This window comes from Allobosea sp. GW823-FHT02B03 (genome assembly GCF_058797755.1).
In genome coordinates this window covers 226,145-281,414 of record NZ_JBXAJY010000006.1, presented here as the reverse complement: position 1 = coordinate 281,414, position 55,270 = coordinate 226,145, and the positions used below count along the sequence as shown (strand labels likewise).

At 68.7% G+C, this 55,270-nt stretch carries 55 protein-coding genes and 1 riboswitch (1 of these 56 only partly in view); of the genes, 35 read left to right on the top strand and 20 right to left on the bottom strand.

Annotated elements, in window-relative coordinates:
- The 11 genes from tsaB to trmB all read left to right on the top strand — a co-directional run.
- A protein-coding gene (gene tsaB / locus AC1REK_RS21530) for a tRNA (adenosine(37)-N6)-threonylcarbamoyltransferase complex dimerization subunit type 1 TsaB (RefSeq protein ID WP_327521355.1) crosses the window boundary here: on the top strand, positions 1–478 show its 3' portion. It extends 206 nt beyond the left edge of the window; 478 of the gene's 684 nt are visible here — the last part of the coding sequence; its start codon lies off the left edge, out of view; the stop codon is at positions 476–478.
- Between the two features lie 2 nt (positions 479–480).
- Positions 481–978 (top strand): GNAT family N-acetyltransferase, encoded by a 498-nt coding sequence (locus tag AC1REK_RS21525; protein WP_492270254.1) that lies wholly within the window; start codon positions 481–483, stop codon positions 976–978.
- A gap of 84 nt (positions 979–1,062) precedes the next feature.
- Positions 1,063–1,872: a lysophospholipid acyltransferase family protein gene (locus AC1REK_RS21520; RefSeq protein WP_327521357.1), complete on the top strand. Its 810-nt coding sequence runs from the start codon at positions 1,063–1,065 to the stop codon at positions 1,870–1,872.
- 124 nt (positions 1,873–1,996) lie between these two features.
- Positions 1,997–3,349, top strand: coding sequence for a tRNA (N6-isopentenyl adenosine(37)-C2)-methylthiotransferase MiaB (gene miaB / locus AC1REK_RS21515; RefSeq protein WP_492270255.1), 1,353 nt, complete (start codon positions 1,997–1,999; stop codon positions 3,347–3,349).
- 98 nt (positions 3,350–3,447) lie between these two features.
- Positions 3,448–4,602, top strand: coding sequence for a PhoH family protein (locus AC1REK_RS21510; RefSeq protein WP_327521359.1), 1,155 nt, complete (start codon positions 3,448–3,450; stop codon positions 4,600–4,602).
- Positions 4,599–5,195, top strand: coding sequence for an rRNA maturation RNase YbeY (gene ybeY, locus AC1REK_RS21505; protein ID WP_492270256.1), 597 nt, complete (start codon positions 4,599–4,601; stop codon positions 5,193–5,195). Before AC1REK_RS21510 ends, ybeY begins: the two co-directional genes overlap by 4 nt.
- Positions 5,192–6,172 carry a hemolysin family protein gene (locus AC1REK_RS21500; RefSeq protein ID WP_492270257.1) on the top strand — a complete coding sequence of 327 codons (981 nt, stop codon included), beginning with the start codon at positions 5,192–5,194 and terminating at the stop codon, positions 6,170–6,172. The genes ybeY and AC1REK_RS21500 overlap by 4 nt, the downstream gene beginning before the upstream one ends.
- Positions 6,169–7,767 (top strand): apolipoprotein N-acyltransferase, encoded by a 1,599-nt coding sequence (gene lnt / locus AC1REK_RS21495; RefSeq protein ID WP_492270258.1) that lies wholly within the window; start codon positions 6,169–6,171, stop codon positions 7,765–7,767. The genes AC1REK_RS21500 and lnt overlap by 4 nt, the downstream gene beginning before the upstream one ends.
- Before the next feature lie 117 nt (positions 7,768–7,884).
- Positions 7,885–8,298, top strand: a complete 414-nt coding sequence (locus tag AC1REK_RS21490; protein WP_492270259.1) for a helix-turn-helix domain-containing protein — start codon at positions 7,885–7,887, stop codon at positions 8,296–8,298.
- Between the two features lie 156 nt (positions 8,299–8,454).
- On the top strand, positions 8,455–9,660 hold the full coding sequence (gene metK, locus AC1REK_RS21485) for a methionine adenosyltransferase (protein WP_327521362.1): 1,206 nt from the start codon (positions 8,455–8,457) through the stop codon (positions 9,658–9,660).
- Positions 9,661–9,803: 143 nt separating this feature from the next.
- Positions 9,804–10,496, top strand: coding sequence for a tRNA (guanine(46)-N(7))-methyltransferase TrmB (gene trmB / locus AC1REK_RS21480; RefSeq protein WP_327521363.1), 693 nt, complete (start codon positions 9,804–9,806; stop codon positions 10,494–10,496).
- Here the strand turns inward: trmB and AC1REK_RS21475 are convergent.
- A complete protein-coding gene (locus AC1REK_RS21475) occupies positions 10,471–11,559 on the bottom strand; it encodes a DUF2336 domain-containing protein (protein WP_492270260.1) in 1,089 nt (362 codons plus the stop codon). The genes trmB and AC1REK_RS21475 overlap by 26 nt on opposite strands.
- A gap of 250 nt (positions 11,560–11,809) precedes the next feature.
- Between AC1REK_RS21475 and rimP the strand changes: the two genes are divergently transcribed.
- The 8 genes from rimP to AC1REK_RS21435 all read left to right on the top strand — a co-directional run bounded on the left by rimP (position 11,810) and on the right by AC1REK_RS21435 (position 22,205).
- Positions 11,810–12,535 (top strand): ribosome maturation factor RimP, encoded by a 726-nt coding sequence (gene rimP, locus AC1REK_RS21470; RefSeq protein ID WP_492270261.1) that lies wholly within the window; start codon positions 11,810–11,812, stop codon positions 12,533–12,535.
- Positions 12,536–12,540: 5 nt separating this feature from the next.
- Positions 12,541–14,133 (top strand): transcription termination factor NusA, encoded by a 1,593-nt coding sequence (nusA, locus tag AC1REK_RS21465; RefSeq protein ID WP_492270262.1) that lies wholly within the window; start codon positions 12,541–12,543, stop codon positions 14,131–14,133.
- A gap of 37 nt (positions 14,134–14,170) precedes the next feature.
- Entirely contained in the window at positions 14,171–14,899 is a 729-nt protein-coding gene (locus AC1REK_RS21460; protein WP_492270263.1) for an RNA-binding protein, read from the top strand.
- Positions 14,896–17,736 (top strand): translation initiation factor IF-2, encoded by a 2,841-nt coding sequence (gene infB, locus AC1REK_RS21455; protein WP_492273820.1) that lies wholly within the window; start codon positions 14,896–14,898, stop codon positions 17,734–17,736. Before AC1REK_RS21460 ends, infB begins: the two co-directional genes overlap by 4 nt.
- A gap of 157 nt (positions 17,737–17,893) precedes the next feature.
- Positions 17,894–18,334, top strand: a complete 441-nt coding sequence (gene rbfA, locus AC1REK_RS21450) for a 30S ribosome-binding factor RbfA (protein WP_492270265.1) — start codon at positions 17,894–17,896, stop codon at positions 18,332–18,334.
- Positions 18,321–19,283: a tRNA pseudouridine(55) synthase TruB gene (gene truB / locus AC1REK_RS21445; protein WP_492270266.1), complete on the top strand. Its 963-nt coding sequence runs from the start codon at positions 18,321–18,323 to the stop codon at positions 19,281–19,283. Before rbfA ends, truB begins: the two co-directional genes overlap by 14 nt.
- Positions 19,284–19,371: 88 nt before the next feature.
- Positions 19,372–20,403, top strand: a complete 1,032-nt coding sequence (locus AC1REK_RS21440; protein WP_492270267.1) for a proline racemase family protein — start codon at positions 19,372–19,374, stop codon at positions 20,401–20,403.
- Between the two features lie 89 nt (positions 20,404–20,492).
- A complete protein-coding gene (locus AC1REK_RS21435) occupies positions 20,493–22,205 on the top strand; it encodes a hypothetical protein (protein WP_492270268.1) in 1,713 nt (570 codons plus the stop codon).
- An 18-nt stretch (positions 22,206–22,223) separates the two neighbouring features.
- Here AC1REK_RS21435 and thiE read toward each other — a convergent pair whose 3' ends face one another.
- The 12 genes from thiE to AC1REK_RS21375 all read right to left on the bottom strand — a co-directional run bounded on the left by thiE (position 22,224) and on the right by AC1REK_RS21375 (position 34,698).
- Positions 22,224–22,892, bottom strand: coding sequence for a thiamine phosphate synthase (thiE, locus tag AC1REK_RS21430; protein WP_492270269.1), 669 nt, complete (start codon positions 22,890–22,892; stop codon positions 22,224–22,226).
- Between the two features lie 90 nt (positions 22,893–22,982).
- Entirely contained in the window at positions 22,983–23,732 is a 750-nt protein-coding gene (locus AC1REK_RS21425) for a hydroxyethylthiazole kinase (protein WP_316021576.1), read from the bottom strand.
- The gene (gene thiC / locus AC1REK_RS21420) at positions 23,729–25,606 is read right to left on the bottom strand and encodes a phosphomethylpyrimidine synthase ThiC (RefSeq protein WP_492270270.1); all 1,878 of its coding nucleotides are present in this window, start codon (positions 25,604–25,606) and stop codon (positions 23,729–23,731) included. The genes AC1REK_RS21425 and thiC overlap by 4 nt, the downstream gene beginning before the upstream one ends.
- A 79-nt stretch (positions 25,607–25,685) precedes the next feature.
- Positions 25,686–25,790: riboswitch (TPP riboswitch) on the bottom strand.
- 106 nt (positions 25,791–25,896) lie between these two features.
- Positions 25,897–26,097 (bottom strand): hypothetical protein, encoded by a 201-nt coding sequence (locus tag AC1REK_RS21415; RefSeq protein ID WP_492270271.1) that lies wholly within the window; start codon positions 26,095–26,097, stop codon positions 25,897–25,899.
- Between the two features lie 177 nt (positions 26,098–26,274).
- Complete coding sequence (locus AC1REK_RS21410) at positions 26,275–26,475, bottom strand: hypothetical protein (protein WP_327521374.1); 201 nt, start codon at positions 26,473–26,475, stop codon at positions 26,275–26,277.
- A gap of 74 nt (positions 26,476–26,549) precedes the next feature.
- The gene (locus AC1REK_RS21405) at positions 26,550–26,843 is read right to left on the bottom strand and encodes a hypothetical protein (protein WP_316021580.1); all 294 of its coding nucleotides are present in this window, start codon (positions 26,841–26,843) and stop codon (positions 26,550–26,552) included.
- 133 nt (positions 26,844–26,976) lie between these two features.
- Positions 26,977–28,005 (bottom strand): OmpA family protein, encoded by a 1,029-nt coding sequence (locus AC1REK_RS21400; RefSeq protein WP_492270272.1) that lies wholly within the window; start codon positions 28,003–28,005, stop codon positions 26,977–26,979.
- Between the two features lie 1,243 nt (positions 28,006–29,248).
- Entirely contained in the window at positions 29,249–30,142 is an 894-nt protein-coding gene (locus AC1REK_RS21395) for a polysaccharide deacetylase family protein (protein ID WP_492270665.1), read from the bottom strand.
- Positions 30,143–30,155: 13 nt separating this feature from the next.
- Complete coding sequence (locus AC1REK_RS21390) at positions 30,156–31,868, bottom strand: dipeptide ABC transporter ATP-binding protein (protein WP_492270664.1); 1,713 nt, start codon at positions 31,866–31,868, stop codon at positions 30,156–30,158.
- Between the two features lie 184 nt (positions 31,869–32,052).
- Positions 32,053–32,934 carry an ABC transporter permease gene (locus AC1REK_RS21385; protein ID WP_492270663.1) on the bottom strand — a complete coding sequence of 294 codons (882 nt, stop codon included), beginning with the start codon at positions 32,932–32,934 and terminating at the stop codon, positions 32,053–32,055.
- Positions 32,931–33,902, bottom strand: coding sequence for an ABC transporter permease (locus AC1REK_RS21380; RefSeq protein ID WP_316021188.1), 972 nt, complete (start codon positions 33,900–33,902; stop codon positions 32,931–32,933). The genes AC1REK_RS21385 and AC1REK_RS21380 overlap by 4 nt, the downstream gene beginning before the upstream one ends.
- 94 nt (positions 33,903–33,996) lie before the next feature.
- Positions 33,997–34,698: a creatininase family protein gene (locus AC1REK_RS21375; protein ID WP_327521380.1), complete on the bottom strand. Its 702-nt coding sequence runs from the start codon at positions 34,696–34,698 to the stop codon at positions 33,997–33,999.
- A 96-nt stretch (positions 34,699–34,794) separates the two neighbouring features.
- On the opposite strand from AC1REK_RS21375, the gene AC1REK_RS21370 reads away from it, so the two are divergent.
- The 12 genes from AC1REK_RS21370 (at position 34,795) to AC1REK_RS21315 (ending at position 47,484) form a co-directional block, all read left to right on the top strand.
- Positions 34,795–35,346 carry a MarR family winged helix-turn-helix transcriptional regulator gene (locus tag AC1REK_RS21370; protein WP_327521381.1) on the top strand — a complete coding sequence of 184 codons (552 nt, stop codon included), beginning with the start codon at positions 34,795–34,797 and terminating at the stop codon, positions 35,344–35,346.
- The gene (locus AC1REK_RS21365; RefSeq protein WP_492270662.1) at positions 35,343–36,947 is read left to right on the top strand and encodes an ABC transporter substrate-binding protein; all 1,605 of its coding nucleotides are present in this window, start codon (positions 35,343–35,345) and stop codon (positions 36,945–36,947) included. Before AC1REK_RS21370 ends, AC1REK_RS21365 begins: the two co-directional genes overlap by 4 nt.
- Before the next feature lie 188 nt (positions 36,948–37,135).
- Positions 37,136–38,083, top strand: coding sequence for an isoaspartyl peptidase/L-asparaginase family protein (locus tag AC1REK_RS21360; protein ID WP_492270661.1), 948 nt, complete (start codon positions 37,136–37,138; stop codon positions 38,081–38,083).
- 160 nt (positions 38,084–38,243) lie between these two features.
- Positions 38,244–39,284: a ketopantoate reductase family protein gene (locus AC1REK_RS21355; RefSeq protein WP_492270660.1), complete on the top strand. Its 1,041-nt coding sequence runs from the start codon at positions 38,244–38,246 to the stop codon at positions 39,282–39,284.
- Positions 39,257–40,012 (top strand): SDR family NAD(P)-dependent oxidoreductase, encoded by a 756-nt coding sequence (locus AC1REK_RS21350; protein ID WP_492270659.1) that lies wholly within the window; start codon positions 39,257–39,259, stop codon positions 40,010–40,012. The genes AC1REK_RS21355 and AC1REK_RS21350 overlap by 28 nt, the downstream gene beginning before the upstream one ends.
- Before the next feature lie 121 nt (positions 40,013–40,133).
- Positions 40,134–40,343 (top strand): cold-shock protein, encoded by a 210-nt coding sequence (locus tag AC1REK_RS21345; RefSeq protein ID WP_316021181.1) that lies wholly within the window; start codon positions 40,134–40,136, stop codon positions 40,341–40,343.
- Between the two features lie 246 nt (positions 40,344–40,589).
- Entirely contained in the window at positions 40,590–41,717 is a 1,128-nt protein-coding gene (locus tag AC1REK_RS21340; protein WP_492270658.1) for a TIGR03364 family FAD-dependent oxidoreductase, read from the top strand.
- Complete coding sequence (gene phnX, locus AC1REK_RS21335) at positions 41,714–42,553, top strand: phosphonoacetaldehyde hydrolase (protein WP_492270657.1); 840 nt, start codon at positions 41,714–41,716, stop codon at positions 42,551–42,553. The genes AC1REK_RS21340 and phnX overlap by 4 nt, the downstream gene beginning before the upstream one ends.
- Before the next feature lie 257 nt (positions 42,554–42,810).
- Positions 42,811–44,025, top strand: coding sequence for an ABC transporter substrate-binding protein (locus AC1REK_RS21330; RefSeq protein ID WP_316021178.1), 1,215 nt, complete (start codon positions 42,811–42,813; stop codon positions 44,023–44,025).
- A gap of 101 nt (positions 44,026–44,126) precedes the next feature.
- Positions 44,127–46,013, top strand: coding sequence for an ABC transporter permease (locus AC1REK_RS21325; RefSeq protein WP_492270669.1), 1,887 nt, complete (start codon positions 44,127–44,129; stop codon positions 46,011–46,013).
- Positions 46,010–46,771 carry an ABC transporter ATP-binding protein gene (locus AC1REK_RS21320; protein ID WP_492270656.1) on the top strand — a complete coding sequence of 254 codons (762 nt, stop codon included), beginning with the start codon at positions 46,010–46,012 and terminating at the stop codon, positions 46,769–46,771. Before AC1REK_RS21325 ends, AC1REK_RS21320 begins: the two co-directional genes overlap by 4 nt.
- Positions 46,771–47,484, top strand: a complete 714-nt coding sequence (locus AC1REK_RS21315) for an ABC transporter ATP-binding protein (RefSeq protein ID WP_492270655.1) — start codon at positions 46,771–46,773, stop codon at positions 47,482–47,484. Before AC1REK_RS21320 ends, AC1REK_RS21315 begins: the two co-directional genes overlap by 1 nt.
- Before the next feature lie 257 nt (positions 47,485–47,741).
- Here the strand turns inward: AC1REK_RS21315 and AC1REK_RS21310 are convergent, their stop codons facing one another.
- Genes AC1REK_RS21310 through AC1REK_RS21285 form a run of 6 tightly spaced genes read right to left on the bottom strand, consistent with a single transcriptional unit; the run spans position 47,742 to position 51,654 of the window.
- Positions 47,742–48,530, bottom strand: coding sequence for a MetQ/NlpA family ABC transporter substrate-binding protein (locus AC1REK_RS21310; protein WP_492270654.1), 789 nt, complete (start codon positions 48,528–48,530; stop codon positions 47,742–47,744).
- Positions 48,531–48,571: 41 nt separating this feature from the next.
- The gene (locus tag AC1REK_RS21305; protein WP_492270653.1) at positions 48,572–49,372 is read right to left on the bottom strand and encodes a MetQ/NlpA family ABC transporter substrate-binding protein; all 801 of its coding nucleotides are present in this window, start codon (positions 49,370–49,372) and stop codon (positions 48,572–48,574) included.
- Positions 49,373–49,409: 37 nt separating this feature from the next.
- Positions 49,410–50,075 (bottom strand): methionine ABC transporter permease, encoded by a 666-nt coding sequence (locus AC1REK_RS21300; RefSeq protein WP_066472944.1) that lies wholly within the window; start codon positions 50,073–50,075, stop codon positions 49,410–49,412.
- The gene (locus AC1REK_RS21295) at positions 50,065–51,171 is read right to left on the bottom strand and encodes a methionine ABC transporter ATP-binding protein (RefSeq protein ID WP_492270652.1); all 1,107 of its coding nucleotides are present in this window, start codon (positions 51,169–51,171) and stop codon (positions 50,065–50,067) included. The genes AC1REK_RS21300 and AC1REK_RS21295 overlap by 11 nt, the downstream gene beginning before the upstream one ends.
- A 7-nt stretch (positions 51,172–51,178) precedes the next feature.
- Positions 51,179–51,373: a hypothetical protein gene (locus AC1REK_RS21290; protein WP_316021172.1), complete on the bottom strand. Its 195-nt coding sequence runs from the start codon at positions 51,371–51,373 to the stop codon at positions 51,179–51,181.
- 8 nt (positions 51,374–51,381) lie between these two features.
- The gene (locus tag AC1REK_RS21285) at positions 51,382–51,654 is read right to left on the bottom strand and encodes a hypothetical protein (RefSeq protein WP_492270651.1); all 273 of its coding nucleotides are present in this window, start codon (positions 51,652–51,654) and stop codon (positions 51,382–51,384) included.
- A 446-nt stretch (positions 51,655–52,100) separates the two neighbouring features.
- Here AC1REK_RS21285 and AC1REK_RS21280 point away from each other — a divergent pair, with 446 nt between their 5' ends.
- Complete coding sequence (locus AC1REK_RS21280; protein WP_327521222.1) at positions 52,101–52,853, top strand: hypothetical protein; 753 nt, start codon at positions 52,101–52,103, stop codon at positions 52,851–52,853.
- Positions 52,854–52,856: 3 nt separating this feature from the next.
- Here the strand turns inward: AC1REK_RS21280 and AC1REK_RS21275 are convergent, their stop codons facing one another.
- On the bottom strand, positions 52,857–53,072 hold the full coding sequence (locus AC1REK_RS21275) for a hypothetical protein (protein WP_316021169.1): 216 nt from the start codon (positions 53,070–53,072) through the stop codon (positions 52,857–52,859).
- A 132-nt stretch (positions 53,073–53,204) separates the two neighbouring features.
- Between AC1REK_RS21275 and AC1REK_RS21270 the strand changes: the two genes are divergently transcribed.
- The 3 genes from AC1REK_RS21270 (at position 53,205) to AC1REK_RS21260 (ending at position 55,228) form a co-directional block, all read left to right on the top strand.
- The gene (locus tag AC1REK_RS21270; protein WP_492270650.1) at positions 53,205–53,591 is read left to right on the top strand and encodes a SpoIIAA family protein; all 387 of its coding nucleotides are present in this window, start codon (positions 53,205–53,207) and stop codon (positions 53,589–53,591) included.
- A gap of 129 nt (positions 53,592–53,720) precedes the next feature.
- The gene (locus AC1REK_RS21265) at positions 53,721–54,020 is read left to right on the top strand and encodes a hypothetical protein (protein ID WP_316021167.1); all 300 of its coding nucleotides are present in this window, start codon (positions 53,721–53,723) and stop codon (positions 54,018–54,020) included.
- Positions 54,021–54,934: 914 nt separating this feature from the next.
- On the top strand, positions 54,935–55,228 hold the full coding sequence (locus AC1REK_RS21260) for a GIY-YIG nuclease family protein (RefSeq protein WP_492270649.1): 294 nt from the start codon (positions 54,935–54,937) through the stop codon (positions 55,226–55,228).
- Positions 55,229–55,270: the final 42 nt, after the last annotated feature.

Genomic DNA, 55,270 nt, shown 5'->3' with positions numbered 1-55,270 from the left:
CAGCTATACCGGCTTGCGCGTCGGTATCAGCGCGGCCCGCGCCATCGCCTTCGCCGCCGGCATTCCGGCCGTCGGCGTCTCGACGCTGGCGGCTACAGCCGCCCCTCTGGTCGGACGCGAGGGCGGTCGGGTGATCGCCGCCGCGCTCGATGCCAAGCACGGCCAGGTCTGGTTCCAGGCGCTGAATGCGCAAGGCAAGCAGTTGGTCTCGATCCGCCAGGTCAATCATCGCGATGCGGCCCGCGCCATCGGCGCCGGTCCGGTCTCGCTCGTCGGCTCGGCAGCGCTCGCCGTCGCCAACGAGGCCTGGGCGATCGGGCTCGATGCCGTGGTCGTCGACGATGCCAAGGCTCCCGACGTGATCTGGGTGGCGCGGCTCGGCATGATCGCCGATCCGCAGAGCGCCCCGCCGCGCCCGCTCTATCTGAAGGAGCCGGAGACGACGCCGCAGGATCGCGCCCGCCTGCCGCGGCGCTGAGCATGGACTGGCTCGACCGCCTGCGCCGCCGCCGTGCGGCCCCGGCCCGGACGGGCCGGCTCGACACGGCCCAGGCGCGCCACGTCGCTGCCCTGCATCATCAGGGCGGCTTTGCCCGGCTCTGGGATCCCGGCGAATGCGCGGCGCTCCTGGCCGATCCCTCAGTTCTCGCCGATGGCGTCTTCTCCGGCAGCGCCGCCGAGCCCTCCGGCTTCGTGATGTCGCGGATCGCCGCCGACGAGGCCGAGATTCTCAGCATCGTCGTCGCAAGGGGCAGCCGCCGCGGCGGCCTCGCCCAGGCGCTGCTGGCGGGGCATCTGGCAAGGCTCGCGGCGCAGGGCGTCGCCCGGCTCTTCCTCGAGGTCGAGGAAGCCAATGCGGCGGCCGTCGGGCTCTACCGCCAGTTCGGCTTCGCCGAGGTCGGCCGGCGCGAGGGCTATTACCCGAAGCCCGACGGCAGCCGCGCCGCCGCGCTGGTGATGCGGCTCGACCTTGGCTGAGCTGCCCTGCCCGGTGCCTGCCATGGACGAGCGAACGGGCGGGGACTATAGCCGGAACCCTGTGAGCGGAGCTTTGCGCAGAGAATGAACGGCCTGGGTCCCGGTGCGATGCTGCGCATGGCGCTGATCAGTCTCGGCACGCTCGTCCTGATCCCGCCGCAACTGGTCTCGATGCGGCTCGGACCCAGTCATGGCTTCCTGTTCACGCGACTGTTCCATCGGCTGGTCTGCCGCGGCCTTGGTGTCCGCGCCGTGATTCGCGGCAAGCCGCCCGGCCCCGGCGAGGGCGGGCTGATCGTCGCCAACCATGTCTCCTGGCTCGACATACCGGTGGTCGGGTCGCTGCGGCCGCTCTCCTTCGTCGCCAAGGCCGAGGTCGCGACCTGGCCGGTGATCGGCTGGCTCTCGACCTTGCAGCGCACCGTCTTCATCGATCGCAAGCGCCGTGGCGCCACGGCCGGCGTCGCCGCCGAGATGGGCCAGCGGCTCTCGGACGGGCAGGCGGTGGTGCTTTTCGCCGAGGGTACGACCGGTGACGGCACCCGTGTCCTGCCCTTGCGGTCCTCGCTGCTCGGCGCCGCGCACGAGGCGGTGCGCGGCGAGGGCGAGGCGGATGGCGAGGTGACGGTCTATCCGCTCTGCATCACCTATCTCGGCTATCACGGCCTGCCCGGCGGGCGGGCGGTGCGCTCGGGCCTCGCCTGGCACGGCGACACCGAGCTCGCGCCACATCTGAAGTCGATCCTTGCGTCCGGGGCGGTCGATGTCGAGCTCGCCTGGGGCGAGCCGATCCGGATGGGCCGCAAGCTCTCGCGCAAGGAGGCGACTCGGCTCGCCGAGATCGCCATCCGCCGGGCCCGGCAGGAGGCCGTCACCGGCCGGTCACGCGCTTGAGCAACTCTCCTCGGGGTTCTGTCGGCGCGGCCCGGATATTGCCTGCCTGCCTCTGGCGGCAGTATGATTCCCAAACTGTGACCGACTGGGGTAAGGAGACGGGATTGAGGTCGGATCCGCGTTGATGAAGAAAGTCCACATCAAGTCCTATGGCTGCCAGATGAACGTCTATGACGGGCAGCGCATGGCGGATGTCCTGGGCGCCGAGGGCTTTGAGGAAACCGCGACGCCCGACGATGCCGACCTGATCCTGCTCAACACCTGCCATATCCGCGAGCGCGCGGCGCACAAGGTCTATACCGAGCTCGGCAAGCTGCGTGAGCTGAAGCAGGCTCGCAAGGCCGATGGCCACGAGACCACTTTGGTGGTCGCCGGCTGCGTCGCCCAGGCCGAGGGTGCCGAGATCCAGCGCCGCCAGCCGGCGGTCGACCTCGTCGTCGGCCCGCAGGCCTATCACCGCCTGCCTGCCTTGCTGGCCGAGGCGCGCGCCAGCCGTGTCGTCGACACGGATCTGCCGCCGGACGACAAGTTCGGCCATCTGCCGGCGCCCAAGCCCGCGGCGATCCTCGCCCGTGGCATCTCGGCCTTCGTCACCGTGCAGGAAGGCTGCGACAAGTTCTGCGCCTTCTGCGTCGTGCCCTATACGCGCGGCGCCGAATTCTCGCGCCCGGTCGCGCAGGTGGTCGCCGAGGTCGAGCGTCTGGCCGAGGCCGGCGTGCAGGACGTCACCCTGCTCGGCCAGAACGTCAACGCCTATCATGGCGAAGGGCAGGGCGGGCGGATCTGGGGGCTGGCGCGGCTGATGCACCGTCTCGCCGAGGTGCCGGGCATCGCCCGCATCCGCTACACCACCAGCCATCCGCGCGACATGGACGACGATCTGATCGCCGCCCATCGCGATCTGCCTCAGGTGATGCCCTTCCTGCATCTGCCGGTGCAGGCCGGCTCCGACCGCATCCTCGCGGCGATGAACCGCAAGCACACGGGCGACGAATACCGGCGGCTGATCGACAAGGTGCGTGCGGCCAGGCCCGACATCGCCCTGTCCTCGGATTTCATCGTCGGCTTCCCCGGCGAGAGCGATCACGATTTCGAGGAGACGCTGCGTCTCGTCGAGGATGTCCGCTTCGCCTCGGCCTATACGTTCAAGTACTCGCCGCGTCCGGGTACTCCCGCGGCGGAGCTCGAGACGCAAGTTGAGCCCGCGGTGATGGATGAGCGCCTGCAGCGCCTGCAGGCGCTGGTCGAGCGCCATCGCCAGGAGTTCAACCACGCCATGGTCGGCCGGACAGTCGAGGTGCTGCTCGAGCGGGCCGGGCGCCATCCCGGCCAGCTAGCGGGCAAGACCCCCTATCTCCAGGCGGTCCAGATCGAAACCGCGACGCATCGCATCGGCGAGCGCGTCATGGTGACGATCGAACGCGCCGGCTCGAACTCGCTGTTCGGCCGTGCCGTGCCGCGGGAGCTGGCTGCCTGAGTGCGTATGCCTAGAAGTCGAGTCGGGTTTCGTCGCGTGCCTCTGCCTGCCCACGACCCCCGCTCCAGGAGAAGACACCTTTGGCCCAGGCCGATCCGATGAACCCGAGACCCGAACGCGGCCTTCGCCGCGACCCGCTGGCGCTCCGCGAGGAGGTGCCGGCGCGCGCCGGCCTGTCCGGCACGGAAGTGGTGCTGTCATTCGACGACAACCAGCTCGCGAGCCTGGTCTTCGGGCAATACGACCAGAATCTGGCGCATCTCGAGCGCCGGCTCGGTGTCGTCGTCAGCCCCAATGGCAACCACATCACCATCAAGGGGCCGCCGGATACCGCCGAGCAGGCGAGCCGCGTGCTGCGTACCCTCTATGCCCGCGCCAAGATCGGCGCTGCCGTCAATCTCGGCGAGGTCGACGGTGCGATCGAGGAGAGCAATGTGCAGCGCTCGCTCTTTCCGGCCGACAATGCCGGCAAGTCCGCCTTCGATGCCATCGTCACCCGCAAGCGTGGGCCGGTGCGGGCCCGCAATGCGGCGCAGGACGCCTATCTGCGCCAGCTCAAGCGTCATGAGCTCGTCCTCGCCGAAGGCCCGGCCGGCACCGGCAAGACCTGGCTCGCGGTCGGTCATGCGGTCTCGCTGATCGAGCAGGGCGTGGTCGAGCGCATGGTGCTCTCACGGCCGGCGGTCGAGGCCGGCGAGCGCCTTGGCTTCCTGCCGGGCGACATGCGCGAGAAGGTCGACCCGTACCTCAGGCCGATCTACGACGCGCTCAACGATTTCATGGAGGCGCGCCATGTCGAGCGGGCCCTCCAGACCGGGATGATCGAGATCGCGCCGCTCGCCTTCATGCGCGGCCGCACCCTGACCAATGCGGTCGTGCTGCTCGACGAGGCCCAGAACGCGACCTCCGTGCAGATGAAGATGTTCCTGACCCGCCTCGGCGAGGGCTCGCGCATGATCATCACCGGCGACCCCTCGCAGATCGACCTGCCGCCGGGCCAGCGCTCCGGCCTGGTCGAGGCGGTCAGGCTGCTCTCGGGCGTCGAGGGCGTCGGCCATGCCCGCTTCGAGGAGGGCGACGTCGTCCGCCATGAACTCGTGCGCCGCATCGTCATGGCCTATGAGGATGCCGCCAGGAAGGAACGCGACGAGCGCGAGGCCCGGCTCGCCAACCTGCCGCCGGCCGATGCCGGCCCGGTGGAAGGCGATGCCGACGGCCTAAAGCGCATGCTGTCGCGGGAGAGACCGCGATGAACGATCGACCTCGATCGCGGCGCGCCGCGCCGCGATCCGAGTTGCCGGCCTGTGGGCTGACGCTCGAACTGCGCCTGCAGTCGCGGCGCTGGCGCGAGCTTGGCGATCTGCGGCCGCGTATCGAGGCGGCGATCGCCGCCGGTCTCGCGGAAGCGCGCCTGCGGCCGCTCGAAGGGGCCGAACTCAGCCTGCTCCTGACCGACGACAAGCGCATCCGCGCCGTCAACCGCGAATGGCGTGGCTTCGACAAGGCGACCAATGTGCTCTCTTTCCCGGCCGTGCCGCCGGAGCGCGTCGCCTCAAGCCCGGTGCTCGGCGACATCGTGCTCGCCCTCGAGACGCTGACGCGCGAAGCCGAGGCCGAAGGCAAGAGCCTCGGCGATCATCTCAGCCATCTCGTCATCCACGGCCTGCTGCATTTGCTCGGCGAGGATCACGAGACCGAGGCCGAAGCGCAGCGCATGGAGGCGATGGAGACCGCGGCACTCGCCCGCCTCGGCATCGCCGATCCTTATGCCGGAACCGACCCCCACCCCACCGAGCCCGCTCCCGCGGCGGCTCCTCGCAAGAAGCAGTCTTCACCCGCGCCATGAGCGACGACCCTCGATCTAGCACCGCCTCCGAATCCGCCGGCCGCGGCCTCACCCATTGGCTCGGCCAGTTCCTCGACCGCCTCGGCCTGCGCCATGGCGGTTCGGTCCGCGAGGAGATCACCGAAGCCCTGGCGCAGGGGAGCGGCGAGATCGCCGATATCAGCCCGCAGGAGCGGGCCATGCTCTCCAATGTGCTCAGCCTGCGCGAGCGCCGCGTCGACGACGTCATGATCCCGCGCGCCGACATCATCGCGGTCTCGCTGGAGGCGACACTGGCGAGCCTGCTCGCCTTGTTCCGCAGTGCCGGCCATTCCCGCCTGCCGGTCTATGGCGAGACCCTCGACGACCCCCGCGGCATGATCCACATCCGCGATTTCCTCGACTTCCTGGCCGCGCGCGCCAAGCCGGGTCGGGGCGGCGAGGGCGAGGCGGTGCCCGATCTCGGCGCCGTCGATCTCTCGGTGACCCTGGCGCAGGCGGCGATCCTGCGGCCGGTGCTCTACGTCCCGCCCTCCATGCCGGCCGTCGACCTCCTGGTACGGATGCAGGCGACGCGGACCCATATCGCGCTCGTGATCGACGAATATGGCGGCACCGACGGTCTGGTCTCGATCGAGGACTTGATCGAGATCGTCGTCGGCGACATCGAGGACGAGCACGACCATGACGAGGCGCCGACCATCGCGCCCGCCGGCGAGAACCGCTTCATCGCCGATGCGCGGGCGACGCTGGAGGATCTGAACGAGGCGACCGGCATCGATCTTTCGAGCGCCGAGGTCGCCGAGGAGGTCGACACGCTCGGCGGCCTGATCGTCACCCTGGCCGGCCGCGTGCCGGCACGGGGCGAATTGATCAAGGGGCCGGAAGGCCTCGAATTCGAGGTGCTCGACGCCGACCCCCGCCGCGTCAAGCGCCTGCGTATCCATCGCCGCGACGAGGTCGCGGCCGGTGAGGCCGCCGCTCCGGAAGCCCCATGACGGCATTGGCGGCTCTGGCCGATCGCGTCATCCTCGCCTGGGGCTGGCCGAAGCGCCTGATCGCGCTGGCGGCGGGCGCGAGCGGCGCGCTGGCCCTGGCGCCGCTCGATCTCTGGCCGCTCGTCGTCGTGCCGATGACCATTGCCGTCTGGCTGATCGACGGGGCGGTCGCGGACAGCCGCTCCGGGCGCTTCCGCGCCGCGGCGCTCGCCGGCTGGTGGTGGGGTTTCGGCTTCCATCTCGCCGGCCTGTGGTGGCTGGGTGCCGCCTTTCTGGTCGAGGCCGACAAGTTCGCCTGGGCGATGCCGCTCGGCGTCGTCGCGCTGCCGGCTTTCCTGGCGCTCTTCCCGGCGCTCGGCTTCGGCTTAGCCCGGTTGCTCTGGCCGTCGGGAGCGGGACGCATCCTTGTGCTCGCGGCGATGCTGGCGCTGAGCGAGTGGCTGCGCGGCCATGTCCTCACCGGCTTTCCCTGGAACGTCTACGGCATGATGCTGGCGGGGCCGGAATGGCTGGCGCAGAGCGCCTCGCTGATCGGGCTCTACGGCTTGACGCTGCTCGCCGTGGCGATCGGCGCAGCGCCGGCGACGCTCGGAACGGGCGAGACCGCGCGGGCGCGCTGGCAGCCATTGGGGCTCGCCGTCGCCGCGCTCGCCGCCATGGCCGCCTTCGGCGCTTGGCGCGTGCCTTCCGAGCCTGTTGCAGCGGTCAATGGCGTGAAGCTGCGCCTGATGCAGCCCAATCTCCCACAGGATGCCAAGTTCAGCCCGAGCAACAGCGAGATGATTCTGGCGCGTTATCTCGCGCTCAGCGACCGGGCGACCGGCCCTCGCACGCTCGGCGTGCAGGACGTCACGCATCTGATCTGGCCGGAATCGGCTTTTCCCTTCCTATTAGGGCGTACCCCGCAGGCGCTGGCGCGGATCGCCGCGCTCCTGCCGCCGGGCGCGACCCTGATCACCGGGGCGGCGCGCGCCGGTGAGACCCTGCCGGGCGAAAGCCGCCCGCCGATCTATAATTCGATCCAGATCGTCGATGACGAAGGTGTGATCACCGGCAGTTACGACAAGGTGCACCTCGTGCCCTTCGGCGAATACCTGCCGCCCTTTCTCGAGCGCTTGATCCGCGCCGTCGGCCTGTCCGAGTTCGTTTCCGTGCCCGGAGGCTTCGCTTCCGGCACGCGGCGCACCCCGCTGCAGGTCCGCGGCCTGCCGCCGGCCGCTGCGCTGATCTGCTACGAGGTGGTCTTCCCGGGCGAGGCCATGCCGAGCGGCCCACGCCCCGGATACATCCTGAATCTGACCAATGATGGCTGGTTTGGCCATACGAGCGGACCTTATCAGCATCTGGCGCAGGCGCGGCTGCGGGCTGTCGAGGAAGGCCTGCCCCTGATCCGCGTCGCCAATACCGGCATCTCGGCCGTCGTCGACGGCTATGGCCGCATCCGCGCTTCGCTGGCCCTGGGCGAGACCGGAGTGCTCGATGCGACCCTGCCCAAGGCTGGTCCGGCTACGCTCTATTCGCGGTTCGGGGATGTTTTTTTTGCATGCCTGATTGTAACATCGCTCTTGCTTGGGCTATGGCCACGTCGGAAGTGATCCCATCTGGAACTTTCCCGCGGATCGAACCGTGCTAAAGAGGTATCGTTGCGGGAGCTAAGCGTCGTTCCATCCGGACGGTGCGAGGAATGACGGAACGCGAGGCCGACGGCACCGATGCTGAAGAAAGTCCCCAACCCGATCGATCGCCATGTCGGCGCCCGCGTGCGCATGCGCCGCATGCTCGCCGGCGTCAGCCAGGAAAAGCTCGGCGAGGCGCTTGGACTGACCTTCCAGCAGGTGCAGAAATACGAGAAGGGCGCCAACCGGATCAGCGCCAGCCGCCTCCAGCAGATCGCCAAGATGCTCGAGGTGCCGGTTTCCTTCTTCTTCGAAGGTGCACCGAGCGGCGACACACCTGAAGGCGGTTTCTCGGACATGGCCGCGACGACCTATGTCTCGGACTTCCTCGCCACCAGCGAAGGCGTCCAGCTGACCAAGGCCTTCGTCAAGATCAAGAGCAGCCGGGTTCGCCGCCGCATTGTCGACCTCGTCGAGGCATTGGCGGAAGAAGCCGAAGAAAAGGCCTGATCGCGCGTTCCAGCGTTCGCCTCGTCGAACGATCGACCTCTCAAAACAATTTCTGGCCTTGACGGCGAACGTTTCCGCTGCAAAGACGCTGCGCGTTTTTGCAAGCCTGCCGGCCTATGCCTGCGGTCGCCTTCCCGCCACAAAGGATTTCTGTCCGTGTCACGCCAGAACTACCTCTTCACCAGCGAGTCCGTCGGCGAAGGCCATCCGGACAAGGTTTGCGACCGGATTTCCGACGAGGTCGTCGATCTGTTCTTCAAGGAAGCCGCCAAGGCCGGCATGGATGCGGCGCAGGTCCGCGTCGCCTGCGAGACGCTGGCGACCACCAACCGCGTCGTGATCGCCGGCGAGGTTCGCACCTCGCTCGACGAGAAGGCGATGAAGAGCAAGGTCAAGTCGGCCGCCCGCAAGGCGATCCGCGCGATCGGCTACGAGCAGGACGGCTTCCACTGGAAGAAGTGCAAGATCGACGTGCTGCTGCATGCCCAGTCCGCCGACATCGCCCAGGGCGTCGACGCCTCCGGCAACAAGGACGAGGGCGCGGGCGACCAGGGCATCATGTTCGGCTATGCCTGCCGCGAGACCCCGGAGCTGATGCCGGCGCCGATCTACTACGCCCACAAGATCCTCGAGGTCCTGGCCAAGGCCCGCCATTCCGGCGAAGGCGCCGCCGCCAAGCTCGGCCCCGACGCCAAGAGCCAGGTCACCGTCAAGTACGAGAACGGCAAGCCGGTCGGCGTCACCCAGATCGTGCTCTCGACCCAGCATCTCGACGAGAAGCTGTCCTCTGCCGATGTCCGCAAGATCGTCGAGCCCTATATCCGTCAGACTCTGCCCGATGGCTGGATCTCGAAGGACACCGTCTGGCACGTAAACCCGACCGGCAAGTTCGTGATCGGCGGCCCTGACGGCGACGCCGGCCTGACCGGCCGCAAGATCATCGTCGACACCTATGGCGGCGCGGCGCCCCATGGCGGCGGCGCCTTCTCGGGCAAGGACCCGACCAAGGTCGACCGTTCGGCCGCCTACGCGGCGCGCTATCTCGCCAAGAACGTCGTCGCGGCCAAGCTCGCCGATCGCTGCACGATCCAGCTCTCCTACGCCATCGGTGTCGCCAAGCCGCTGTCGATCTATGTCGACCTGCACGGCACCGGCAAGGTCGACGAGGCCAAGCTCGAGGCGGTCCTCGGCGAGGTCATGGACCTGACCCCGCGCGGCATCCGCACCCATCTCAACCTGAACAAGCCGATCTACGCCAAGTCGGCGGCCTATGGCCATTTCGGCCGAAAGGCTGGCCGCGACGGCAGCTTCTCCTGGGAGAAGACCGATCTGGTCGACACGCTGAAGAAGGCCGTCGCCTGATATCGGCCTCGGGATACCCGATCACGATGGCCGGGGCGTTGCGCCCCGGCCATTTTCTTTAGACCGGAGAGCGGATGGGGCGGGGTGCGACAGCTGCAGCCGGCGCTTCGCGTGAACCCAGCTCCGATACCGAGGCGATGGCGATGACAGATCAGCACGATCCCGACCGGGCCTTCTTCGGCCGGCGCAAGGGCAAGGGGCTGCGCGAAGGTCAGGCCGGGCGCATCGCGGAAGTGCTGCCGCGGCTGCGTCTGCCGGAAGGCGAGATTGGCGACCTCGCCGCCCTGTTCCCGGTTCCCGTCGAGGCGGTTCGCCTCGAGATCGGCTTCGGCGGCGGCGAGCATCTGCTGCACCGGATGCGCGAGAGCCCGCAGATCGGCTTCATCGGCTGCGAACCCTTCATCAACGGCATGGCGAAATTCCTCGCCGTCATCGAGCGCGAGGGGCTGCGCAATATCCGACTCTGGGATGGCGACGCCGCCCTGATGCTGCCGCGCCTGCCCGCCGGCAGCCTCGATGCCGCCGACCTGCTCTACCCCGACCCGTGGCCGAAGCGGCGCCAGCGCAAGCGGCGCTTCGTCTCCGAGCGGACGCTCGCCCTGCTGGCGCGGGCGCTGCGACCGGGCGGACGCTTCCGCTTCGCCAGCGATATCGACGACTATGTCGGCTGGACGCTGGCGCGGCTTATGGCCTCGCCCGATTTCGACTGGGCCGACGAGAATGCCGACGACTGGCGCCAGCCCTATCCGGGCTGGATCCGCACCCGCTACGAGGCCAAGGCGGTGAGGGAGGGGCGCGTCCCCAGCTATCTCACGGCGTTCCGTCGCGCATCCTGAGGAAGCCGAGCACGCGCTGGGCGGTGGTCGGGGTCAGGTTGCGGAAGCTGAGCCTTGCCCGCTCCAGCACCGGCGCCGACTTGCCGTCGCCCTTGCGCAGGCCGATCAGCGCCTTGGCGGTCTCCCAGGACCAGCCCATACCGAGCGCGACCAGGAGGACGGCCTCGCGATCCGGCCCGAACACGATGTGCTCGGTCGCGGGCAGCGAGAGTCCGGCGAGCACCGCGACGCCGCAGATCGCGTGCTCGCCCGCGCCTGAGGTCGCGTATTGCGCGATGACGGTCTCGTCGAGTTTTCCGGCCTCGTTCAGGCCCTTGATATCGGCAAGCGCCACGCCGAACTTGCCGAGATCGCCGTTGATCTCGGCCTCTGTCGACACGGTCTCGGCACTGCGCTCGATCGCGCCGGCGACCGCGCCCGCCATGGCCGGCTCGAGCGAGGCCTCGAGGCGGCGCCGCGCCGAGTTCTTGGCGGCGGCCAGCAACTGCTCGGCGAGGTCGGCCGGCAGGTCGTCCCGCGTGCCCAGCGTCGCCTGCAGGGCGTCGTCCTGGGCCGCCCGCATCACGAGAACGCCCATGCCATGGCGCGAGAAGCGGGCGCTAGGGTTCGCCGCGACCGCATGGGTGACGACGCGGCCACCGCGCAGGATCAGAAAATCGGTGACCGGCTCGCCCAGTTCCGGGCGCTCGGTGATGGCGAGCATGTGGTCGCGGCCCTTGGCGGCCGAGATCGCGACGAGGTCGTTGTCGCTGAGGCGCGGCGAGGCGACGAGCACCGGCCGTGCGACCGCGATCTCGTCGAGCGCGAGCTGGCGCACGACGCCGCTCGGCGCGTTCGGCACCTCCGAGAGCCGCTCCGACAATTCGATGCGGGCGCGCAGCTCGATCGCCCGGGCGAGGCGGCCGATGACGACGTCGAAGACGCTGATCTGGTCCTCGGCCATACCGGTGGCCGTGCTCAGGAAGAGGTCGGTCAGCCTCGCCAGGATCGTGGCACGCTCCTCGCTCGAGCCGCGTGCCATCGTGGTTTCGAGGTCGCGCAGCAGCGCTCCGACGGGACTCATCAACGCAACCTCTTCACCAGAACGGGCGAGAGGCTAGCAGGCAAGAATGACCAGCCGGTTAGCGGAAACCGAGAAACGGCCATCGACCGCCTCGCAACTTGCAAGATCGCCCGAACAGGACTAGATAGGGCGCCAACAGCTCTGGTTTCGGTGTAAGCCGGCGATCAAGAGCGGGCCCACCGGCCCGCTCTTTTTTGTTGGCCGAAGCCGTCCGGGCGTAGCGGTCGCCATCGGCGCCGCAGGCGAGATGATGGCGAGCCGGGCAATGGGCGAGCAGGACATGCAGGATCAGGAACAGCGGATCGTCGTCGAGACGGGTGTCGCCGCGCGCGTCGCGACGATCGTCGAGCCGGCGATCGCCGATATCGGCTATCGCCTCGTCCGCGTCCGCATCACCGCCCAGAACGGCTGCACCTTGCAGATCATGGCCGAGCGTCCGGACGGCACGATGACCGTCGAGGGCTGCGAGGCCGTCAGCCAGGCGGTTTCGCCGGCGCTCGATGTCGACGATCCGATCCAGGCGGCGTATCATCTCGAGGTTTCTTCGCCCGGCATTGACAGGCCGCTGGTCCGCCCCGGCGATTTCGAGCGCTGGGCCGGCCATCTCGCCAAGATCGACACCGGCGAGCCGGTTGCCGGCCGCAAGCGCTTCCGCGGCATCCTGCGCGGCGTCAGCGGCGGCGACGCCCTGCTGACCCGTGACGACGCGAAGTCCGAGGAAGAGCGCGATGTCGCGATCCCGATGCGGCTGATCGCCGAGGCGCGGCTGGTTTTGACCGACGCCCTCGTCACAGAGTCGCTTCGCCGCGGAAAGTCCGGCCTGCCGCCGGAAATGCCGCCGGCCGATGAGATCGCGATGCCGGCGCCCGGGCGCGGCAAATCGCTGGGACCGCGCGACCCGAAGGCCCGCAAGCCGGCCAAGGGCGCCAAGGGTGGCAAGCCGTCTCCCGAGCAGAACCGAGAAGAAGAGGAGTGAGTGCAATGGCTGTCAGCGCCAACAGGCTCGAACTGCTGCAGATCGCGGACGCCGTCGCTCGCGAGAAGTCGATCGACCGCCAGATCGTGATCGACGCGATGCAGGACGCCATCGCCAAGGCGGCGCGCTCGCGCTACGGCGCCGAGACCGACGTCCATGCCGAGATCAACACCAAGTCCGGCGAGTTGCGCCTGGCCCGCCATCTCCAGGTCGTCGACCTCGTCGAGAACGGCGCCACCGAGATCACCGTCGACGAGGCCAAGCGCCACAACCCGGCCGCCCAGGTCGGCGACGTCATCGCCGATCCGCTGCCGCCCTTCGATTTCGGCCGCATCGCGGCCCAGTCGGCCAAGCAGGTCATTGTCCAGAAGGTGCGCGAGGCCGAGCGCGACCGTCAGTATGACGAGTACAAGGACCGCATCGGCGAGATCGTCAACGGCGCGGTGAAGCGCGTCGAATACGGCAACGTCTTCGTCGATCTCGGCCGCGGCGAGGCGATCATCCGTCGCGACGAGATGATCCCGCGCGAGACCTTCAAGGTCGGCGATCGCGCCCGCGCCTATGTCTACGACGTGCGCCGCGAGCCGCGCGGCCCGCAGATCTTCCTGTCGCGTACCCATCCGCAGTTCATGGCCAAGCTCTTCGGCCAGGAAGTGCCGGAAATCTATGACGGGATTGTCGAAGTCAAAGCCGTTGCCCGCGACCCGGGTTCGCGCGCAAAGATCGCCGTGATCTCGCGCGATTCCTCGATCGACCCGGTCGGCGCCTGCGTCGGCATGCGCGGCTCGCGCGTGCAGGCCGTGGTCGGCGAGCTCCAGGGCGAGAAGATCGACATCATCCCGTGGTCGCCGGACGTCGCGACCTTCGTCGTCAACGCGCTGCAGCCGGCGGAAGTCGCCAAGGTCGTGCTCGACGAGGAAGCCGACAAGATCGAGGTCGTGGTGCCGGACGAGCAGCTCTCGCTCGCCATCGGCCGCCGTGGCCAGAACGTCCGCCTCGCCTCGCAGCTCACCGGCTGGGACATCGACATCCTGACCGAGGCCGAGGAATCCGAGCGTCGCCAGAAGGAATTCGTGCAGCGCACGGAGATCTTCATGAACGCGCTCAATGTCGACGAAACGGTCGGCCAGCTCCTCGCCTCGGAAGGTTTCCGCTCGGTCGAGGAAGTCGCCTATGTCGAGCCGTCCGAGCTTTCCTCGATCGAGGGCTTCGACGAGGACACCGCCGCCGAGATCCAGACGCGCGCCCAGGACTATCTCGCCGCGGTCGAGGCCGAGTTCGACGAGAAGCGTCGCGCGCTCGGCGTCGAGGACGAGCTGCGCGAGGTCGAGGGCGTCACCACCGCGATGATGGTCGCGCTCGGCGAGAACGACGTGAAGAGCGTCGAGGACCTCGCCGGCTGCGCCACCGACGATCTCGTCGGCTGGACCGAGCGCAAGGATGGCGAGACCACCCGCCATTCCGGCTATCTCGACGGCTTCGACCTGTCGCGTCAGGACGCCGAGGCGATGGTGATGGCCGCGCGCATCAAGGCCGGCTGGGTCGAGGCGCCGGAGCCGGCTCCCGAGACCGACGCCGAGGAAGAGGCGCAGGCCTGAGGACGAGAGCCTGAGCACGAAGGCCGCAGACCGCGCCATGGCGCCGCGGGCCGGACGCGAGGGCCGGGCGGACAAGGCCCAGGAGCGGACCTGCGTGGTGACGCGCCAGGCCCGCGCGCCCGAGGACCTGATCCGTTTCGTCGTCGGGCCGGGCGACATATTGGTGCCCGATCTTCGGCGTAAGTTGCCGGGACGTGGCGTCTGGGTCGGCCTCAGCGCCGCTGCGGTCGGCCTGGCGGTCAAGCGCAAGGCGTTCGAGCGCTCGCTGAAGCAGAAGGTCGTGGTTTCGGCGACGCTGGCCGAGGAGATCGACGCGCTGATGGTGCGCGACGCGATCCAGGCACTCGCCATGGCCAACAAGGCCGGCCTCGTCTCGACCGGCTTTGGCAAGGTCGAGACGCTTGCCGGCTCGGGCCAGGCCGCGGCGATCGTCGCCGCGAGCGACGGCGCGGAGGACGGCAAGCGCAAGATCGGGCAGGCCCTGCACCGGGCCGCCACGGCCCGCGCCGAGGCCGGGCTGAAGCCGCGCAATATCCCGGTTGTCGCGATTTTCGCGGCGGCCGAACTGGAACTGGCGTTAGGGCGTGAGCATGTGATACATGCAGCCCTTGTTCCGGGACCGGCGACCGAGGGCTTCCTCTCGCGCTGGCGTCGGCTCGTCCGCTTTCGGACGGACGATGCTGGCGGGGCGCCGTCTATCGACCCGGCGGAATCCGACGCTGCAGATCAAACGAAGACCGAACCGGCAGGACCGAAAGCGGAATGACTGACACCAAGAACCCGGGCGACAAGACCTTGAGCGTGACGCCTCCCAAGACGTTGTCGCTGAAGCGGCCTGTCGAACAGAGCACGGTTCGGCAGAGCTTCTCGCATGGGCGTTCGAAGCAGGTCGTCGTCGAGGTCAAGCGCCGCGTCGGCGGCCATGAGCCTGCCGCTCCGGCGCCGGTCACGCGCGCTCCGCAGCCGCCGTCGGCTCCTGTCCCGCCGCGCCCGCAGCCGGCCCCTGCTCGGCCGGCCGGCGGCATGCTCCTGCGCACGCTTTCGGACGACGAGAAGGATGCGCGTCTGCGCGCCCTGACCGATGCCCGCGCCAGCGAGGCCGAAGCCCGCGCCCGCGCCGAGGAAGAGGCGCGCCAGCGCGCCGCCCGCGAGGAGCGCGAGCGTGCCGAGCGCGAGGCCGCCCTGGCGCGCCAGCGCGAGGAAGAGGAGCGCAAGCGCCAGGAGGAGGAGCGCAAGCGCCGGGCCGATACCGCCATGCGCCAGCGCGAGGAAACCGCCGCGCCGCGTCCGGCTGCGCCGCCTGCTGCCCCGGCCCCTTCGGCGCCGGCCGCGCCTCCGGCTTCGCCTGCACCTGCCGCTGCCGCCCCCTATGCTTCGTCGCCGCGCCCGGCACCGTCCGGCCCGCGCGACTACGGCTCGCCGCGTCCGCCGATGCGCGATGTCGGCGCCCGTCCGCCGAGCCTCGACTTCCGCCGGCCGCGCCCCGACACGCCGCGTCCGCCGCGTCCCGACGCCAATGCCACGGCCGAGCCGCTCGTCGCCCGGCCGGCGCGCCAGGCGCCCGCTTCCGCTGGCGCCCCGCGCAGCCGCCCCGATGACGGCGAGGCGCGTCCCGCCTTCCGCCGCCCGGGTGGCAGCCCCGGCGGAGCGCCGCGTGGCGCGCCGGTCCCGGCACCCAAGACCCCGAAGGCCGGCGAGAAGCCGCGCGGCCGCCTGACGCTCTCCAACGCCACGGGCGGAGACGACGAGCGGACGCGTTCGGTCGCGGCCTTCCGCCGCCGCGTCCAGCGCATGACCGGTCACCGCGCTTCGGATGTCGCCAAGGAGCGCGTGATGCGCGAGGTGGTCATCCCGGAGACGATCACCATCCAGGAACTCGCCAACCGCATGACGGAGCGGGGCGTCGACGTCATCCGCCTGCTGATGAAGCAGGGTGCGATGCACAAGATCACCGACGTGATCGATGCCGACACCGCCCAGCTCGTCGCCGAGGAAATGGGCCACACCGTCAAGCGCGTCGCCGAATCCGACGTCGAAGAGGGCCTTTTCGACACGCCCGACACCGACGAGGCGCTGGTTTCGCGCCCGCCGGTCGTCACGATCATGGGCCATGTCGACCACGGCAAGACCTCGCTGCTCGACGCGATCCGCAAGACGCATGTCGTCACCGGCGAGGCCGGTGGCATCACCCAGCATATCGGCGCCTATCAGGTGACGACGCCTTCGGGCTCGAAGGTGACCTTCATCGACACCCCCGGCCACGCCGCCTTCACGGCGATGCGTGCCCGCGGCGCCAAGGTGACTGACGTGGTCGTGCTCGTGGTCGCCGCCGATGACGGCGTGATGCCGCAGACGGTCGAGGCCATCAACCACGCCAAGGCGGCCAAGGTGCCGCTGATCGTGGCGATCAACAAGATCGACAAGTCCGACGCCAACCCGGACCGCGTCCGGTCCGAGTTGCTGCAGTACGAGATCCAGGTCGAGTCGCTCGGCGGCGAGACGCTCGAGATCGAGGTCTCGGCCAAGACCGGTCAGGGTCTCGACACGCTGCTCGACGCGATCGCGCTGCAGGCCGAGGTGCTCGACCTCAAGGCCAATCCCGATCGCGCCGCCGAAGGCACGGTCATCGAGGCCAAGCTCGATCGTGGTCGCGGTCCGGTCGCGACCGTGCTCGTCCAGCGCGGCACGCTGCGCACCGGCGACATCGTCGTCGCCGGCTCCGAATGGGGCCGCGTCCGCGCGCTGATCGCCGACACCGGCGCCCAGATCAAGGAGGCTCCGCCCTCGCTGCCGGTCGAGGTTCTCGGCTTCAACGGCACGCCCGAGGCCGGCGATCGCGTTGCGGTCGTCGAGTCGGAAGCGCGTGCCCGCGAGATCACCGATTACCGCGAGCGCCAGAAGCGCGATCGCCTCGCCGCGCGCGGCGCCGGCTCGGGCGCCGGCCGCTCGCTCGCCGAGATGATGCGCGAGCTCAAGGAAGGCGCCGGCCGCAAGGAGTTCCCGCTCGTCGTCAAGGGCGACGTGCAGGGCTCGGTCGAAGCCATCGTCGGTTCGCTCGAGAAGGTCGGCAATGACGAGGTGCGCGCCCGCGTGCTGCAGTCGGGCGTCGGTGCCATCACCGAGTCGGACGTGACGCTGGCGCAGGCCTCCGGCGCGGTCGTGGTCGGCTTCAACGTGCGCGCCCACAAGGAAGCGCGCGAGGCGGCCGAGCGGGCCGGCGTCGAGATTCGCTACTACAACATCATCTACAACCTGATGGATGACGTTAAGGACGCGATGTCCGGCCTGCTGGCGCCGACCCTGCGCGAGACCATGCTCGGCAATGCCCAGATCCTCGAGATCTTCAACGTCTCGAAGGTAGGCAAGATCGCCGGCTGCCGCGTCACCGACGGCACGATCGAGCGCGGCGCCAATGTCCGCCTGATCCGCGACGGCGTCGTGGTCCACGAGGGCAAGCTCGCCCAGCTCAAGCGCTTCAAGGACGACGCCAAGGAAGTGGTGGCCGGCCAGGAGTGCGGCATGTCCTTCGAGAACTACCAGGACATGCGTGCCGGCGACGTCATCGAGTGCTATCGCGTCGAGGCGATCAAGCGCACGCTCTGAGGCTTTCGCTTCCGATGGTCGGGTCTGGGGCCCGACCATCTTCACCGAGAGATCGCGCCTCTGGCGCGCGTGAACGTCACCAGGTGGCCGGGCCAAGCCCGGCCACGGCGCTTTGACAATCCACGCTCATCCGGTCCGATCCCGGAGAACGAGAACCATGGCAAAACCTGTAAAAACCTCCGGTCCCTCGCAGCGTCAACTCCGCGTCGGCGAACTGATCCGCCACGCCCTCGCCGAGATGCTGGCGCGGGGCGAAATCCACGATGACGTGCTGGCGAAGCATGTCATCACCGTGCCCGAGGTCCGGCTCTCGCCCGATCTCAAGCTCGCGACCTGCTACATCATGCCGCTCGGCGGCGAGGATGTCGGGACCGTGCTGAAGGCGCTCGATGCGCATAAGCGCTATATCCGCGGCGAGATCGCCCATCGGGTGAACCTGAAATACGCCCCGGACGTCCGCTTCCGCCAGGATGAGAGCTTCGACGAGGCGGCGCGCATCGATGCGCTGCTCGATTCCGACGCCGTGCGCCGCGACACCGATCGCAAGCCGCTGCGCATCGACCAGACCGATCAAGACAAGCCCCATGACGATGACTGACGAGAACGGAGCCCCGGCCGAGGGCGCCAGGGAAGCGGGCGGCAGGGAATTTGCGCCGCGCCCGAAGAAGCGCGATGTCCATGGCTGGGTCGTGCTCGACAAGCCGGTCGGCATGACCTCGACCCATGCGGTCAGCGTGGTGAAGCGCGCCTTCTCGGCCAAGAAGGCCGGGCATGCCGGCACGCTCGATCCGCTCGCCTCCGGCCTTTTGCCGATCGCGCTCGGCGAAGCGACCAAGACCGTGCCCTTCGTCATGGATGGCCGCAAGGCCTATCAGTTCACCGTCGCCTGGGGCTCGCAGACCGACACGGACGACACCGAGGGCAAGGTCGTCGCGACCTCCGAGGCACGGCCGCAGGAGGACGCGATCCTGGCGCTGTTGCCGCGCTTCACCGGCACGATCCAGCAGGTGCCGCCGAAATTCTCGGCGATCAAGATCGCCGGCGAGCGTGCCTATGACCTCGCCCGCGATGGCGAGGAGGTGACGCTTGAGGCGCGCCCGGTCGAGATCACCTCGCTGCGCATCGTCTCGCATTCGCCGGAGACGACGACATTCGAGGCCGAATGCGGCAAGGGCACCTATGTCCGCGCCATCGCGCGCGACCTTGGCCTGGCCCTCGGCTGCCTCGGCCATGTCGCCCATCTCAGGCGCACCCGTGTCGGCCCTTTCGGGGTCGATGATGCGGTCTCGGTCGAAACCCTGCGCGAGGGAGCGGAAGCTGCGGCCACGGCCCTGCGGCCGGTCGCAACCGCCCTGTCGCTGATCCCGGAGATCGTGATCCATCGCGATGCGGCGCTCAGGCTCAAGCGCGGCCAGAGCATCCTGCTGCGCGGGCGCGATGCGCCGGTCGAGGCCCAGGCGGTCTACACCACCTGCGGCGGCGTGCTGATCGCCACCGGCTCGATCGAGCAGGGCGAGTTCGTCCCCCACCGGGTCTTCAATCTCTGAGGCTTGAGGCGCCGCTGCGGCTCTGGCGGCGGCGCATGATCCGGCTAGGCTGGGCAGCGATGGCGGAGCCGCCATCGGGAGCCCAGCCATGCGCCTTGCCTATATCGACTACCATACCTGTGGCGAGCCGGTCCGGATCGTCACCTCGGGCTATCCCGAGCTGACCGGCGCGACCATTCTGGAGAAACGCCGGCAGGCCCGCGAGCTCCACGATCATCTGCGCCGGGCGATGATGCTGGAGCCGCGCGGCCATGACGGCATGTACGGCGTCATCCCGGTGGCCGCGACCGCTCCCGAGGCGGCCTTCGGCGTGCTCTTCACCCATAATGAGGGCTATTCGACGATGTGTGGCCACGCCACCATCGCGCTCGGCCGTTATGCGATCGATCATGGGCTGGTGCCGGCGGTCGAGCCGGTGACCCGCTTCGCCATCGAGGCGCCCTGCGGCCTGCTGCGCCTCGCCTGCGAGTTCGAAGGTGGCAAGGTCGGCAAGGTCAGTTTCGAGAGCGTGCCAGCCTTCGTCGAGGCTCGCGATCTTGCGGTCGCGCTGCCCGGCTTCGGCACGGTCGTCACCGACATCGCCTATGGCGGCGCGTATTACTGCATCCTGCCGGCCTCGCGCTTCGGGCTCGACCTGTTCGCAACGCCGGTCGAGGAGATCGCAGCCGCGGCAGGGGCGCTGACGGACAGGGTCCGGGCGACACGCGCGATCACCCATCCGACCGAGCCCGACCTCGGCTTTCTCTACGGCACCATCGTCACCGACGAGGCCGGGCCGGAGGCCGAGAGCTTCAATCTCTGCGTCTTCGCCGAACGCCAGATCGACCGCTCGCCGACCGGCTCCGGCGTGACCGCGCGCATGGCGCTGGACCATGCCAGGGGCCTGATCCCGACGGGCAGGAGCCGCAGCTTCCGCAGCATTACCGGCGGAGCCTTTACCGGCACGGTGGTCGGCCCGGTCGAATACCCTGCTGCCGGTGCCGTCACCGTCACGGTCGCCGGCACGAGCCATCTTGCCGGGGAAGGCAGCTTCGTCATCGAGCCGGACGATCCGCTGCGCCATGGCTTTGCCCTGCCGCGACGCTTCGCAGACATACCGGGCGCCCCGGCGCAGGGTTAGAAAAGGCCGGTTCCGCCATCATTCGCCGGTCGTCGCAGGCTCCCGGTAAGGTTTTGCTGCCAGTCTCCCGCGCGACCAGGAAGGCGAGCATGGCGATGGGCACTGTAAAGACGCAGCGAGCACTCGCGGCGGAAGGCGACGCTGCCTGGAGCCTGCGTCGGCTCGCGTCCAGTCCCGCCTTCTGGCTGGCGCTCTTTCTCGCCTTTGTCCTGGCCGGGCTGCTCCTGCCGCTGCGCCTGCCGCTGGGTTCCAACTATTGGGACACCGCGGTCTATTTCGACGCGGCCCAGCGCATTCATGAAGGTCAGGTCCCGAGCATCGATTTCTTCGCGCCGGTCGGCCCGCTCGGCTATTACCTCGTCGCCGGCCTCGACCTCGCCTTTCCAAAGGCGCATCCGATCCTGCTCGCGAACTGGGGCGTGCTGCCCGTCGCCCTGCCGCTGCTCGCCATCGTGGCCTTCCATGTCGCGCAGCGCTCGCGCGGGCAGGCGCTGGCCCTGCTGCTGCCCTTCCTGCTCTTCGCCTCGTTGCCGATCAACCTGCACGAGCTCTACCCGCTGCCGGGCCTCGACGGCTTCGGCCATTACAACCGGCATATCTGCCTGCTGCTCTATGTGCTGGTAGCGACGCTGTTCTTCGTACGCGGCCCGCTGCTCCTGACCTTACTGGTCGCGGCGCTGATGCTGGCGCTGTTCCTGGTCAAGGTCACCGGCGCCGTCAGCGGCGCCATGCTGGTCGGCTATGCCGTATTGACCGGCCGGATGCGCTTCCGAGATGCCGCTCTCGCCGCCGCCGCCGTCCTCGCGATCCTCGCCCTTCTCGATCTCGGCACCGGCCTGGTCCGGGCCTATGTCGAGGACATCCTGACCCTGCTCTCACTCAATACCGGGGCGTTGCTGCCGCGCTTCCTGACCGTGGCCTCGGTCAAGTTCAACGTCATCGGCTCGGTGCTCGTCCTCCTTGGCGTGCTGGTCTGGTTGGCCTGGCGCGACCGCCCGGCGGCTTTCGGCTCCTTCCTGCGCGGGCTTGCGGTCTCGACCACCGGCTGGCTCGCGGTCACCCTGTTCGCCCTGATCTTCTTCGAGACGCAGAACACCGGCAGCCTCGAATTCATCGCGCTCTGGCCATTGCTGCTGGCGATCCTGCTGGAATGGCAGGGGCGGACGGATCGGCTTCGCCCGGTCGTGCTGGTGCTGCTCCTCGCCGCGTCCCTGCCTTCGGCCCTGATCTTCATCGAGCGTGGCGCCCGCGCCATGCTCGGCGCGCCGACCTACGAAGCCTTGCGCGTCGACGATCTCGGCCGGATCGGCCGGGTCAGCGTCAAGCGCGAGATCGCCGAGCGCGCGCCGCTGATGCTGGAGCATTACGCGCGGAACCAGAGCGCCTATGCCGAGCTCTCCGCCAAGGGCCAGCTGCCCTCGTTCATTCTCTACTCGGCGATCGATTATCAGGCGACCTGGCTGCTCGAGGCCGAGCAGGGCATCGAGGCGATCCGCGCCTGGGAGAACGCCAACAAGCGCGAGCTCAACGGCTTCTTCACGCTCGATTTCGTCGACCTGTTCAACCGCCAGCTCGACCGCAGACCGCCGCGCCATGTCCCGATCGGCATCGACCCGTTCCGCAGCAACCCGAAGGTCGCAGCTCAGGCCCTGGAGGATCTGCGCGAGCTCGATGCGATCATGGCCCCGAAATGCCCGCAGACCACGGCCCGCGGCATGATCCTCGAGCACTTCGGCAAGGCGTTGGAAGGGCGGACCAGGATCGCGCTCTCGCCCTGCTGGGACATGTATCTGAGGGGCTGAGCGGCTGCCCCCTGGCGATCAGACCGGGGCCGCCAGCCGCCGCGCCAGCGCAGCGTCCACCGCCTCCCGCAGCGCGTGAGCGGCCGCCGTGATGTCCTGCCCGCCGAACAGCGCCCCGATCACCGCGACGCCGTCGGCGCCGGCGGCGATCACCGAGCCGGCATTGCCGGCGTCGATCCCGGCGATGGCGCCGACCGGAAGATCGCCGAGCGCCTGCGCCGCCGCGCGCCGCAGCGCAGAATACCCCTCGATGCCGAGCGGCGCCTTGGCATCGTCCTTGTGCTGCGTGGAGAAGACCGCGCCGGCGCAGGCATAGTCGATCTTCGCGGCCGCCAGCTCGGGCAGGTCCTCGACCTTGTTCAGCGTCGCCCCGATGATGGCGCGCGGGCCGAGCAGCCGGCGGGCATCGCTGAGCTTCATGTCGTCGGCGCCGAGATGGACGCCGTCGGCGCCGGCGGCGAGCGCGACGTCGACCCGGTCGTTGATCAGCAGCGGAACATTGGTGCCGTGCAGCGCCGAGCGGATGGCGCGGGCCTCGCGCACCATCTCGCGCGTCGTCTCGTTCTTGGCACGCAGCTGGATCAGCGTCGCGCCGCCCTCGACCGCCTCACGCGCCATGTCGGCCAGCGAGCGGCCACGGGCGATCTGCGGGTCGACGATGCCGTAGAGGCTGATGTCGACGGTCATGGCGGTCTTCCTGTTCTCATCGTGCCGGGTGCCTTGCGGGCGCAGGGAGGCGAAATTGCCGCCCTGCGCTCTCGGCTCCCGCGGCGGGTATCACCCCGCCATGCGTTGCGCCAGTGTCGCCTCGTCGATGCCGGCGAGGGCGTCGACGAGCTCGACTGCGAAACTGCCGGGTCCGCGCGAGCGTTCCGCGGCGATTTCGCCGGCGATGCCATAGGCCGTCAAGGCCGCCGCTGCTGCGATGGCCGGGTCCTTTTCGACGGCGCAACAGGCGGCGATCAGCGCCCCCGCCGCGCAGCCGACGCCGGTGACCTTGGTCATCAGCGGGTGGCCATGCGCGACCGAGAAGCTCGCCGCGCCGCTCTCGATCCGGTCGACCTTGCCGGTGGTGACCCGGGTGACCCCTTCGGCCGAGGCAAGATCGAAGGCGAGTGCCGTCATTTCCGTGGCGTTGCCGCGCACGACGAGGTTCGGCAGGCGCAGCACCTCGCGGGCGATGTGTTGGCGCAGCGGCGAGAGCTCGACGAAGACCGGGTCGAAGACCAGGGGCTTGCCCCGCTCGCGCGCCACCTCGAGCAGTTTCGGGATGGCGAGCTCGCTCTCGGCATTGATCGTGCCGATATTGATCAGGATCGCGCCGGCGCCTTCCGCCATCGCCGCGACCTCGTCGACATGGATGGCCATGGACGGGATCGCTCCGAAGGCGAGCAGCATGTTCGCCGTGATGTTCTGCGCCACCGTATTGGTCAGGCACTGCACCCGCGGACGGTTCTCCACCACGCGGGCGAGGACCGAGGCGACGCGCGCAGCGTCGAGCCGGTCCATCGCCATCACCGCGCTCATTCGGCCGCCGGCAGGTAGAGCTGCGCGCCCTTGTTGAGGAACTCCTCCGACTTCGCCGCCATGCCCTCGCTCGCCATGGCTTCGAGAGCCGCCCGCTCGTTCTCGCCCATCGCCAGCACCTCGGCGCGCAGGTCCTGGGTGATCTTCATCGAGCAGAACTTCGGCCCGCACATCGAGCAGAAATGCGCGACCTTGTGGGCGTCCTTCGGCAGCGTCTCGTCATGGAACGACCGCGCCGTGTCCGGATCGAGCGCCAGGTTGAACTGGTCCTCCCAGCGGAAGTCGAAGCGGGCACGCGACAAGGCATCGTCGCGCAGCTTCGCGGCCGGATGGCCCTTGGCGAGGTCGGCGGCATGGGCGGCGATCCGGTAGGTGATCACGCCGGTCTTGACGTCGTCACGGTCAGGCAGGCCGAGATGCTCCTTCGGCGTGACGTAGCAGAGCATGGCGCAGCCGAACCAGCCGATCATCGCCGCGCCGATGCCGGAGGTGATGTGGTCGTAGCCCGGCGCGATGTCGGTGGTCAGCGGTCCGAGCGTGTAGAACGGTGCCTCGCCGCATTCGCGCAGCTGCTTGTCCATGTTCTCCTTGATCTTGTGCATCGGCACATGGCCGGGGCCCTCGATCATCACCTGGCAGCCCTTGTCCCAGGCGACCTTGGTGAGCTCGCCCAGCGTCTCCAGCTCGGCGAACTGGGCACGGTCATTGGCGTCGGCGATCGAGCCCGGACGCAGGCCGTCGCCGAGCGAGAACGAGACGTCGTATTTGCGCATGATCTCGCAGATCTCGTCGAAGCGCTCGTAGAGGAAGCTCTCCTTGTGATGCGCCAGGCACCAGCGCGCCATGATCGAGCCGCCGCGGGAGACGATGCCGGTGACGCGGCTGGCGGTCAGCGGCACATAGGGAAGCCGCACGCCGGCATGGATGGTGAAATAGTCGACGCCCTGCTCGGCCTGCTCGATCAGCGTGTCCTTGAACACCTCCCAGTCGAGCTTGATCGGATCGCCCCCGACCTTCTCCAGGGCCTGGTAGATTGGCACCGTGCCGATCGGGACCGGTGAGTTGCGCAGGATCCAGGAGCGGATGTTGTGGATGTTGCGGCCGGTGGAGAGGTCCATCACCGTGTCGGCGCCCCAGCGGATCGCCCAGACCAGCTTCTCGACCTCCTCGGCGGCGCCGGAGGTCACGGCCGAGTTGCCGATATTGGCGTTGATCTTGACCAGGAAATTCCGGCCGATCGCCATCGGCTCCAGTTCGGGATGGTTGACGTTGGCGGGGATGATGGCGCGTCCGCGGGCGATCTCCTCGCGGACGAATTCCGGGGTGACGAATTCGGGCACCGAGGCGCCGAAGCTCTCGCCATCGGCATGGCGCTCCTTGGCGCCGTCCAGCATCGCGGCGCGGCCGAGATTCTCGCGATGCGCGACGTAGATCATCTCGGGCGTGATGATGCCGGCCTTCGCGAATTCGTACTGCGTCGCCATCTGGCCGGGCTTGGCCTCGAGGATCGGGCGCTGCGCCGGACAGGCCGGGACCAGATGCTCCTCCGAGATGTTGCCGTTGTCGGCTGCGGTGACGGCGCGGCCGGGCACGGTCGTAAAGCCGCGCGCATCGAGCCAGGCCCGGCGCGGCTGCGTCAGGCCGGCATTGAGGTCGATCTGCACATCGGTCTCGGTATAGGGCCCGGACGGATCGTAGATGCGCACCGGCGGCTCGGCATCGGTGGTCAGCACCACCTCGCGGAAGGGCACGCGCATCTCGGGATGCTCGGGAGCCGCGACATAGATCTTGCGCGAGCCGATGATCGGCCCGGTCGTCACGCTTTGCGGCGCGGCCTTGACGGAATTCTTCTGGGGCTTGGTATGGGCGTTCATGGGATCTCCTCCTTGGTCCAAGGTTCAGGAGATCCGGGTGTCTGGACGGTCCAGTCGCTGTTATGCGGCTACAAATAGGGCGTAGGCCGCGTTCCAGTCCCTCCGCCGGTATGACCCGGATCAGGTTCGACGGGTTCGGCGTCGGACGCCATCTCAGCTCTTGCGAGCACCCCTCGGAACAAGGCGGAGGTTAGAGGCGGTCGAGAGAGGAAGCAAGCCGGCTTCGGCCCGGCGGCCATGTGATGGGGACATGCGGAAAGGCCGGCGCTGCCGCTCGCCGTCGCCGTGGCTCAGACGGTGACGTCGAGATGCTCGCCCTGGCCGAAGGGAAGCGCCGCCTTCTGTTCCGCGATGCTGCGTTCCAGCATCTCGACGAGGCCGCGCTGGGCATCGTCCAGCTCTTTCTGCATGTCGCTCTGCTGCGCCGGCTGGGGCCGCTCAGTGCGCCGGGCGACGAAGCTCTCGCCGATCAGAAAAGACGAGTCGCTCATGCTCTCCTCCCTCGCCTCGAGGATAGAGCGCACGCCTTACCCGAATCTGAATCGGAAACCGCGAGTTGTGGCGGCGCCAAAGCGCTTTCGAGCGAAGTGGGTACCGGTTCGCGTGAAGAAAATGCGGTAATCAATGGACTGGAGCTATTCCGCGAAACGCGGATTAGCTCCAGGCGATCAGGCGGTGACGTCGAGATTGCCGCCCTGGCCGGCCGGCAGCGTGGCCTTCTGCTGCTCGGCCGATTGCTGCAGCATCGTGACCAGGGCCTGGTCGGCCTTTGCGTTCTGCTTGACCATTTCGAGCTGCATGGTCTGCTGCGTCGCGGCCGAGCGCATGCTGACCAGACTCTGGGCGATCGCGGTCGACATTTCGCTCATGGCAAACTCCTCGCCGCGACCATAGGCGGCGAGCCCTTACGCAAATCTGAATCCTCCCCCGCGCTCTCGAATGATCAGGGCGCGATGATCGAGGGCACGCCCCGCGGCATCGGCAGGTCGCGGTTCGGCTGGGCCGGGCCGCGCCGGTCGCGCGCCACTCGCTCGCGTTCGCGCCGGACCTCGGCGCGCTCGGCGGCCGGTTCGTCCCTCTGAACATCGCCTACATTGGGCGTCATCGGCACGCCGGGCGCGCGCTCGCGCTGGATGGTCGTCATGTCCGGGCCGGACGATTCCTGTCCGGCAGCCGCTTCCGCAGCGACAAGCCCGATGAGCACCAGGCTCATCAGGAACCAGAATGATCTGCGCATCGGGCCCTCCTGCGCTCGTCGGGCCGGCAGCAGGCGAACTCCGGCCTGACCACACAACGCGCGAGGGCGCCGAAGTTCCATCGCAATTTGCGAGCGGCCCGGGCGCCCGTGAAGGGATCGCCCGGGCCTCGTCTCACTGCGCGTTCTGGCCGGTGAGCAGCGGCGTGATCCGGCGCAAGGTCACGCGGCGGTTCTCGCGGGCGTCACCTTGGGTCTGGACCTTGAGATATTGCTCGCCATAGCCCTGGGTCGTCAGGTTCTCGGCCGGGACGCCGAAGTCGCGGGTCAGGATCTCGGCGACCGACTGCGCCCGCCGGTCCGAGAGCGACAGGTTGTCGATATCGGCGCCGACCGCGTCGGTATGGCCCTCGACCAGGAAGACCTCGTTCGGCGTGCGCTCGACCGCCTGCATCACGGCCTGCGCCAGCACCCGCAGGCGCTGCCCCTGGTCGGCGCCGACCGTCCAGGAGCCGGAATCGAAGTTGATCGTGTCGACATCGACGCTGCGCATATGGGCGCGCAAATCCGGCGAGTAGCGCACCTCGTCCAGCGTGTAGCGACGCGGCACGGGAGCGACCGGCGGGGCGGTGATCGTCTCGTAGATCAGCCGCTCATCGGCGTGCCCGGCATCGACGATATAGCGCTCGCGCGGGATGCGCAGCGGCGGCGGCGGCAGTTCGACCACCTCCTCGGCGAAGCGCGGGCGCGGCCCGTCGCGGCGCATATTGTCGATGATGATGATCTCGGCGCCGTCGCGCTCGCGCCGCGAGCGCCGCAGAAGCCGGCCATCGGCATCCGTCACCGTGACGATCTGCGTGCCGTCGCGCCGGTCATAGACCGTCACCGTTTCCTCGCCGCGGCGCTCGCTGCGGGTGTCGAGGCCGAGATCGCGGAAGCGCTGGTTCTCGTCGCGGCGGATGATGACGCGGTCATCGTCGCCGCGAATGAGCGTCCGGCCGGGCTCGCGGATGATGGTGACGTCGCCCTCGCGGGTCTCCTGCCGCCGGCTGCGGACATCGTCGAGCCGGTCGGCGCCCTGCGTCGCCATGATGCCGCCGATCGCGGCCGCGCCGAGCCCGATCGCGGCCGCGCCGCCGAGGCCGATGCCGCCACGCCGGCCCTGACGCTCTGGAGGCGGCAGCTGGCCGGACTGTCCCGGCATACCGGGTGGAGTGGGCTGGAGCTGGCCGGGTGCGACTCCGGGTTGCGCTGGCGCGCCAGGCGATTGTCCGGGTGCAGGTGCAGCTTGCGATGGCGCGGCTCCCGGTTGCGGCGGGGCACCCGGCGTGCGGCCGGCATTCGGAGCGGGGGCAGGCTGAGCCGGGCTGGGCTGGGCGGCGCCGCCGACTGCGCCCTGGCCGGTTCCGGGCTGCGCGGGGGCCACGGGCACCGGCGCGGGCGCCGGCTGGCGGTTGAGACCTGAGGGCGGCTGGGCCGGCGCCGTCGGGGCGGGCGCCGTGCCGGGCTGCGGCTGGACCGCCCGCGGCGCCGTGCCCGGTGTGGGAGCTGCCTGCCCGGGCGCGGGCTGGCGGTTCAAGCCCGGCGCTTGCTGCGACGGCGCCATGCCGGGTTGCGGTGGGGCAGCGGGCGCCCTGCCGGCCGGCGGCACGACGGTCGGTTGGTTGCCGCCCGGAGCCGTCTGGCCCGGCGCGGGGCGATTGGGCGTGGCCGGCATCGCTGGCGCTGCGGGCGGTTGGCCTGGCGCGGTTTGCGCAGGACCGGGCCGGCGCTGGCCGTCGCCCGACGGTGTTCCCGGGCCCCCGGGCCGGGGCGCCGGCGCATCCGGCCGCCCCGGCGCAGGTTGCGGCGCGATCTGGCCCGGGGCCGGCCGTTGCGGCGCGGAGGGCACGGTGGAGGGCGCACGGGGTGCCCCCTGCGGAGCCGAGGGTGCGATCTGGCCAGGGGCGGGGCCCGCCGGCGGTGACGGGCGGCGCGGCTGCTCGGGCATTGCGGGCGCGGCTCGGCCGGCCGGGGGCGCTGCCTGCGGCGCGGTTGGCGGACGCGGCACGTTCGGGTTCACGCCGGCCGGACGCTCCGGCGCACCGGGCCGAGCCGCCGGCGGCTGACCAGGCGCCGGACGGGCACCGGGGCGCTCCTGCCCACCTTGTGGAGGACGTTCCTGCCCGCCCGGCCGTTGGCGGCGCGGATCGGGCCGGTCGTCATCGCCCGACTGGGCCTGGGCAAGCTGGAGCGATGGCGCGGCGAAACTGCCCTGCGAAAGAGCGATGGCGGGGATCAGGGTGCCGAGCAGGAGCATATTCTTGAGGCGCATGGTGACGTCCGTTTCCAGTTGTTCTTCCGGACATCAGCGCCCTCGCGCCCTGAATTCCGGATGAACCGAAAACGGCCGAAATCGGGCACGGTTCCGCTTCCCAAGCGGCAACCGGCCCGGTTTTGCGCGGGTTTCAGAGTCCGGCCTGCGCCTTCACATAGGCCGCGATCTCGGCATGGGTCGCGAACCAGACATCGCCCTTGCCCTTGGCGTGCCGCACCAGTTCCTCGACGATCCAGAAGCGGGAGCGATAGGTGATGACGTGCGGATGCATGGTGAGGAGGAACAACCCGCCATCCTCGTAGGCGCCGTCGAATTCGCGGCGGAAGATGTCGAACACGGCCTCCGGCGGCGTATAGGGCCGCAGCGCCTGGAAGCGGTTCATGTTGAAATAGACCGCGTCGTCCCGGATCCACTCGACCGGAAGCTCGACCATGCCGGTCGGCTCGCCGTTCTCGATCAGCTCATAGGGGTCGTCATCGGCGAACAGCGAGGAATCGTAGAGCAGGCCGAGCTCGCGCTCGACCGCGAGCGTCACCTGGGAAAAATCCCAGGACGGGGTGCGCATGCCGACCGGCCTGACCCCGGTGATCCTCTCCAGCGTATCGGCCGAGCGAAGATGCAGCTCGCGCTCCTTGTCGGGCGGCACCGCCGTGTTGACCTCGTGGATCCAGCCGTGCAGGCCGATCTCGTGGCCTTCCGCGACGACCCGGCGCTGTTCGTCGGGATAGAGCAGGGCGGTCACCGCCGGCACGAAGAAGCTCGCCTTGATCTCTTCCTTCGCCAGCATCGACAGGATGCGCGGCATGCCGGCGCGGTTGCCGTATTGCCCCCAGGAGAGCCGCCCGACCGACTTGCCGCCGTCGCGCAGTTCGTTGGTCTCGTGATCGACGTCGAAGGAGAGCGCGACGGCGCAGCGCGCTCCGCCCGGCCAGCTTTTCGGCTTGAGATTGCGGCCGGCGCGCACGCGCTCGACCTTGCCGCGCCAGGTTTCTTCCGACCACTGCCAGGGTTCGAGATCGTCCATCGTCATCCTCCAGTCACGAGGCCGCCGCCGGCAGCACCGGCACGGCGGCGAGCAGTCGCTTGGTGTAGTCGTGCTGCGGCCGGTCATAGACCTCGGCCGCCGGGCCTTCCTCGACGATGCTGCCGCGATACATCACCGCGACCCGCTCGCAGAGATGGCGCACCACCGAGAGGTCGTGGGAGATGAAGATCAGCGTCAGGCCGAGTTCGCTGCGCAGCCGCATCAGCAGGTTGAGGATCTGCGCCTGGATCGAGACGTCGAGCGAGGCGACCGGCTCGTCGCAGATCACGAGGTCCGGCTGCATGGCGAGCGCACGGGCAATCGCGACGCGCTGGCGCTGGCCGCCCGAGAACTGGTGCGGATAGCGGCCGGCGAAAGCGGGATCGAGCCCGACGGCTCCGAGCCAGTCGCGGACGTAAGCCTCGGCCTCGGCCTTGCCGACCAGCCCATGGGCGCGCGGCCCCTCGCTGATGCTGTCGCCGATGCGCATGCGCGGATCGAGCGAGGCGAACGGGTCCTGGAAGATCGTCTGGACGCGGGTGGTGAGCTTGCGCGGCGTCTCGCCGGCGCTCATCACCGGCCGGCCGGAGAGGCGCACCGTGCCGGTGCTCGGCGCGTAGATGCCAGCTGCCATCCGCCCCAGCGTGGATTTGCCGGAGCCGGATTCGCCGACGAGGCCGAGCGCCTCGCCGCGCCGCACGGTCAGGCTGACGGAATCGACGGCCAGCACCGATACCGGTGGCTTTGCGAGGCCGAGCCTCTCGGCCATTGCCCGCAGTGCCCCGGTGCGGGCCTCGAAGCGCTTGCTGACGCCGTCGAGCACGAAATAGGGCGCGGCTTCGTCGCCGGCCGGCTCGGCCTCCGCCGCCGGCAGGCGTGGCGGCGGAGCGGCGTCGGGAACTCCGCCACCGCGCAGCAGGTACTGACCCGGTGTGCCGCGTGAGGGCAGGGCATCGAGCAAAGCGCGGGTATAGGGATGCTGCGGCCTCGTCAGCACGTCGAGCATCGGGCCGGCCTCGACGATCTTGCCGAGCCGCATCACCGCGACGTGCTGGGCGATCGAGGCGACGGTGGCGAGGTCGTGGCTGATCCAGATCAGGGCGGTGCCGAGTTCGGCGACAAGCTCCTTCATCTCGGCCAGGATCTCGGCCTGGATCGAAACGTCGAGCGCCGTCGTGGGCTCGTCGCAGATGATCAGCTTCGGCCCATGCAGCAAGGCGATCGCGATGGCGACGCGCTGGCGCATGCCGCCGGAAAGCTGGTGCGGATAGAAATCGACCGTCGCCTGCGGGTTGGGGATGCGCACCTGCGCGAGGCCCTCGATCGCGCGCCGGCGCGCCTCCGCCGTCGAGACCTTGCGATGCGCCTCCAGCGCCAGCCGGATCTGCTCGCCGATGGTCAGGACCGGGTTCAGCGTCATCAGCGGGTCCTGGAAGACCATCGAAACGGTCTTGCCGCGCAGGGCCCGGAGCTCGTCCTGCGGCAGGCCGGTGAGCTCGCGCCCTTCGAGCTTCACCGAGCCGCCGGCGACGCGGCCGGGTGGGTCGATCAGGCCGATGATCGAGAAGCCGGTGACGCTCTTGCCCGAGCCGGATTCGCCGACGAGCCCCATCACCTCGCCGCGCCGCAGCGAGAAGGAGACGCCGTCGACGGCTTTCACCACCCCGGCGCGGGTGAAGAAATGCGTGCTGAGGTCGTGGACGTCGAGGAGAGGCGCGTCGGTCATGGCTTGTTCCCTTCTCCCCTTGCGGGAGAAGGTGCCGGCAGGCGGATGAGGGGTCGCACGACCTCGTCAAACGCCGTTGCACCTTCGAAGCGCCAACCGGTTGGCGTCGCGCGACCCCTCACCCCGACCCTCTCCCGCAAGGGGAGAGGGGGCTGGGCCGCGCCGAGTCCGTGCGAGGCCGCCCTCATCGCTTCAGCCTCGGATTGACCTGGTCGCGGACCTGGTCGCCGACGAGGTTGATCGCGACGATCAGCAGGATCAGGGCAAGGCCCGGATAGATCGAGATCCAGTAGCGGCCGGACAGCATGTACTGGAAGCCGTTGGCGATCAGCGACCCCAGCGAGGGTTCCGTCACGGGCAGGCCGACGCCGAGGAAGGACAGCGTCGCCTCGAGCGCGATCGCATTCGCCACCTGCACGGTCGCGACGACGATCAGCGGCGGCAGGCAGTTCGGCAGGATATGGCGCCAGACCACCTGTCGCGCCGGCAGCGGCGTCGAGAGCGCCGCCTCGACATAGTCCTTGCCGCGCTCGGCCGAGGCCGCGCCATGGGCGGTGCGGGCGAAATAGGCGTATTGCGCGGCGGCGAGCGCGGCGATCAGTTGCGCCTTGCCCTGGCCGAGCAGCGCCGAGATCACCAGCGCCAGCAGGATCGCCGGGAAGGCGAGCTGCAGGTCGATCACCCGCATGATGAAGGCTTCGCGCCTTCCGCCGAGATAGGCGGCGGAGATGCCGAGCGTGACGCCCACCGCGAAGGCGATGGCGCCGGCGACCAGCCCCATCTGCAGGGAGATGCGCAGGCCGTAGAGGATGGCCGAGAACAGGTCTCGCCCCTGCGCGTCGGTGCCGAGCCAGTGCGTGTAGCCGCCGGAGCCGACATAGCCCGGCGGCCGGCGGGCATCCATCAGCGCGAGCTTGGCGAGGTCGTACGGGTCCTGCGGGGCGATCAGCGGGGCGAGCAGGGCGACGCCGACCAGCGCCACGACGACGGCGAGCGCCGCGACTGCGATCCTGCTCTCGCGGAACTCGGCCCAGAAGCGGGCGGCGGGCGAATCCTTCCGCATCATGCCCGCCCCTTCCGCAGGCGCGGATCGAGCGCGAAATAGGTCAGGTCGACCACGAAATTGATCATGATGAAGACGAAGGCGACCAGCATCAGATAGGCGACCATCACCGGCCGGTCGAGCGACTGGATGGAGTCGATGATCAGCTTGCCGATGCCCGGCCAGGAGAAGATCGTCTCGGTCACCACGGCGAAGGCGAGCGTCGAGGCGAATTCGAGCCCGAAAACCGTGACGAGCGGGATCGAGATCAGCCGCAGCACATGCCGGCGCAGCACCGTCCATTCCGACAGGCCGGCGGCGCGGGCGAACTTCACGGTGTCGCTCAGCATGACCTCGCGGGTGCCGGCGCGCGCGAGGCGCGTCATCAAAGCGAGCTTGAAGAAGGCGAGATTGGCCGCCGGCAGGAGCATGTGGCTGAGCCCGTTCGCGGTCAGGAAGCTCCATTCGATGCCGAACAGCGCGGCGGTGTCGCCTCGCCCGCCGGCCGGCAGGATCTGCAACTCGACGGCGAAGGTCATGATCAGCACGAGGCCAATCCAGAAGGTCGGCACCGAGAAGCCGAGGATCGAGAGCGCCATGATCGCCTTGGCGAGGGCGCTGTCCGGCCGGTAGCCGGCATAGATGCCGGCGGGAATGCCGATCAGTGCCGCGCCGACCACGGCCGCGACCGTCAGTTCCAGCGTCGCCGGCAGGCGCGACAGGATCAGCTCCAGCACGGGCATGCCGAAGACGAAGGAGCGGCCGAAATCGCCGTGCAGCACGCGGCCAAGAAAGGTGAAGTACTGCTCCCAGAGCGGCCGGTCGAGGCCGTAGCGGGCGATCGTCTCGAGCCTGATGTCCTGGCTGACATCGGGGCCGATCAGCACGTCGATCGGATTGCCGATGGCGTAGACGCCGACGAAGACCAGCGCCGACATGACGAGCATGACGACGAGCGCCTGCAGGATGCGCTCGATGACGTGCGTCAGCATAGGCTGGACATCGCCCGGGTGGTCCTCGCAGCCCCTGTCCCGGGCGACCGCGAGGCGGTCGGATGGGACCCGGAGGTTGCGGGACCATAGTCCATTACGGCCAGCTCTCCACCATCGCCGCGCGCGTCTCCTCGACGCCGACGGCCCAGAGCCGGAGCATCTCCTCGTCGGGCTTCTGGTAGCAGCCGTGGAAATTGCCGTCGCCGAGGATCTCGCGCTTCCGGGCCGGATTGGCGGCCTGGTAGAGGGCACTGTCGAAGGGCGGCTTGACCGCATCCGGCAGCGCGACGCCGGCCAGGCGGTTCCAGGGAAAATTCTCCATCCAGGAGGCATGTGAGGCGGCCGGGTCGACCTGCCGGACCGCCGCCTGGAAGCGCGGGCCGGCCCACCAGTTGTGCATCCTGACGCTGGCGTCGGGGCGCTTGCCCATCCACTCCGTCGCGAAGGTCATCGCCGGCGAATTGCCGCCATGGCCGTTGACCAGCACGATGCGCCGGAAGCCGGAGCGGTAGAACCCCTCGAGCAGATCCTCAAGCAGCGCGATATAGGTGCTCATCCGCAGCGAGACCGTGCCGGGATAGGCGGTGAAGCCCGGCGTCATGCCATAGGCCTGCACCGGAAAGACCGGGATGCCGAGCGGCTCGGCGGCTTCATTCGCGACCCGCTCGGCCAGGATCGCATCGGTGGCGAGGCTCAGATAGGCGTGCTGCTCGATGCAGCCGAGCGGCAGAACGCAGCGGTCGTCGCGCCTCGCCTGCTCCTCGATCTGCATCCAGTTCATCTCAGCGACGAGCACGGCCAAATCCTTGCGTTTCGGCAAAAGCACGTCATCCTTGACAGTGGCATAGGGGGTCGTCAAGTTCCACATGGAACTAAGTCAGGAAGTGCCGAGATGCGCCATGCACCGACTGCCTTGTCGAAGTTGGACAGCGAGCGCGAGGCCGCTCTGCGCAATCTCGATCCGCTGATCGTCACCAAGCTCTGGGACAATCCCTGCTGGCTTTCCTTCCGGCTGAACTTCATCGCCTTCCGCTTCAACGATCCGGTCTATCGCTGGATCGAGGCCCGCTACGGGCTGGTCCGGCCGGAATTCGTCGCGCTCTACGCGGTTGGGCTGAAGGGCGGCGTCGCCGCCAAGAACATCGTCGCTTCCGCGGGTCTGCCGAAGAACACGCTGTCGCGTGCGATCCAGAAGCTGCTCCAGCGCCGCCTGCTCAAGCGCGAGACCGACCCTGAGGATCTGCGCAGCTATGTTCTGGCGCTGACGCCGACAGGCCGCGCCATCTTCGACGAGACCATGCCGCGGATGGTGCAGCAGCAGGCCGCGATGCTCGGCACACTGACCGAGGCCGAGCAGAAGCAGCTCTGCGAGCTCCTGGACAAGATGGTGATCGCCTCTCCGATCTGGCCTGCCGACCTCGAACCCGAAAGCAACCCGTCATGACGCAGACCTTGCCGCGCATCTTTCCGCTCTGGCGCCGTGCCGCGCTCGCTGCCCTGTTCGGGGTCGCGCTCGCCGGCCCGGCGCTGGCCCAGAACCTGACCATCGGCGTGCGCGCCGGCCCGGAATCGATCGACCCGCATTTCACCGCGACCGGTACCCATGCGGAGGCTCTGAAGCATGTCTTCGACACGCTGACCTGGTCGGGCGACAAGCTGCAGATCGAGCCGCGCCTGGCGACGAGCTGGAAGGCGATCGAGCCCTCCGTCTGGGAGTTCAAGCTGCGGCCCGGCGTGAAGTTCCATGACGGGTCCGACTTCACCGCCGAGGACGTCAAGTTCTCGATCGAGCGCATTCCGGTCGTCGCCGGCCCGAACCCGACGACGATCTATGTCCGCCGCGTCAAGGAGGTGAAGATCGTCGATCCGCTCACCGTCCACATCGTCACCGACGGGCCGGCGCCGAATCTGCCGAACGATTTTATCCGGCTCTTCATCGTCTCGCACAAGGCGGCGGCCGGCCTGACCAAGGACAATGCCAACGACGCCTTCAACAGCGGCAAGGCGGCGATCGGCACCGGCCCCTACAAATTCGTCTCCTGGACGCCGAAGGACCAGCTCGTGCTCGACCGTTTCGACGGCTACTGGGGCGAGAAGGAGCCCTGGGCCCGAGTGCTGCGCAAGGAGCTGCCGAACGACGCCGCCCGCGTCGCCCAACTGAAGGCCGGCCAGGTCGACATCATCGTGCGCGCGCCTGCTTCCGACGTGCCGACGCTGAAGCGCGATGCCAAGCTCTCGGTCGCGACCATCGACACCGTCTACGTCTTCAACATGGAGCTCGACATGCGGGACAAGTCCCCGCAGGTCAGCGCCAAGGACGGCTCGCCCCTCCCGAAGAACCCGCTGCAGGACGCCAAGGTCCGCGAGGCGATCGACCTTGCCATCGACCGGCCGGCGCTGGCCGAGATCGCGATGGAAGGGCTCGGCGCGCCGGTCAACCAGCTCGTGACGCCGGACATCGCCGGCTACAACAAGAGCCTGCCGCCGCTGAAGCCCGATCTCGCCAAGGCGAAGAAGCTGATGGAGGAGGCCGGTTATCCCAATGGCTTCAAGGTCGGCTTCTCCTTCACCAGCGACCGCCTGCCCGGCGACCGGCAGGTCGGCACCTCGATCGCCCAGATGCTGGCCCGCATCGGCATCGACGTGAACGCCAACGCCCAACCCGGCGCGGTCTTCTTCCCGGCCCGCCTGCGCGGCGAGTTCTCGCTCTCCATGTCCGGCTGGGGCACGCTGACCGGCGAGGCGAACTACACGCTCTCTTCGGTGGTGCATTCCAATGATCCCGCCAAGAAGCTCGGGGCCTTCAACGTGCTCGGCTACAAGAATGCCGAGCTCGACAAGCTGATCGAGGATGCAGCGGTCGAGATGGACGAGGCCAAGCGCAACGACCTCTTGGCGCAGGCCAACGCCATCGTCGCCAAGGACCGGCCGCGCCTGCCGATCGTCGCCGTCGGCTCGGCCTGGGCGATGCAGAAGGCCAAGGTCACGATCCGCCCGCGCGTCGACGAGGACACGCTGGCCATGGACATCAAGCCTGTGAAGTGAAAAGAGCTGGTGGCTATCCCCTTCCCCCTGGCGGGGAGGGACCAGGGGTGGCGGCGCAAAGGCGCATCGCCACCCTCCGGCCTACTGCCTGACCCGATCTAGCGCCCACGAGCGCTCACCCACTCATTCGCCCCCTGTTCCTGCCCGACCCGTAAGGGGGAGGGGGCTCGTCGAGGTTCACGATCACCATGACCATCGCTCTCGCCATCCATGGCGGCTGCGGCACCTTGCCCAAATCCGAAATGACCGACGCCGAATGGGCCGAGGCCAAGGCCCATCTCGCCAAGTCGCTGCGTGCCGGCTGGGCCGTCCTGACCAAGGGCGGCAGCGCCGTCGACGCGGTCGAGGCCGCCGTCGTGGTGATGGAGGATTCCGCGCATTTCAATGCCGGCCACGGCGCCGCCCTCAATGCCGATGGCGAGCATGAACTCGACGCCTCGATCATGGATGGGGCGACGCTGGCAGCCGGGGCGCTCTGCGCCGTCAAGCGGATCCGTAATCCCATCACCGCCGCCAGGGCGTTGATGCAACGGGGTGACCCGCTGCTGCTGACCGGGCCGGCCGGCGACGCATTCGCCCAGGCCGAAGGGCTAGACATCGTCGCCAACGACTATTTCTCGACCGAGCGCCGGCGCAAGAACCTCGCCTCGATGAAGATCCGCGAGCTCGTCGGCACCATGGCCGGCGCGAGCGAGGCAGAGAAGCACGGCACGGTCGGCGCCGTCGCCCGCGACCGGGCCGGCCACCTCGCCGCCGCGACCTCGACCGGCGGCTACACCAACAAGCCGCCCGGGCGCGTCGGCGACTCGCCGATCATCGGCGCCGGCACCTATGCCCGCGACGGGCGCTGCGCCGTTTCCGGCACCGGCAAGGGCGAGTACTTCATCCGCTATTGCGTCGGCCACGAGATCGCGTCGCTGATCGGCTATGCCGGGCTCTCGCTGCAGGACGCGGCGGACCGCGCCATCGCCGAGCTCAGCGCCCACAGGATCGGGGCCGGCCTCGTCGCCATCGGCGCCGACGGCACGATCGTCGCGCCCTACAATTCCGAGGGCATGTATCGCGGCTGGGTCACGCCGGACGGGCTCGTCCATGTCGCGACCCATGCCGATGTCGACATGGTGGGGCAGGCGTGAGCGGCGGTCATCTGCTCTCGACCCTCATCCTGAGAAGGCCGCGGAAGCGGCCGTCTCGAAGGATGCTCCAGCTGGTCAGGGAGTCTTCTGGAGCCTCCTTCGAGACGCGATCTGCGATCGTTCCTCAGGATAAGGGCTTTGGGTGGGAGAAGGCGGGCTCATGACGACCGAACCGATCCTGATCTGGGGCGCCGGCGCGATCGGCGGCACGCTCGGCGCCTATTGGGCGCGCGCCGGCGTGCCCGTGCTGCTGGTCGATATCGTGCCGGAGCATGTCGAGGCCTGCCGGACGACCGGTCTTGTGATCACCGGCCCGGTCGAGGAATTCCGGCAAATGGTGCCGGCAGTGACGCCGCAGGAGCTGACCGGCACCTATTCCCGCATCGTGCTCGCCGTGAAGGCCGGCGCGACGGAGGCTTCTCTCGCGGCACTGACACCGCATCTCGCCGAGGACGGCTTCGTGCTCTCGGCCCAGAACGGGCTCAACGAGATCGTCATCTCAAAAGCCGTCGGCGAGGCCCGGACGATGGGCTGCTTCGTCAATTTCGGGGCCGACTGGCACGGGCCGGGCGAGATTCTCTACGGCAATCGCGGCGCCGTGGTCGTCGGCGAGCTCGACGGGCGGATCACCGAGCGGGCCCGCGAAATGCACCGGCTGCTCAGCCTGTTCGATGCCGATTCCATCCTGACCGACAACATCTACGGCTATCTCTGGGGCAAGCTCGCCTATGGCGCGATGCTGTTCGGCACCGCCCTCACCAACGATTCGATGTCGGCGAACTTCGCCGATCCGGAGCGGCTGCCGGTCTGGCTGGCGCTCGGGCGCGAGGTGGGCGCGGTCGCGGCGGCACGTGGCGTCACCTCCCTTGGCTTCGGCGACTTCGATCCGAAGGTCTTCGCACCCGGCGCGCCCGAGGGCCCGCAGGTGGAGACCATTGCCTGGCTCGCCGACTACACCGCGAAGACCGCCAAGACCCATTCCGGCATCTGGCGCGACCTTGCCGTCCGCAAGCGCAAGACCGAAGCCCGGCCGCAGATCGGCATCATCTCGGCGCTCGGCCGCGAGGTCGGCGTCGCGACGCCGGCGCTGGAGACACTGGTCGCTCTCATCGAGGACATCGAGGAAGGCCGCCGGCCGATGGCGTTCGAAACCCTGAAGGTGCTGATCGAGCAATGCAGATCCGCTTCGACGACCGTGTAGCCCTGGTCACCGGCGCCGCGCAGGGCATTGGCCGCGCCATCGCCCAGGCGTTGGCCGAGGCCGGCGCGAAAGTTCATCTCGCCGATCTCGACGCCGTGGGCGTCGCCGCCAGCGCGGAAGCACTCGGCGCGAAGGCGCATGCCGCCGATCTCGGCAGTCCGGAGGCGCCCAAGGAGCTGGTCGACGCGATCCTCGCGACCGAGGGCCGGCTCGACCTCCTGGTCAACGCGGCCGGCGGCGTGCGCGGCCAGGTCGGCCGGCCGATCGAGGAGATCTCCGAAAGCGACTGGCGCGCCATCTTGGCCGCCAATGTCGACGCCGCCTTCTTTCTGTCGCAGGCCGTTGCACCGGCGATGAAGCAGGCTGCTTACGGCCGTATCGTCAACATCTCCTCCGGCGCCGGCCTGCGGCCGAGCCTGACCGGCATCCAGGCCTATGCCAGCGCCAAGCACGCGCTGGTCGGGCTCACCCGGCAGCTCGCCTGGGAGCTCGGGCCGCATGGCGTCACCGTCAACTCCGTCGCGCCCGGCTTCGTCCGATCGAATCCCGCGACCGAGCGGCAATGGCAGTCCTACGGAGCCGAGGGACAGAAGCGACTGATCGAGGGCATCCATACCCGCCGCCTCGGCACGCCCGCCGACATCGCCCATGCCAGCCTGTTCTTCCTATCGGAGCAGGCCGGCTGGATCACGGGGCAGGTCCTGTCGGTCGATGGCGGCCGCTCATGAACCCTCTCCCCGAAAGGGATGATCGGGCTCGTTGCTGAGCCGGATTGCCACATGCGCAAGGATCGCCCTAGAGTGCGCGCCGGGCGGCACTCGCCGCCCGCCGAAAGTGAAGGGAGAGCACGTGGCAACGGGCACCGTGAAGTGGTTCAATGAGACCAAGGGCTATGGCTTCATCACGCCGGACGCCGGCGGCAGCGACGTCTTCGTGCATATCAGCGCAGTCGAGCGCTCGGGCCTGCGCGGCCTGAACGAAGGTCAGAAGATCTCCTTCGACCTCGAAGCCGATCGCAAGACCGGCAAGTCGGCGGCTGTCAATCTGAAGACTGCCTGAAGACCATCGCCTAACGAGGGTAGCGGACAAGCGGCGTCCGCTTCCCCGCCATATCGAACTCGTCAAGAACTGATGATTCCGGGCATTTCCGTCGCCGATCGGCGGCGGTTAGGAGCGCTGGCAGGGCCAGGCTCCCTCCGCGGCGCAGGCCGCTCGCAACCGCATCACTGTCATCGATCTGCATTAAAGCTACTCTAGCTGGGCCAGCTTGCCTTGGCGCGCGGGTACGCCAGCGGAGGAAAGCCAGTGGAGCGCAGTTTCGATCTCGCCATCGTCGGCGCCGGCATCGTCGGTCTCGCGCACGCGCTGGCGGCCGCGCGGCGCGGGCTGAAGGTGGTGGTGGTCGACCGCGATGCGCAGGCCAATGGCGCTTCGGTCCGCAATTTCGGCTTCGTCACGGTCACCGGTCAGCAAGCCGGCGCCACCTGGCAGCGGGCACGGCGTTCGCGCGAGATCTGGGCCGAGGTCGCGCCGAAGGCGGGGATTTCTCTGGTTCATGCGGGGCTCTGTGTCGCCTCGCGCCGGCCCGAGGCGACGGCGGTGCTCGAGGCCTTTCTCGCCACCGAAATGGGCGAAGGCTGCGAACTCCTGCGCGGCGAGGCCCTGGCGAAGCGCTTTCCGTTCCTTGCGCCCGGTCAGGAAGCGGCCCTCTGGAGCCCGCATGACCTGCGTGTCGAATCGCGCGAGGCGATCCCGCTGCTCGCCGCGCATCTCGCGCGCGACTGGGGTGTTTCCTTCCTGCGGCAGGCGACGGTGCGCGGCATCGCCCTGCCGACGATCGTGACCTCGGCCGGAGCCTTGCGGGCGGACGCCGCGATCATCTGCCCGGGTGACGACTTTACCGGGCTTTACGCCGACGAGCTGAAGCGCGCCTATCCCGCGCTCACCCGCTGCAAGCTGCAGATGCTGCGGGTCCGCACGGCGGCGTCCGGGCCGGATCTGCCCTGCGCTGTGATGTCGGACCTCTCGCTGGTGCGCTATCTCGGCTACGCCGAATTGCCGGAGGCCGCCGCTTTGCGCGCCAGGCTCGAGCGTGAGCAGCCGGCCCAGCTCGCTAACGGCATCCATCTGATCGCCGTCGCCTCCGCCGATGGCAGCCGTGTCGTCGGCGATTCCCATCATTATGCAGCGACGCCGGACCCGTTCGGTCAGGATGCCGTCGACGCGCTGATCCTCGACGAATACGAGGCCGTCTTTGGCGCCCGCCCGCCGATAGAGGCGCGCTGGCTCGGCACCTATGCCAGCTTGCCGGATCGTCCGATGCTGCGCGAGACGATCGCCGAGCGCATCCGCCTGGTGATCGTCACCTCGGGCACCGGGGCTTCCACGTCCTTCGCGATCGGCGAAGAGACCATTGCGGAGATGTTCGGATGAGCGCCGTCGCCATGCTTCCATTCAAGGCCGTCAGGGCGGTGGTGCTGGATTGGGCCGGCACGGTCGTCGATTTCGGCTCGCGTGCGCCGATGGGCGCCTTCGTCGAGGTTTTCGCCCGCTTCGGCGTCGCCATCAGCATCGCCCAGGCGCGCGGCCCGATGGGCTTGCCGAAGCGCGCCCATATCGCCGCGCTGCTTGCCGAACCTGAGATCGCCGAGGCCTGGCGCCTGGCACAGGGCTCGCCGCCTGACGAGCGGGCGATCGACGCCGTTTATGCCGAATTCGTGCCGCTGAACGCCGCCGTCGTCACCGATTACGCGGACGTGATCCCGGGAGCCGCCGAGACCATCGTGCAGCTGCGCCGGCGCGGGCTCAAAATCGGCTCGACCACGGGCTATACTCGCGAGATCATGGAGCGCCTTCTGCCGGCTGCGGCGGCGCAGGGCTATCAGCCCGACAATCTCGTCTGCGCCGGCGACCTGGCGGAGGGACGGCCGAGCCCGCTGATGATGTATCGCTGCTTCGCCGATCTCGGCGTCTATCCGCCATCGTCGGTTGTGAAGGTCGACGATACCGAGCCCGGCATCGCCGAGGGCGTCGCCGCCGGCTGCTGGACGGTCGGCCTCGCGGTATCCGGCAACTGCGTCGGCCTCTCGCTCGAGGAGTGGAATGAGCTGCCGCTGCTCGAGCAGCAGGCTCTGCGCGGCAAGGCTGCGGCGCGCCTGCGGGCCGCCGGCGCCGACTATGTCGTCGACAGCATCGCCGAGCTCGTCGGTGTCGTCGAGGCGATTGATTCGACCCTGCTCGCGCGTGCCGCGGCGAAGCAGCCGGCCTGAGCCCGCAAAAGCGAAAACAGGAACACAAACGGACCGGCGGCTGTCCCCCGCCGGTGAGCCCCCCGCTTTGCCTGCGAATTTGGCAGCCGCGCCCAATTTAGAACGATTGACAAACAAAACGGCAGCGCTGAGAATTCGTAGGTATACAAACGAATTTCTCCGCCGGCTTGGCGCCATCGATGCGCCCGGCTTAGGGTGGGGATCCGCGGCGAGGGGCCGCAAGCAAGAAGACTGACCGAGCCAGTTGGGGGACAGCCATGAAGATTGACCGTCGCCAATTCGTCAGCGGAGCCGCGATCGGTGCGGCGGCGCTGGCAACGCCCTCGCTGCTGCGCGCCCAGGGCGCGCCGATCAAGATCGGCGAGATCAACAGCTACACCTCCCAGCCGGCCTTCCTGAAGCCCTATCGCCAGGGCTGGGAACTGGCGCAGGAGCAGATCAACGCCGCCGGCGGCGTGCTCGGCCGTAAGATCGAGACGCTGTTCCGCGACGATGCCGGCAAGCCCGAGGATTCCGTCCGTCTCGCCGGCGAGCTGATCAACGCCGAGAAGGTCGACCTGCTCTCGGGCGGCTTCCTCTCCAATGTCGGCCTCGCCATCGCCGACTACGCGCTCCAGAACAAGCGGCTCTACGTCGCCTCCGAGCCGCTCTCGGACGCGATCGTCTGGGCCAAGGGCAACCGCTACACCTTCCGCCTGCGCCCCTCGACCTACATGCAGGCGGCGATGCTGGTCGAGGAAGCGGCCAAGCTCCCGGCCAAGAAATGGGCGATCGTGGCGCCGAACTACGAGTACGGCCAGTCGGCCGCCAAATGGTTCAAGGAGCTGCTGAAGAAGGCGCGGCCCGATGTCGAGTTCGTCGCCGAGCAGTTCCCGGCACTCGGCCGCATCGATGCGGGCGCGACCGTGCAGGCGATCGAGGCCGCCAAGCCCGACGCGATCTTCAACGTCACCTTCGCCGCCGATCTCGCCAATTTCGTTCGCCAGGGCAATACCCGCGGGCTGTTCGAGGGCCGCGCCGTCGCCTCGATGCTGACCGGCGAGCCGGAATATCTCGATCCGCTCGGCGCTGAGGCTCCCGTCGGCTGGATCGTCACCGGCTATCCGCAGGCCGACATCCAGACGCCGGACCACGTCAAGTTCCGCGAGGCCTACCGCGCCAAGTACAACGACTATCCGCGCCTCGGCTCGGTCGTCGGCTTCGACACGATGAACGCCATCGCCGCGGGCATCGCCAAGGCCGGCACGACCGAGAACGAAAAGCTCGTCGACGCGCTGAAGGGGCTGAAGTTCACCTCGGCCTTCGGCCCGGTCGAGTTCCGGGCTTCCGACCATCAGGCGACGCTCGGCGCCTATGTCGGCAAGACCGCGGTCAAGAACGGCAAGGGCGTGATGGTCGACTGGCGCTATGCCGACGGTGCCAAATACCTGCCTTCGGATGCCGAGGTGAAGGCGCTGCGCCCGGCGGGCTGAAACCCGCTTCAATCTGATATTGACTAGATCCCGGCCGCGACCTTGCGTTGCGGCCGTTGGAAGAGTGCGCCCTTTTCGCCCGGTTCGATGGATCTGACATGATCGACCTGATTTTCGCGCAGACGCTGAACGGCCTGGCCTCGGCCTCGTCGCTGTTCCTCGTCGCCTGCGGGCTCTCGATCATCTTCGGCGTGACGCGGATCGTGAACTTCGCGCACGGCTCCTTCTACATGCTGGGCGCCTATCTCGCCTTCACGCTGGTCTCCTATTTCGGCGGCTCCGAAGCGCTCGGCTTCTGGGGCGGTGTGGTGCTCGCGGCGCTGATCATCGCGGTGATCGGCGCCCTGGTCGAGATCACCATCCTGCGCCGGATCTATCAGGCGCCGGAGCTCTTCCAGCTGCTCGCCACCTTCGGCCTGGTGCTGATGGTGCAGGACATCGCGCTGGCGATCTGGGGGGCGGAAGACAAGCTCGGCCCGCGCGCACCCGGCTTCAAGAGCTTCGTCGTGCTGATGGGCAGCCGTTTCCCGACCTATGAGCTCTTCCTGATCGTGGTCGGGCCGATCATGCTCGGCCTGCTCTGGTTCCTGTTCCAGAAGACGCGCTGGGGCACCCTGGTGCGCGCCGCGACGCAGGACCGCGAGATGGTGGGCGCGCTCGGCGTCAACCAGCGCCTGCTCTTCACCTCGGTCTTCGCCTTCGGCGCCGGGCTCGCCGGCCTTGGCGGCGCGCTGCAGCTCCCGCGCGAGGCGGTCAACCTGCACATGGACCTGTCGATGATCGCCGAGGCCTTCGTCGTGGTCGTCGTCGGCGGCCTGGGCAGCGTTACCGGCGCCTATCTCGCCGCCGTGCTGATCGGCGTGATCCACGCCTTCGGCATCCTGATCTTCCCGAAGATCACGCTCGTCCTCGTCTTCCTGGTCATGGCGGTGGTGCTGATGGTCAAGCCCTACGGGCTGATGGGCAAGCGGCCGGTCGGCAGCGCCCATGCCCATGGTCCGGTCGAGCCTTTGCTGCTGCCGGCGAGCTCTGCCGCCAAGGGCCTCGGCCTGCTGGCGCTGGCGCTCCTCATGGTCGCGCCCTTCATCGTCGCCGATCACTGGCTGCTGACCCTGACCGAACTCTCGATCTTCGCGCTCTTCGCCGCCTCGCTGCACCTGATGATGGGTCCCGGCGGCATGGCCTCCTTCGGCCACGCCGCCTATTTCGGCCTCGGCGCCTATGGTGCGGCGCTCGCCGTGAAATGGCTCGCTCTGCCGATGCTGCCGGCGCTTGCCTTCGCGCCCTTCCTGGCGGGCATCGCCGGCTTCGTCTTCGGCTGGTTCTGCGTCCGGCTCTCGGGCGTCTATCTGGCGATGCTGACGCTCGCCTTCGCCCAGATCGCCTGGGCGACCGCCTTCCAATGGGTCGATCTCACCGGCGGCGACAACGGCATCCTCGGCGTCTGGCCCGCCGCCTGGGCGAGCTCGAAGCTGGTCTTCTATTATCTGACGCTGGTGATCTGCGTCGCCTTCGTGCTGCTGCTGCGGGTCTTCGTCTTCGCGCCCTTCGGCTATGCCCTGCGCGCCGGCCGCGACAGCCCGCTCAGGGCCGAGGCGATCGGCCTGCCGGTGATGCGCATCCAGTGGCTCGCCTTCATCATCGCCGCCTTCGCGGCGGGCATCGCCGGCGCGCTCTTCGCCTTCTTCAAGGGTTCGGTCTTCCCGACCTATATGGCGATCCCGCGTTCGGTCGACGCGCTGCTGATGGTGCTGCTCGGCGGCGTCCAGACGGTTTCGGGCCCGATCGTCGGCGCCTTCGCCTTCATGGGCCTGCAGGAGCAGCTCGCCAAGGCGACGATGTACTGGCGCTTCGTGCTCGGCGCCTCGATCGTGCTCCTCGTCATCCTGTTCCCGCGCGGGCTGGTCGGAACCACGCTCGCCCTCGCCGAGCGCCGCCGCGAGGATGGCGGCGCCGCGCCTGCCGCCACGCCGGAGCCCGCCCGATGACGCCGGTTCTCGAAGTCCGCAATCTCGGAAAATCCTTCGGCGGCGTCCGCGCCGTCGACGATGTCAGCTTTGAGGTCCAGGCCGGCAAGCTGCTCGCTCTGATCGGCCCGAACGGCGCCGGCAAGACGACCTGCTTCAACATGCTGAACGGCCAGCTGCCTTCCGATCGCGGCGAGGTCATCCTCGCCGGCCGCCGCATCAGCGGGCTGAAGCCGCGCGAGGTCTGGCGGCTCGGCGTCGGCCGCACCTTCCAGATCACCGCCACCTTCGCCTCGATGAGCGTGCGCGAGAACGTCCAGATGGCACTGATCTCGCATGCCGGCGAGATCTGGAAACTGTTCGGCCGTGCCAAGGATCGCCATGTCGAGGCTGCCGACGCGCTGCTCCAACAGGTCGGCATGCTCGACCAGGCCGAGCGCGCTTGCGGCGTGCTCGCCTATGGTGATCTGAAGCGCGTCGAGCTCGCTGTCGCCATCGCCAACCAGCCAAAACTCCTCCTGATGGACGAGCCGACGGCCGGCATGGCGCCGCGCGAACGCATCGCCCTGATGGCACTGACCGCCGAGATCGCCCGGCAGCGCGGCATCGCCGTGCTCTTCACCGAACACGACATGGACGTCGTCTTCGCCCATTCCGACGCCGTGCTGGTGCTCGAGCGCGGCCGGCTGATCGCCCAGGGCAAGGCCGAGGAGGTCCGCAACGACCCGGCGGTGCGCGCCGTCTATCTCGGCTCCGGCGCGACTTCGGGAGGCCATTGATGAGCGCCACCATGCTCGAGATCGAAGGGCTGAACGCCTATTACGGCCGCGCCCACATCCTGCAGGGCGTCGGCTTCTCGATGGGCCGCGGCGAGGTGCTGGCGCTGATGGGCCGCAATGGCGCCGGCAAGTCGACGACGATGAAGGCGGTGATGGGGCTCGTTGCGCCGCAATCGGGCCGTGTCGTCTTCGATGGGCAGCCGATCGCCGGGCGCGAACCCTTCGAGATCGCAAGGCTCGGCCTCGGCTACGTTCCGGAGGACCGGCGCGTCTTCTCCGAGCTCAGCGTCATGGAGAACCTCGCCGTCGGGCGCCGGCCGCGCCGCGAGAACGTGCCCTACTGGACGCCGGAGCGCCTGTTCGAGCTCTTCCCCAATCTCGGCCGCATGCGCGACCGGCCGGGCGGGGCGATGTCGGGCGGCGAGCAGCAGATGCTGACCATCGCCCGCACCCTGATGGGCAATCCGAGCCTCGTCCTGCTCGACGAGCCTTCCGAAGGGCTCGCCCCGGTCATCGTCGAGGAGATGGCCAAGACCATCCTGGCGCTGAAGAGCGAGGGGCTCTCGGTGCTGATCTCCGAACAGAACCTGCATTTCGCCGGCTCGGTCGCCGACCGCGCCACCATCATCGAGAAGGGCCTGATCCGCTTTACCGGCACGATGGCCGAGCTCAAGGCCAACGAGGCCGTGCGGGCGCAGTATCTGTCGGTTTGAGGCTGCGTCTTTCCGGTGCGCTGCGCGGCAGCGCCTGGAATCATGCACGCCACACGTCCCGTCATGGTCGGGCTTGTCCCGACCATCCACGTCTTTGCTGCTCGAGACCTGAGTTCAAGACGTGGATGCTCGCCACAAGGGCGAGCATGACGAACTGGCAGCGTTGCGTCCGACCTGGCCCGCACAAACGAAAAACCCCGGAAGCTTGCGCTTCCGGGGCAGGTGCCCGGCAGTGACCATGCCAGGTGGGAGGGAGCTTACCAGCCGGCCAGGACCTGGCCCTTGAAGCGCTCGGCGACGAAGGCCTTCACCTCGGGCGTGTGATAGGTCTCGAGCAGCGTCTTGACCCAGGGCTTGTCCTTGTCGGCGGTCCGGACCGCGATGACGTTGACATAGGGACCCTTGGCGTCCTCGCGCAGGATCGCGGAGGTCGGATCGATCTTGGCGTCGACGGCGTAGTTGGTGTTGATCGCGGCGGCGGCAACGTCGGCGAGCGAGCGCGGCGTCTGGGCGGCCTCGATCTCGATGATCTTCAGCTTCTTCGGGTTGCTGGTGATGTCGGCGACCGTCGGCTTGAAGCCGGTGCCGTCCTTCAGCTTGATCACGCCCTTGTCCTGAAGCAGCAGCAGGGCGCGGCCGCCATTGGTCGGGTCGTTCTGGATCGCGACCGTGGCCCCGTCCGGAATCTCGGCCCAGCTCTTGTACTTCGACGAGTAGATGCCGAGCGGGAAGTTCACGGTCAGGCCGACGCTGGTCAGCTTGAAATTCCGGTCCTTCACCTGGTTGTCGAGATAGGGCTGGTGCTGGAAGGAGTTCGCCTCGAGCTCGCCGGCGTCGAGCGCCTGGTTCGGCACGACATAGTCGGAGAACTCGATGATCTTGATGTCGAGTCCCTTCTGGGCGGCGAGCGGCTTCACCTTCTCGAGGATCTCGGCATGCGGGCCGGGCGAGACGCCGATGCGGAGCACCTGGTTCTGCTGGGCGAATGCCGGGCCGGCGACGGCAACTGCGAAGGCGGCGGCGAGAATGGTCCTGCGGGTGGTCATGGAACGGACTCCGTTCTTGGAGATTGCGGGAGGCGACGGCTTCACCAGGTAGGCAGGATCGAGCCCTTGAAGCGCTCGGCGACGAAGGCCTTGATCTCGGGCGAGCGGTAGCTGTCGACCAGCGCCTGCACCCAGGGCTTGTCCTTGTCGACGCTGCGCACCGCGATCAGGTTGGTGTAGGGGCCCTTGGGCGCCTCGCGCAGGATCGCCGAGTTCGGGTCGAGCTTGGCGTCGACAGCATAGCTCGTATTGATCGCGGCGGCAGCGACGTCGGCGAGCGAGCGCACCGTCTGCCCGGCCTCGATCTCGACGATCTTCAGCTTCTTCGGGTTGTCGGTGATGTCGAGCACGGTCGGCTTGAAGCCGGTGCCGTCCTTCAGCTTGATCACGCCCTTATCCTGCAGGAGCAGGAGGGCACGCCCGCCATTGGTCGGGTCGTTCTGGATTGAAACCGTGGCACCGTCCGGCACCTCGGCCCAGCTCTTGTACTTCGCCGAGTAGATCCCCATCGGGAAGTTCACGGTCGGCGCGACGCTGACGATCTTGAAGCCGCGATCCTTCACCTGGTTGTCGAGATAGGGCTGGTGCTGGAAGGCATTGGCTTCGAGATCGCCGGTATCGAGCGCCTGGTTCGGGATGACGAAGTCTGAGAACTCGAAGATTTTGAGCTCATAGCCCTTCTTGGCGATGATCGGCTTGATCTGCTCGACGATCTCGGCATGCGGGCCGGGGGTGACGCCGATGCGGATCACCTGGTTCTGCTGGGCGAGGGCGCCCGAAGCGGACAAGGAGAGGGCGGCGGCGGCAGCCAGCAGGCTGCGCCGGGAAAGCAAGGTCGACATGGTAGGCTCCGGCTGAAGAAGAAGGTTCGCGTGGCGCTCAGGCGTGGCGCAGGCGCTTGTTGAGATGGCGGGCGAGGCGGTCGCCGAGGCTCTGCACGGCCTGGACCAGGACGATCAGCACCGCGACGACGGCTGCCATCACTTCCGGCATGAAGCGCTGATAGCCATAGCGGATGCCGAGATCGCCGAGGCCACCACCGCCGACGGCGCCGACCATGGCCGAGAAGCCGATCAGGCTGACCAAAGCGAGCGTCAGGCCGAGCGTGATCGCCGGCAGCGCCTCGGGCACCAGCACCTTGCGCACGATCTGCACCGGCGTCGCGCCCATCGAGCGCGCCGCCTCGACCAGTCCCTGGTCGACCTCGCGGATCGCGCCCTCGATCAGGCGGGCGATGAACGGCGTCGCCGCCACCGTCAGCGGCACCGTCGCCGCCGTGGTGCCGATCGAGGTGCCGGCGATCAGCCGGGTGAACGGGATGATCGCGACGACGAGGATGATGAAGGGCGTCGAGCGCGTGGCGTTGACCAGCGTGCCGAGGATGGCGTTGACGGCCGGGGCGGCGAAGAGCTCGCCGCGCTTGCTCGTCGCCAGGAAGACGCCGAGCGGCAGGCCGAGCAAGGTGCCGAGCCCGGCGGCGATCGCGACCATCAGCAGCGTGTCGCCGGTGGCCTGGATGATCAGGCGGATGAGTTCAGGCGACATGACCGATAACCTCTGCCTTGAGTTCGAGGCCCTTCAGCGCGCCGAGCACGGCGCTGACACCGGGCTCACCGGCCGGGATCGCGACCAGCAGGCTGCCGAAGGGCTTGCCGGCGATGGCGTCGATCCGCCCCGCCAGGATGTTGATGTCGATGCCGACCGTGGCGCTGAGCCGGCTGATCACCGGCGCAGTGGCGTTGGCACCGGAGAAGGTGATGCGCAGCACCGTGCTGCCGCCAGGCTGCGGCGTCTCGCGCAGCTGCCCTTCGAGATGGGCCGGCAATTCAACGCCGGTGACCGCCTCGACGAAGCGCGCCGTGGTCGGATGCTGCGGCCGGGTGAAGACCTCGAAGGTCTCGCCCTCCTCGACGATGCGCCCGCCCTCGATCACCGCGACCCGGTCGCAGATCTCCTTGATCACCGGGATCTCGTGGGTGATCAGAAGGATGGTGACGCCGAGCTCGCGGTTGACCTGCTTGAGCAGGGCGAGGATCGATTGCGTCGTCTCGGGGTCGAGCGCCGAGGTCGCCTCGTCGCAGAGCAGCACCTTCGGGTCGGTCGCCAGCGCCCGGGCGATGCCGACGCGCTGCTTCTGCCCGCCCGAGAGCTCGGCCGGGTAGCGCTCGCGCTTGTCGGCGAGGCCGACGAGGTCGAGCAGCTTCTCGACCCGTCCGGCGATCTCGGCCTTCGGCGTGCCGCCGATCTCGAGCGGCAGCGCGACATTGTCGAACACCGTGCGCGAGGACAGGAGGTTGAAGTGCTGGAAGATCATGCCGGTGGCACGGCGGCGCGTCCGCCAGCCGGCCTCGGTTAGGCCGGTGACGTCCTCGTCCTCGATCAGGATGCGGCCGGAGCTGGCGCGCTCCAGCCCGTTGACCAGGCGGATCAGGGTCGACTTGCCGGCGCCGGAGCGGCCGATCACGCCGACGATCGCACCGCGCGGCACGTCGAGGTCGATGCCCTCCAGCGCCGTGACGGGCTTTTGCCCGCGCCGGCCGGCAAAGACCTTGCCGACCTTCTCGAAGCGGATGATCGGCTCGGCCGCTTGCGCGATCTCGGCCGCGACGCTGAACGCGTCGGGTTTCAGGGGGGCGTTCATCATGTCCTCAGTATAGCGTGTGGCAGGACCAGTGGGTGATGCCGATCTGCTCGATCGTCACCTGCCGGACCGATCGGCGCTGCGCCTCGGCGTCGACCGAAAAAGCGGGCTGGTCGTGCCAGCGCGGCGCGCCGGGCACGGCGGGCAGGGCCTCGCCGAGCCAGTGCGCGAGGCGCCGGCGCAGGGTTTCGAGCACGGACATCACCCGCCTCAGGCCGCCAGCCGCGTCTGGCCCTGGCGGCGCGGTGCCGCCAGCAGCCGGGCGGCCCGTTCGGCCGCGCCCGGCGTCGCGAAGCGCTCGCCCTCGAGCCGGTCGAAAGCCGAGGCCGCCGAGATGAAGGTGAAGAAGCGCTCGCCGGCGCGGCGCGCCACCAGCCCGGCCTGGGTCTCGCCGACCTCGATGACATAGGCAAGTGTCGGCTGGGCGAGCGTCGGCTGGGCGGTTACGGGCTGATCGGATGCAAGGGAAGTGAACTGCGACATGACATGACCTCCGCCGCGATGCGGCGTCTCGAAGGATGAATCTGTTCGGAAGAAAATCCGCCGCGCGGGCGGCCTCAGCGCTGGCTCAGCGCCGACAACAGAACATCATCGAACGGAGGGTCGGTCCGATCGGAGGAAGGGAATGCTTGGTCATGTTGCTCTCCGCTTTAGCGTTTGGTGACGCGGCGCAAGCTGCTCGCTCAAATCTCCGCGGCCGCAGGGCGAAGCCCGACGACAGGGGTCAATCTAGGCGGTGTCGTTCTTCGTGTCAATCCAAACGTTCTTTTAAAGAGACTTTCTAATCTGGAAGGCTGTTCTGCCGAGGGGCGCCGTAGCAAAAAATTCTTGCGTGGCGGGGCGACCGGCGCATGGCGGCCCGCGTTCTGGCGCGCGGCGGCCCCAACCTGCTATCGTCCCGCCATGGCTATTCGAGATTCGGACCTCGCATGAACCAGGCGGTGCGCGGCGTCAGCATCGCCGACGGGCGGATGACGGTCGACGGGGTCACCGGCGCCTTCATCCAGGCCGTCGGCCGTCCGCTCGCTCTGGAGGCGGACGGGCTCGCCCTGGTGCGCGGCCATGTCTGGCGCGAGGGCGTGCGGCACGAGGCCAACCGCATCGAGGCCCGCGCCCGGCCGCGTGAGGCGAGCCTGCACCGCGCCGGCTATCCCGGCGAGGCCCATGACATTGCCTTGACGATCCGGCCCTTCCCGACCGAAGGCGCGCAGGCGCCGCTGCTGCGCCTCGGCCTTTCCGGCGATACCCAGGAGGCCGGGCTCGACCAGAGCTACCGCGCCGATCTCTTCCTGCCGCAGCCGCTCTTCGCCGAACTCGGCCGCGACCTCGCCGCGAGCGCGCCCGACCCCCTGCACCTGTCGCTCAGCGCCGCCACCGATCTCTGGCTGCGCGAGGCCGAGCCCGAGGCGCTGCCGGGCCGGCCGCTAGCCTTCCATCTCGGGCTCGAGGCCGCCAGTGGCCGCAGCGCCAGCGGCCATGGCCGGGTCGAGTCGATCGAATGGAGCAGGGCCGGCCCCGGCAGCGCAGCTTCACCGGCTAATCCCGATGCGGCCGCTGCCGAAGCCGACCCTGAAGAGGAGCCGGATGATCCGGTTTCCGATCAGCTCAGGCGGATCAACTGGAGCCTGAAGCAGGTCCTGATCGTCCTCGCCTTCCTTATGCTGATCGTCGCGCTGAAATAGGGCTCATTCGCCCTGCGAGCGCTGGTTGCCTTGCGTCTCGTAGACCTGCTCGTTCTCGATCCATTTGCCGTCCAGGCCGCGGCCGCGATTGAGCTGCGTCTTGTCGCGATTGGAGAGCACCTTGTGGTCGGGCAGCGAGACCGGCCGCGTGCTCGTCGCGCCGGTTCCGTCTCCCTTGCCCTTGACGCTCGGGCCGAGCTTCCCGCCGGCATTGGCCATCATCATCTCCTTTGCGTGCAGTGACCCCCTGCTGAGCCAACGCCTCGCCGCGCCGAAGGTTCGCCGCGAACTTCTGCCACGGCTTTGCGTTGTTCAGGGGCAGGCCATGAGCCTGCAAGGCAGGAGCCCGCAATGCTCGACATCCTCCAAGCGGCCGATCATGTCGCGGCTTTCCGCATCACCGGCACGCTGACCGAGCCGGATTTCGACCGGCTGATCGCCGAGATCGAGGCCAGGCTCGAACGGCATGAGAAGCTCGGCATCCTCGCCGATCTCACCGGCTTCGAGGACATGACCTTCCGCGCCGGCCTCAAGGATGCCCGCTACGGTTTTGGCAAGATCCTGCAATGGCACCGTTTCCCGCGCGAGGCGGTGGTCACCGACAAGGGCTGGATCGAGACCCTGGTCGCGATCGCGAGCCCGCTCGTGCCCTTCGTCGAGGTCCGCAGCTTCAAGCCCGGCGCCTTCGACGCGGCGCTCGCCTGGGCGAGCGAGATCGAGGGCGGGCCCGCCGCCTGATTCCCTGATTCCATCCCGGGCCGGCGGAAGCGCGCCGGTCCCAAGATGAACGGCAGCCGACTGGCCCGTTCAGGCGGGGTTCCGCGCCCCGCTGGTCAAATCCCCTCAACAGACGAAGGAGACAAAGCCATGCGTCACATTCTCATCGCCGCGGCCATCGCACTGGGCGCCGCCGTCACGCCCGCAGCTGCCGGCGAGGCCTTTGGCGGCGCGGCCGGTCTCGACAAGCTCGAGGCGACTTATGTCCGCCACAACCGCGAGCACCGGATGTGGGAGATCCAGCGCAATATGGAGCGCCAGCACCGCTATGAGCGCCGCCATCGCTATCGCGACGGCTACGGCTATGGCTATGGCCGCCGCCATGGCGGCCCGCCGCCCTGGGCTCCGGCCCATGGCCGCCGCCATCGCGACGCCTACGACCGCTGGTAAGGCGGTCCGTCCCCCGCGCCCTTCGTGCCCCTGTTCCCCACAAGCGAAGGGCGCGGGAGTTCTTCAGGCAAGCACCGGGAACCACAACAGAGAACCCTCTCCTGAAAGGAGAGGGCAGGGTGAGGTGTAGGCGGCCGAACCAGCTCCGCGAGCGCTCACCGCGCGGTCGGGTTCAAGCCAACGTTTTCAGTCCGAACACCTCACCCCTGCCCCTCTCCTTCCAGGAGAGGGGTTCCGCGCGCCCAAGCTTTATCCCCGCCCGCAGGCGCCTGCGGGCGTTGTCGCATCTGAGGGGCAGCGGAGCGCCGCGAGGCGCGTTTGGTATCCGCTTCCATTGAGCCAGGAAGCGGCGCGGATGGGTTGAGCCACCACCCGCACGCCCCGTGGCGCTCCGCCGGCGGCGATTTGAAAACTCCGGGCCGCGCTTCATTCGGACTTTGCCCCGATCCCGCCCGCTGCCTTCGCCAGTTCCCCTCATCGGGTCGTCGCGTCGGCGCTCGGACGGCTTACGATCGGCGGCAGGTCCAGCTAGCGAGCTCCTCGCGCAGGGGCCGTAGTACCCCCAGGTCGGTTCCCGAAGCCTCCCGGGACCGGGTTGCAAGCCCGGCCGCAGGCGCCGCGCCCACCCCGCCAAACGACATGCCTCCGGTCGGCCGCCCCTCGGGGATGGGATGCGGGGGATCATACGGGAGGTTGGGAGGGCGGGGATAAACTGCCCCGTACTTCCCGGCACCTCCCCGTCATGGTCGGGCTTGTCCCGACCATCCACGTCTTTGCACCCGAGCGAACGGGCACTGAATTGGCGAGCATGTCATCAGCGCCGCAAAGACGTGGATGGTCGCCACAAGGGCGACCATGACGGGAGAAGCGTCGGCGGCCTTGCCGCATAGGGAACCGCCCGCCATCCTGCCGGCATGAAGCGCAAGGGTGGCTGGGTCTACATCATGACCAACCGACCGAACGGCACGCTCTATCTCGGCGTGACGAGCGATCTGCCGCGACGCGTCCACGAGCATCGCGAGGGGCTGCTCGCCGGCTTCACCAGGACACACGGCCTCAAGCGGCTCGTCTGGTACGAATGGCATGACGAGATCGAGGCCGCGATCCAGCGCGAGACCTCGATGAAGCGCTGGTACCGCGCCTGGAAGACCCGGACGTTCATGGCGCGCAATCCGGACTGGAACGACCTCTACGACGAGCTGGCGTGACCGCGCCGGGCGCTATTCCGCGCTCACCCCGTCATGGTCGCC

Bases quoted from the DNA above. Each gene is read 5' to 3' on its own strand.
- trmB (WP_327521363.1), top strand. From the start codon at position 9,804: ATGACAGATCAGCACGATCCCGACCGGGCCTTCTTCGGCCGGCGCAAG.
- AC1REK_RS21315 (WP_492270655.1), top strand. From the start codon at position 46,771: ATGAGCGCCACCATGCTCGAGATCGAAGGGCTGAACGCCTATTACGGC.
- AC1REK_RS21510 (WP_327521359.1), top strand. From the start codon at position 3,448: ATGAACCCGAGACCCGAACGCGGCCTTCGCCGCGACCCGCTGGCGCTC.
- AC1REK_RS21380 (WP_316021188.1), bottom strand. From the start codon at position 33,902: ATGCTGACGCACGTCATCGAGCGCATCCTGCAGGCGCTCGTCGTCATG.
- AC1REK_RS21350 (WP_492270659.1), top strand. From the start codon at position 39,257: ATGCAGATCCGCTTCGACGACCGTGTAGCCCTGGTCACCGGCGCCGCG.
- AC1REK_RS21490 (WP_492270259.1), top strand. From the start codon at position 7,885: ATGCTGAAGAAAGTCCCCAACCCGATCGATCGCCATGTCGGCGCCCGC.
- AC1REK_RS21385 (WP_492270663.1), bottom strand. From the start codon at position 32,934: ATGATGCGGAAGGATTCGCCCGCCGCCCGCTTCTGGGCCGAGTTCCGC.
- AC1REK_RS21390 (WP_492270664.1), bottom strand. From the start codon at position 31,868: ATGACCGACGCGCCTCTCCTCGACGTCCACGACCTCAGCACGCATTTC.
- miaB (WP_492270255.1), top strand. From the start codon at position 1,997: ATGAAGAAAGTCCACATCAAGTCCTATGGCTGCCAGATGAACGTCTAT.
- AC1REK_RS21475 (WP_492270260.1), bottom strand. From the start codon at position 11,559: ATGAGTCCCGTCGGAGCGCTGCTGCGCGACCTCGAAACCACGATGGCA.
- AC1REK_RS21270 (WP_492270650.1), top strand. From the start codon at position 53,205: ATGCTCGACATCCTCCAAGCGGCCGATCATGTCGCGGCTTTCCGCATC.
- rbfA (WP_492270265.1), top strand. From the start codon at position 17,894: ATGGCAAAACCTGTAAAAACCTCCGGTCCCTCGCAGCGTCAACTCCGC.
- AC1REK_RS21410 (WP_327521374.1), bottom strand. From the start codon at position 26,475: ATGAGCGAAATGTCGACCGCGATCGCCCAGAGTCTGGTCAGCATGCGC.
- AC1REK_RS21520 (WP_327521357.1), top strand. From the start codon at position 1,063: ATGAACGGCCTGGGTCCCGGTGCGATGCTGCGCATGGCGCTGATCAGT.
- AC1REK_RS21525 (WP_492270254.1), top strand. From the start codon at position 481: ATGGACTGGCTCGACCGCCTGCGCCGCCGCCGTGCGGCCCCGGCCCGG.
- ybeY (WP_492270256.1), top strand. From the start codon at position 4,599: ATGAACGATCGACCTCGATCGCGGCGCGCCGCGCCGCGATCCGAGTTG.
- phnX (WP_492270657.1), top strand. From the start codon at position 41,714: ATGAGCGCCGTCGCCATGCTTCCATTCAAGGCCGTCAGGGCGGTGGTG.
- AC1REK_RS21295 (WP_492270652.1), bottom strand. From the start codon at position 51,171: ATGAACGCCCCCCTGAAACCCGACGCGTTCAGCGTCGCGGCCGAGATC.
- AC1REK_RS21435 (WP_492270268.1), top strand. From the start codon at position 20,493: ATGGCGATGGGCACTGTAAAGACGCAGCGAGCACTCGCGGCGGAAGGC.
- AC1REK_RS21280 (WP_327521222.1), top strand. From the start codon at position 52,101: ATGAACCAGGCGGTGCGCGGCGTCAGCATCGCCGACGGGCGGATGACG.
- thiE (WP_492270269.1), bottom strand. From the start codon at position 22,892: ATGACCGTCGACATCAGCCTCTACGGCATCGTCGACCCGCAGATCGCC.
- AC1REK_RS21360 (WP_492270661.1), top strand. From the start codon at position 37,136: ATGACCATCGCTCTCGCCATCCATGGCGGCTGCGGCACCTTGCCCAAA.
- AC1REK_RS21400 (WP_492270272.1), bottom strand. From the start codon at position 28,005: ATGCCGGGACAGTCCGGCCAGCTGCCGCCTCCAGAGCGTCAGGGCCGG.
- AC1REK_RS21440 (WP_492270267.1), top strand. From the start codon at position 19,372: ATGCGCCTTGCCTATATCGACTACCATACCTGTGGCGAGCCGGTCCGG.
- AC1REK_RS21305 (WP_492270653.1), bottom strand. From the start codon at position 49,372: ATGTCGACCTTGCTTTCCCGGCGCAGCCTGCTGGCTGCCGCCGCCGCC.
- AC1REK_RS21265 (WP_316021167.1), top strand. From the start codon at position 53,721: ATGCGTCACATTCTCATCGCCGCGGCCATCGCACTGGGCGCCGCCGTC.
- AC1REK_RS21320 (WP_492270656.1), top strand. From the start codon at position 46,010: ATGACGCCGGTTCTCGAAGTCCGCAATCTCGGAAAATCCTTCGGCGGC.
- AC1REK_RS21415 (WP_492270271.1), bottom strand. From the start codon at position 26,097: ATGAGCGACTCGTCTTTTCTGATCGGCGAGAGCTTCGTCGCCCGGCGC.
- AC1REK_RS21290 (WP_316021172.1), bottom strand. From the start codon at position 51,373: ATGTCCGTGCTCGAAACCCTGCGCCGGCGCCTCGCGCACTGGCTCGGC.
- truB (WP_492270266.1), top strand. From the start codon at position 18,321: ATGACGATGACTGACGAGAACGGAGCCCCGGCCGAGGGCGCCAGGGAA.
- thiC (WP_492270270.1), bottom strand. From the start codon at position 25,606: ATGAACGCCCATACCAAGCCCCAGAAGAATTCCGTCAAGGCCGCGCCG.
- AC1REK_RS21500 (WP_492270257.1), top strand. From the start codon at position 5,192: ATGAGCGACGACCCTCGATCTAGCACCGCCTCCGAATCCGCCGGCCGC.
- AC1REK_RS21330 (WP_316021178.1), top strand. From the start codon at position 42,811: ATGAAGATTGACCGTCGCCAATTCGTCAGCGGAGCCGCGATCGGTGCG.
- AC1REK_RS21365 (WP_492270662.1), top strand. From the start codon at position 35,343: ATGACGCAGACCTTGCCGCGCATCTTTCCGCTCTGGCGCCGTGCCGCG.
- AC1REK_RS21355 (WP_492270660.1), top strand. From the start codon at position 38,244: ATGACGACCGAACCGATCCTGATCTGGGGCGCCGGCGCGATCGGCGGC.
- nusA (WP_492270262.1), top strand. From the start codon at position 12,541: ATGGCTGTCAGCGCCAACAGGCTCGAACTGCTGCAGATCGCGGACGCC.
- AC1REK_RS21300 (WP_066472944.1), bottom strand. From the start codon at position 50,075: ATGTCGCCTGAACTCATCCGCCTGATCATCCAGGCCACCGGCGACACG.
- AC1REK_RS21370 (WP_327521381.1), top strand. From the start codon at position 34,795: ATGCGCCATGCACCGACTGCCTTGTCGAAGTTGGACAGCGAGCGCGAG.
- rimP (WP_492270261.1), top strand. From the start codon at position 11,810: ATGGCGAGCCGGGCAATGGGCGAGCAGGACATGCAGGATCAGGAACAG.
- AC1REK_RS21285 (WP_492270651.1), bottom strand. From the start codon at position 51,654: ATGTCGCAGTTCACTTCCCTTGCATCCGATCAGCCCGTAACCGCCCAG.
- AC1REK_RS21260 (WP_492270649.1), top strand. From the start codon at position 54,935: ATGAAGCGCAAGGGTGGCTGGGTCTACATCATGACCAACCGACCGAAC.
- infB (WP_492273820.1), top strand. From the start codon at position 14,896: ATGACTGACACCAAGAACCCGGGCGACAAGACCTTGAGCGTGACGCCT.
- AC1REK_RS21460 (WP_492270263.1), top strand. From the start codon at position 14,171: ATGGCGCCGCGGGCCGGACGCGAGGGCCGGGCGGACAAGGCCCAGGAG.
- lnt (WP_492270258.1), top strand. From the start codon at position 6,169: ATGACGGCATTGGCGGCTCTGGCCGATCGCGTCATCCTCGCCTGGGGC.
- AC1REK_RS21310 (WP_492270654.1), bottom strand. From the start codon at position 48,530: ATGACCACCCGCAGGACCATTCTCGCCGCCGCCTTCGCAGTTGCCGTC.
- AC1REK_RS21275 (WP_316021169.1), bottom strand. From the start codon at position 53,072: ATGGCCAATGCCGGCGGGAAGCTCGGCCCGAGCGTCAAGGGCAAGGGA.
- AC1REK_RS21425 (WP_316021576.1), bottom strand. From the start codon at position 23,732: ATGAGCGCGGTGATGGCGATGGACCGGCTCGACGCTGCGCGCGTCGCC.
- AC1REK_RS21405 (WP_316021580.1), bottom strand. From the start codon at position 26,843: ATGCGCAGATCATTCTGGTTCCTGATGAGCCTGGTGCTCATCGGGCTT.
- AC1REK_RS21395 (WP_492270665.1), bottom strand. From the start codon at position 30,142: ATGGACGATCTCGAACCCTGGCAGTGGTCGGAAGAAACCTGGCGCGGC.